This is a genomic window from Nonomuraea sp. NPDC048892, assembly GCF_040649735.1.
Taxonomy (GTDB): Bacteria; Actinomycetota; Actinomycetes; order Streptosporangiales; family Streptosporangiaceae; genus Nonomuraea; species Nonomuraea maheshkhaliensis.
This window is the reverse complement of record NZ_JBEZFZ010000001.1, coordinates 540,081-594,308: the sequence shown is the minus strand read 5'-3', so window position 1 is coordinate 594,308 and position 54,228 is coordinate 540,081. Positions and strand designations below refer to the sequence as shown.

The following is a 54,228-nucleotide window of genomic DNA, read 5'->3' as shown; positions in this document are numbered from 1 at the left end:
GTGGCGGGCGCGGAGGTGCTCTGCCTGGCGAGCGGAGGCGGCCAGCAGTCCGCCGCCTTCGCCCTGCTCGGCGCCGACGTGACCGTCTTCGACATCTCCTCGGGCCAGCTCGAACGCGACCGCCAGGCGGCCGACCACTACGACGTCGCCGTCCGTACCGTCCAGGGGGACATGCGGGACCTGTCGGCCCTCGGCGGCTCCGCGTTCGACCTGGTCTGGCATCCGTACTCGCTGACCTTCGTCCCCGACGCGCGGGTGGTCTTCCGCGAGGTGGCCGGGGTGGTCGCCGAGGGCGGCCACTACTACCTGATGTGCGCCAACCCGTTCTACTCCGGGCTCACCCACCACGCCTGGAACGGCGCCGGCTACCCGCTCGACCAGCCCTACACCGACGGGGCCGAGACGAGCTACCCCGACCAGGACTGGGTCTACGAGCGCGAGCCGGGCGGCCGGACCGTGCAGCGGCCCAGGGAATACCGGCAGACGCTGAGCCGCATCGTCAACAGCCTGGTCGCCGAGGGCTTCACCCTGCGCTTCCTGGCCGAGGTCGACGACGGCGACGCCGAGGCGGAGCCGGGGAGCTGGCACCATTTCATGGCGGTGGCACCGCCATGGCTGGAGTTCGTCTGGCGGCGTTGAGCACTACGACTCCTCCTCCGTGAAGACGACCTCGCGGCGCCGGCGGATCGCGGGCAGCATGGCGACGACGAGCGCCGCCACGGTCAGGGCCAGGAGCACCGCGGAGATCGGCCGGGTCAGGAAGACCGACGCGTCGCCGCGGGAGATGATCAGCGCCCGGCGCAGGTTCTCCTCCAGCAGCGGCCCGAGGACGAAGCCGAGCAGCAGCGGCGCCGGCTCGCAGCCGCACTTGATCAGCACGTAGCCCAGGAGCCCGAAGAAGACGATCGCGTAGACGTCGTAGGCGTTGAAGCTCAGCGAGTACGTGCCGATCGACGCGAACAGGATGATCATCGGGAACAGCACCTGGTACGGGATGTGCAGCATGCGCACCCAGATCCCGATCAGCGGCAGGTTCAGCAGCACGAGCAGCACGTTCCCGATCCACATCGACGCGATCAGGCCCCAGAACAGCGCGGGCTCGTCGGTGATGACGTTCGGTCCCGGGGTGATGCCGTGCACGATGAACGCGCCGACCATCAGCGCCATCACCGGGTGGGCGGGCAGGCCCAGGGTGAGCAGCGGGATGAACGAGGTCTGCGCGGCGGCGTTGTTGGCCGACTCGGGGCCTGCCACGCCTTCGATCGCGCCGCTGCCGAACTCGTGCCGCCGCTTCGAGATCCGCTTCTCGACGGCGTACGAGGTGAACGAGGCGAGCACGTGGCCGCCGCCGGGCAGGACGCCGAGCGCGGCGCCGAGTCCGGTGCCCCGCAGGATGGGGCCGATGATCCTGCGCCGGTCCTCGCGGGTGGGCCAGAGGTTCTTCACCCGGCCCACAATCGCCGTGCGGGTCTGCTCGTTCTCCAGGTTGCGCAGGATCTCGGCCAGCCCGAACATGCCGACGGCGACGGAGACGAAGTCGATGCCGCCGTACAGTTCGCGCTGGTCGAACACGAAGCGGGGGGTGCCGGTGTAGATGTCCTGGCCGACGGTGCCGAGCAGGACGCCGAGCGCGATCATGGCCAGCGCCTTGAGCGCCGTGCCGCGGGCCAGCGCGATCGAGACGATCAGGCCGAGCAGCACCAGCGCGAAATACTCGGCCGGCCCGAACTGCAGCGCGACGCGGGCCAGCGGCGGGGCGGCGACGGCGAGCGCGACGGTGGCGATCGTGCCCGCGACGAAGGACCCGACCGCGGCGGCGGCCAGCGCCGCGCCGGCCCGGCCCTGCTTGGCCATCTCGTGCCCGTCGAGCGCGGTGACCGCCGCCGACGACTCGCCGGGCAGGTTGATCAGGATGGCGGTCGTCGAGCCGCCGTACTGGGCGCCGTAGTAGATGCCGGCCAGCATGATCAGCGCGGTGACCGGCTCGAAGCTGAACGTGATCGGCAGCAGCATCGCCACCGTCGCCGTCGGGCCGATGCCGGGCAGTACGCCGACCGCCGTGCCGAGCAGCACTCCCACGAAGCAGTAGAGGACGTTCTGGACCAGGAGGGCGGTGGAGAAGCCCAGGGCGAGGTTGTCGAGGAGTTCCATGCCTCAATCCGGAAGCCGCGTCAGAATCCCAGCCACGGGCCCACGAGCGGGATCCGCAACTGGAGTCCGACGACGAAGATGAGCGTGCTGGCCGCGGTCAGCCCGGCCGCCACGGCCAGGGCCATGAGCGGACGTACGCGCGTGCTGGCCAGCGTGGTGAGCAGGGCCGTCACCGCCGACGTCGGCACGAACCCGAGGCCGCGTACGGTGAAGCCGAAGAACAGGACCGCGACCGTGATGGCGGCGACCGCCCGCCACGGGATCGGCCCGAACGTGATCACCTCGCCGGCGACGAGGCCCTTGACCACGATGGCCAGGCCCAGCCCGGCCACGATCAGGCCGACGAGCAGCGGGAAGGCTCCGGGGCCCATCCGCAGCGGGGTGCCCAGCTCGTAGCCGAGCGACCCCGCCACGAACGCGCCACCGATCAGGACGAAGATCCCCCCGGCGAGGACGTCGGGGAGAGACCGGCGGCGCTCCACTCAGGAGGCCTTCACGCCGGCGTCGGCGATGACCTTCGCCCAGGTGCCGAGCTGCTCCTGGAGCTTGGTCAGGTGCGCCTGCGGCGTCGCGTCCGCGGCCGGGACCGGGGCGGTGCCGAGCTTGGCCATCTGGTCGATGACCTTCTGGTCGGTCAGCGCCGCCTGCAACGCCTCGGACAGCTTCTGGACGACCTCCTTCGGCGTGCCCTTCGGCGCGTAGAGGCCGTGCCAGACACTGACCTTGAGGTCGGGCAGCCCGCCCTCGGTCGTGGTGGGCAGGTCGGGCAGGCTCTTCACCCGCTCAGGCGTGGTGACCGCGTACGCCTTCACCTCGCCCGCTGTGATCTGGCCGCTGGTGTTGGTGGTCTGGTCGCACATGAAGTCGACCTGGCCGCCGACGAGGTCGGTCAGCGCGGGTCCTGTGCCCTCGTACGGGACCTCCTGCAGTTTGACGCCGGTGGCGCTCTGGAAGAGCAGGCCACACAGGTGGGAGGCGGCGCCGATGCCGGCGTTGGCCAGCGTGACCTTGCCGGAGTTCGCCTTCACGTAGGTGACCAGCTCCTGCAGGGTCTTGGGCTCGAAGTCCTTGCGCGCGACGATCGTCATCGGCACCTCGGTGACGAGGCCGATCGTCTCGAAGCTCTCGACCGGCTTGTAGCCGAGGTTCTGGTAGAGCGCGGGCGCCGTGGACATGCCGATGTGGTGCATCAGCACGGTGTAGCCGTCGGGGTCCGCGCGCGAGACCTCGCCGGCGCCGACGGTGCCGCCCGCGCCCTCGACGTTCTGCACGACGATCTTGCCGCCGAGCTTGGCCGCCATCGGGGTGGCGATCAGGCGGGTGACGGTGTCGGTCGGGCCGCCCGCGCTGAACGGCACCACGAACGTGATGTTCTGCTCCGGATAGCCGGCGCCGGTCGAGGCCGTCGTGCCCCCACCCGTGCCGCCGTTGCCGGAGCAGGCCGCGACGAGCGTGACCACACCGATCGCGGTGATCATCCGCGTGGCGGTCCTGTACCTGCTGAACGTTCTCATGTCGCGGCCTCCTCGTCAGCGCATGCGCATTTGTCGGTGAGTGCGCCGACTCAGTGTCGAATGGCGGGGGCGCGGATGGTGTCAGAGGAATCCCAAGGAATGTGCGAGATGTCAGAGAAATCCCAAGAACTCGGGGGCTAACGCCGGTGGCGACGCTGGTCGTACAATCCGGTATGCGGATCACCATCATCGAGGATGACGACCGCGTGGCGCGGGGCCTGGTCACGGTCCTGGCTCAGGCGGGTTTCGAGGTCCATCGCCTGGCCACCGCGGCCGAGGCCGTGCGCGCCGCACCGTCCGACGTGGTCCTCGTCGACCTGGGCCTGCCCGACGGCGACGGGCTCGACGTGATCCGCAAGCTGCGCGACCGCCCCGAGACCGCCGTCATCGCCGTGACCGCCCGCTCGGAGGAGCACGAACGGGTCCGCGGCCTGCGCGCCGGCGCCGACGACTACATCGTCAAGCCGTTCGGCATCCCCGAGCTGCTGGCCAGGATCGACGCCGTCCTGCGGCGCACCCGGGTCGCCCGCGCCCTGAGCCATCCCGACGAGCCGCTCGTCCTCGGCCCGATGCGGATCGGCGTCGGCACGCGCGAGGTCACCGTCGAGGACACTCCCGTGACGCTGACCCGCAAGGAGTTCGAGCTGCTCCTGCTGCTGGCCCGCCGGGCGCCCAACGTGGTGAGCCGCGACGTCATCCTCGACCAGATCTGGGGCGCGACCTGGGAATCCTCCAGCCGCACCCTCGACACCCACATCGCCGCGTTACGCCACAAGGTCGGGCCCGCCGTCATCATCCGGACGATCCACGGGGTCGGATATCGGCTCCTGGCCGACCATCCGGAGCTGATCGGCTGATCTCCCGTGCATCGTCGCCTGCTGGTCGTCCTCGTGCCCCTCGCGGTGCTGCTCGTCGCCGCGCTCGGGCTGCCGCTCAGCGTCAGCGTGGCCGAGCGGGAGATCCAGGAGACGTACGTCGACCGGCTCAACGACGTCGGCAGGTTCGCCTCCCTGGCCGAGACCGCGCTCTCGACCGGCCGCACCGAGGCGCTGCACCGGGAGCTGGCCCGCTACCACGAGCTTTACGGCATCCCCGTCGCGGTCATCGACACCTCGGGCACGGTGCTGATCGGGCCGGTCGGCGCGTACCAGAAGGCGGCCAGGAACGAGCCCGCGCTGCCCCGCATCGTGACCGCGGCGCTGGCCGGGACGCGGCCGGAGCCGTCAGGCGACTGGACGCCGTGGGACGACTCCGCGCTCGTGGTCGCCGAGCCGGTGGGCCGCGACAGCGAGGTCGTCGGCGCCGTCGTGACCATCTCCGACCTGTCGAAGACCAGGCAGGGCATCCTCCTCCAGTGGGCCCAGCTCGCCGCGCTCGGCCTGCTCCCCCTGGTCGCGCTGACGGCCGTGGCCTGGCCGGTGTCGGCGTGGGTGCTGCGGCCTGTGCGCGAACTGGACGCGGCCAGCTCACGCATCTCCCAGGGCGACCTCACCACCAGAGCCGACGCCGAGGCGGGCCCGGTCGAGCTGCGGCGGCTGGCGGAGTCGTTCAACACCATGATGGACGCGGTCGAGAACGCCGTGCAGCGGCAGCGGGCGTTCGTCTCGGACGCCTCGCACCAGCTGCGCAACCCGCTGACCAGCCTCCGGCTGGCCGTCGAGAGCCTGGAGCCGCACCTGCGGCAGAACGGCGAAGGGCGTCTGGTGTACGACGTCGCCGTGGACGAGCTCAAGGCGATGCAGCGGATGCTGAACTCGCTGCAGGCCAGCGCCCGGATGGAGAGCATCAGAACGGCGTCGCCCGTGGATCTGGACGCGGTGCTGGCGACCCGGGTGGAGCGGTGGCGGGCGTTGACGGCGACGGCGGGGCAGACCTTGACCGTCGAGGTGCCGGCCGGGTTGCGGCTGCTGGAGCCGCCCGGGGGGCTGGGCAGCATCCTGGACGAGCTGATCAGCAACGCGTTGCGGCTGTCGGACGCGCGGCTGGTCGCGGTGAGCGCCCGCGTCGCCGGTGGAGCCGTTGAGATCGCCGTCCGTGACGACGGTCAGGGGATCGACGTGTCGGAACGGGCTCAGGCGGTGCGGCGGTTCTGGCGGTCGCCGCGGCATCAGAACGTGCCGGGGACCGGGCTGGGGCTGGCGATCTGTGCCGATCTGGTGGGGGCTGCCGGGGGTGAGCTGCGGCTGGAGGACGGCCTGCCTCGGCCCGGCGGGGACGGGCACGGGTTCGCGGCGGTCGTCGCGCTGCCGGTCGTGACCGAAACGGACTGAGGCTGGTGGCTGGTGGCTCGCGCCGAGCTGACCTCAGCGTTCGCGTTCAACGGTGACGGTCAGCGTTTGCGTTCAACACTGAACGGTCAGCGTTTGCGTTCTCTGAACCAGGCGGCCGCGCCAGGATGCAGCGGGGCCGAGGCGGTGGCGATCCCGGTGCGCACGTTGATCTGCCACGCCTCCGGAACGGCCTCGGCCTCGTCGCGGCTGGCCGAGGTGATCGTGCGGGTGTGCGTGAAGATGGTGTCGGTGATGGCGTACACCAGGTCGGCGGGCAGGTCGTCACGGGCGAGCAGCACGTTCGGCACCGCCACGGTACGGGTGGCAGGGACACCCGTGTAGGCGGTCGCCGGGATCATGGCGGGCGCGTACGGGCCGGGGAACGCCGTGAACAGCCCGTCAGCCTGCGCGTCCATCGGGATCAGCCGGATCGCGTGCTGCTGCGCCAGCTCCGTGATGGCCGGTGTCGGGACGCCGGTCAGGGAGAACATCGCGTCGATCGCGCCGTCGCGCAGCGCTGCCGCCGACTCGGCCTGACTGAGGTTGCGGCTCTCTGTCTCCACCCGGCCGAGCCGCAGCAGCCGCAGCGAGGTGAACTCCGTGCCCGAGTCGCGGGCGCCGAGAGAGATGCGCTTGCCCTGAAGGTCACGAAACTTCTCGATCTTCGATCCGGCCATGACCACCAGGTGCAGGTGGCTGTCGTACAGGCGGCAGATCGCCGAGAGCCCGCGCGGCGCGCTGCCGTCGGCCGTGATGAGGGCGTCGAGGCTGGTCAGGCCCAGGTGCACCTCGCCCGCCCGTAACATCTGGATGTTGTCGGTGGACGCCCCGCTCGGTACGGTGACCACCGTGGCGCCGGGCACCTGCTCGGAGATGTGCGCGGCCAGCGCCCCGCCGATGCGCCGGTACACCGCGCCCGCCGGTCCGGTGGCCAGGCGTATGTCGGTCACACCGGCGGCGGAGCGCGGGGAGGAGCAGCCCGCGAGCACGCCTCCGGCGGCCAGCAGCACCGCCCGCCGGCTGAGCCGCGATCCTTCGCCCGCCTTACGGACGGCCGCCTTCACGCTCGCTCCGCCTGTCCTGCGGACGGCCGCCTTCGCGCTCACTTCGCTTGACCTGCGGACGGCCGCCTTCGCGCTCACTTCGTGAACCCGCCGGTCCTGCTCCACCGCAACACGGACGATCCGCGTTTGAAGGTGATCTGGTTCCCGCCGTCGCCCGCCGAGATCCGTTCCCAGCCGTCGAAGCTCCGCGTGAGATGGTGCGCCCACGTGCGCAGGTCCCTCACGCCCACGGCGGCGATCGACTCCATCGGCGGCTCGCCGTCCGAGCAGTAGTCGCCGAAGTCCGCGATGGCCGCGACGGTCTTTCCGAAGGCCCGGAGCTCGATGCCCTGGCACGCCTCGGTCTTCGTGCCGTAGATCAGGCGCGGCCGCGTCCAGGTGCCGGTCGGGCCGCTGGAGTGCTGCTCATAGAGGCCCTTGCCACGTCGATAGTGCATGGCCACCCGCCGGCCGTCGTCCAGCTCGGCCATGGCGTTGTACGGATCGCCTTCGCCGTTCCAGCGAATGTCACTTTTGCGCAGCCCGACATCGGCGGGCGGTGCGGAGGTGGTCGGCGCAGAGGTGGTCGGCTCGCCGGGGCGCGTCGCGGCGGGCGTCGCCCGTACGCTCACAGGCTCCTGACCGCCACACCCCGCCGCCACCAGCAGAAGGACCCCGGCGAGCACCAGCGGCTCGATCCTGTTCATTCCCGATCACCTTCGCTCTGTTCAAGGACCGGACTCGCCGGGGCGGCGGCGTCGAGTGCCGGGGCGAGCGACGACAAGGCGGCCCGCATCAAGTCGGGCAGCGAGCCGGACGGCACCACCACCAGCCCGCCGGCCGACGCGCTCTCCAGCCCGCCCGCCGACGCTCCGAACGACGCCCCGACCGACGACAGCCACGATTGGAGCGCTAGCTTGGCCGCCGTGCCGACGCAGGCGGCCAGCACCTCGGCGGCGAGCCGGTCCATGCCGCCCGTGCGCTCGACCAGCGCCTCCGCGAGCGGCCCGGCCAGCGACCCGGCGGTCTCGGCGTAGGTCTCGCGCAGTGCGGGGCTGGTTGTGATCATCAGCAGCGCGTCCCGCGCCTCGTCGCCCGGATCCGTGAACTGCTCGACGACGGCGTCGATCACGGCCTCGGACAGGCTGACGCCGGCCGGCCGGGCGGTCACGGCCGCGGCGATGCGCGACTCCCTGTCCGCGGTGACGGCTGCGACGATCGCCTGCTCACGGCTGGAGAAGTAGTTGTTGTACGTCCTCGGGGACACGCCGGCGGCGTCGGCGATGTCGTCCACGCGGACGTTCTCCGGCCCCTGCTCCAGGGCGAGCCGCAGGGCGGCGACCCGCAGCGCCTCCCTCGTGGCCTGCTTCTTCCGCTCCCGCAGACCCGGACGGCGTGTAGTCACCCCTCCACCCTCCCAGGATCGCCTACTCCCGCGCAAATTTACGTACACGCAATTTTGCGCGCACGCATCTTTTTGCGGTACGGTCGATCCGCCATCATCCGTACGAAAGGACCCACCCCATGCGAGCCAGAGGCATCGCCTACGACACCGGCTTCATCGGCCTTCCCGGCCACCCCAGCTCCCGCGAGCCCTTCGACCCCGACGTGGTCCTGCGGGAGCTGACCATCATCCGCGACGACCTGCACTGCGACGCGGTCCACCTCGTCGGCGGCGACCCCGACCGGCTGGAGATCGCCGCGCGTCACGCCGCCCGGCTCGGGCTGGAGGTCTGGTTCTCGCCGTACCCGCTGGAGCTGACTCTCGGCGAGATCCGCACGTTGTTCGCCGACTGCGCGGAGCGGGCCGAGCGACTCAGGGCCGAGGGGGCGGAGGTCGTGTTCGTGGCCGGCGTCGAGCTGAGCATCATGAACCGCGGGTTCGTCGAAGGCGACACCATCGCCGAGCGGCTCGGCCACCTGCTGGCCGACCCGGACGGCAGGCCGGAACGGCTCGCCACCGTGAGCAGCCGGCTCAACGCCTTTTTCCGCGAGGTCGTGCCTTCCGTACGTGAGCGCTTCCACGGGAAGGTGACGTACGCCGCCATCCAGTTCGAACAGGTCGACTGGGACCTGTTCGACTTCGTCACGCTCGAACTCATCCGCTCCGCCGAGGTCGCCGACCGGTTCCGCGACGGCGTACGCGCCATCGTCACCGCGCGGCAGAAGCCCGTCGCGATCACCGGCTTCGCCTGCGCGACCTGGCGTGGGGCGGCCGACGTCGCCCCGCGCAGCATGGAGATCGCCCGCCACGACGAGGTCACCGGCCGCACCCGCATCGACGGCGCGTACGAGCGCGACGAGGCCGGACAAGCCGCGTACCTGACCGAACTGCTCGACATCTTCGACGAGGAGGGCGTCGACAGCGCTTTCCTGTACCTCTTCGCCCTCTACAACTACCCGCACCGCCCCGACGGCGACCCCCGTGACGACCTCGACCTCGCCAGCCCCGGCATCGTCAAGGTCTACGAACCGGGCCGCACCGGCGTCACCTATCCCGGCCTGCCGTGGGAGCCCAAGGAGGCGTTCACCGCGGTCGCCGCGCATTACGCCCGGCCCGCTGCTCCTTCGAGTCCCGCTCTCAGCTGAACGTCAGGCGAGGAGGTGGCGTGAGCGTTCGGCCGACTCCATGATGTCCAGGCAGACCCTTTCCAGGAACGCCCCGCCCTTGGCCAGCCGCTGCCCCACCGGGCTGTCGGGGTCGAACGTCTCCTTCGCCGCCAGCGCGGCCCGCACCGTATCCAGTGTCTGCCGGGCACTGATCATGACCGAGTGGTACCAGGTGTCGTCGTCGACCACGTAGATGTCGCGGCGCCGTCGCGGGTCGCGCTCGCGCCGGACGTACCCCTGCTCGACCAGGAAGTTGACGGCCACGGAGACGGACGCGGGGCTGACCTTCAGCCGGGTGGTCAGCTCGGCCGCGGTGCGTCTGCCGTCCTCGGACAGCAGCAGGTCGAAGTGGACGCGCGCCGTCAGCTTCGGCAGCCCCGTCTTGACCGCGAGCTCCAGGATCTCCGCCTCCACGACGCTGTCCGGCGATTCGTCCGCGCGCGGCGGCGCCGGCGTGCCCCGCCTGGCCCGCCGGACCGTCGCCTGGTGCGCCTGCTGGGGCCGGTAGTCGCCGGGGCCGCCGTTGCGGGCGATCTCGCGGCTGACCGTCGACGTCGGCCGGTCGAGCCGCCGGGCGATCTCGGCGTAGGAGAGCCCGCCGGCGAGTCCGGCGGCGATGTGCTGGCGTTCGCGCTGGGTCAACCGTCCTCCTGGCATGCCGTCAGTATTGCCTTCGCCGCCAGTCATTGCAACGCGGCATTGCGTTCACGGACAGGGTCATTGCATCAATTTATCGGCCTTTAGCTGGGCAAACTCCCTGTCGCCGATTGACCTCATTCCGAATGCAACGTAGCTTTCATGCTGAGCCGAACACGTACTATCGCGAAAGCAGGCACGGCCATGAGCGAAACCGTCCACACCGCGTCGGCGCTGCCGGCCGCGCGGCCGTCCGGCTGCCCCTTCGACCCGCCCAAGGAGCTGCTCCAGGCCCGCGAGCACGGCCCGATCAGCCGCTACCCCTTCCCCGGCGGGCACGAGGGCTGGCTGGTCACCGGCTACGACCTGGTCCGATCGGTGCTGGCCGACCCCCGGTTCAGCTCGCGCAAGGAGCTCATGCGCCACCACCCGCTGATCGACTACGGCGACATCGAGGTCCCTCCTGCGCCGCCCGGCGAGTTCCTGCTGATGGACGAACCCCAGCACAGCCGCTACCGCAAACCGCTGGTGGGCAAGTTCACCGTGCGGCGGATGCGGCTGCTCACCGAGCGGGTCGAGCAGGTCACCGCCGCGCACCTGGACGCGATGGAGCAGGCCGGGCCGCCGGCGGACCTGGTCACCGCGTTCGCCAAGCCCATCCCCGCCGTCGTCATCTGCGAGCTGCTCGGAGTCCCGTACGAGGACAGAGGCTCCTTCCAGGAGCACATCGACAAGTTCCTCGGCGGGGAGGCGGCCGACGAGGAGCTGTACGCGGCCTACCTCGCCACCCAGGAGTACCTCGCCGAACTGGTCGCCGCCAAGCGCGCCAACCCCACCGACGACGTGCTCAGCGACCTGCTCGACAGCGACCTCACCGACGAGGAGCTGCGCGGGATGGCGCTGATCCTGCTGTCGGCCGGCTTCGACACCACCGCGAACATGCTGGCCCTGGGCACCTTCGCGCTGCTGCGCAACCCGGAGCAGCTGGCCGCGCTGCGCGCCGATCCCACGCTCACCGAGCCGGCCGTGGAGGAGCTGCTGCGCTATCTGAGCGTGGCCAAGATGTTCACCAGGGTGACTTTGGAGGACGTCGAGCTGGGCGGGCAGAGCATCAAGGCCGGTACGACGCTTCTGCTGTCGTACAGCACCGCCAACCGCGACCCCGAGCGCTTCACCGACCCGCACGTGCTCGACCTCGGCCGGCAGGACGGCGGCCACCTGGCCTTCGGCCACGGCATCCACCAGTGCCTGGGCCAGCAGCTGGCCCGCGTCGAGATGCGGGTCGCCTTCCCCGCGCTGCTCAACCGCCTCCCCGGCCTGCGGCTGGCCGTACCCGCGGAAGAGATTCCGCTACGTCCCGAGACCGCCGACATCCACGGGCTCAAGAGCCTCCCCGTCACCTGGGACGCGTGATCCGGTCTATTCGCCCTGCCGCCTGCGGACGATCTCGTCGATCCAGATCGGCGCGAACGGAGACGTGCACCCCGGGGACGTCGGATAGTCCTTGAGCACCTCCAGGCGCTCGCCGATGTCGATGGCACGGGCGCGGTGCTGGGCGTGGTCGATGCCGATCTGGGCCAGACAGTGGTTCATCGCCCACTGCAGGCGATCCGGGGCGTCTCGCATCTCCGCCTCGATGACGTCGAGCAGCGCGGGCAGGTCGAGACCTTCCGGCTTCTTCGCCACCCGTTCGGTGGTCAGCGCCCAGCCGGCACTCGCGACCACCGGATCGGGATCGGCGAACCAGGCTCGACGCAGCTCCTCGGCGTGCGGGCTCTTCTTCACCACGTAGTTGACGAGCCAGTCGTGCACCTTGGGCGCGCGTGTCTGGCGGATCATGGTGTCCAGCTCGGCCTGCGAGAACGCCTTCGGGCGGCAGATGAGCAGCGCGAGCAGCCGGGCCGCGGTGTCGTCGGTCGCCCAGAGCAGGAGGGCGAGGTCGTGCTGCGTCTTCAGGCGTTTGGCGACGGCGCGGAGTTTGCCGAGGTTGACGCCGTGGTCGTCGCCGTGCCGCTCGTTCACCTCACGCGCCCGGGGGTCTTCGAGCCCGGCCAGCTCGGCCATCAGCTCAGCCACCGTCGCCTGAGCTTGGGCAGTCGTCTGGATTGGGGTCTTGGCCACCGTCGTCCGAGCCACGTCAGCCTCCTGTCCGTTCTGTCCCGTGTCGGCAGCCTACGACGGCGCTCACCGTCCTGCCGTACCGGCTGGAGCCTCGGGACCGCCCGCCAGCCCTTCAAGCTGCCCCACGACCTCGTCGATCGGCGCGGATGTGTCGATCTCAACCGTGCACGTCGCTCTGAGCAGCGGCTGCACGTCGGCCAGATCCCGCAGAATGGCCGCACGTTCCGCAGGACGCTTGCCGAAGGGGTTGTTGGTCCTGGTCGCGATGCGGGCCAGCATGATCTCAGCGGGGGCGCTGAGCAGGACGACCTGGTCGAACTGCGGATAGAACCGTCCTTGGTTGGATTTGCAGCCCACCACGAAGAGAGCACCGTCACGGTGGCCGGCGAGCAGTTCACTGATGGCCGGCTCCCGCCACACCCAGTCGGCCGTCCCGTCGGGCAGGGTCTCCCAGCGGCTCCACTGGTCGGTATCCGTGTCGACGGCGCGATGCCCCCTGGCCGCCAGCAGCTCCGACACCGTGGACTTGCCGGTGCCCGACATCCCCGTGATCAGGATCTTCACCATCCGCCGACCCTAAGCCCTGCCCCTCGGCCCCGTGTGCCGTGTCGTCCCCGGGGGCGCGTCGATGAAACTTTCAACCTTTACGCGGGCAATACGGCCGCGCGGGCCCGATTCCCGGCCTGGTGAGCACACCTCGCCCCGTCCGCCCAGGCTCCCTCGCAGCCCTTAGCGCCGGGCCGAATCAGCCGCCCGCGACCGGATCTCTGGACGGCCTGGGGTCCCGACCGTACTCTCCGGGCGGGCTTCACCGACATCATTGACGAGATGAGGTTGGAATTGACACGTTCGCCAGCACGTCGTGCGGCCGGCTCCGCCGCCATCGTCATCGCCACCCTCGTGGCGATCCTGATGCCCGTCACCCCCGCCCACGCCACCTACGGCGCGGACCTGCCCGTTTCCATCACGGTGACCTCGAACGCCGGTCCGCCCCTCATGCTCGCCCAGGTGACAGGCACGGTCGCGTTCGACGACGGGAACACGAAGTTCAGGTATTCGCTCCGGCTGTGCTGGGGCAGCGGGTCCTACCCCAGGCCGAACCTGTACGTCTCCGTCAACGGCAGCAGCACGTTCTATCCGGGCCAGACGAGCACCTCGCCAGCTCCGGCTGGCTGCCAGTTGTCGCTGTACCACCACGACGGTGAGTACACCCACCCCTCCACCATCGCCAACATCACCGTGTACGTGCAGGGCGGCTGGTTCTACCCCGGCCAGACGTACAACAGCCGGACCAAGTCCCTCACCTACGACAACCCGTACAACTGAGCGGTCCTTCGAGCCCGGGCGGGTGGCCGGAGCCCACCTGCCCGAGGCCTGCCTGCCCGAGGACCACCGCGACAGACCCCCCGATGCGTCGGCCGGCCGCTCACCGTGCCTCGGGCACCCATGATCCGCCGATCGGGATGCCGGCCGCCGCCGCGATGCGTTCACGCGACTCCAGGAGCCGGCCGCGCAGCGCCGGCAGATCCACGCCGAGCAACCGCCCACCCCGCTTGACCGCCTTGCCCGCGACGAAGACACTGTCCACCAGCCCCGGATGACCGGCGGCGACGATGGTGCCCACGGGGTTGCCGACAGGAAAGATCGACGGGTCCTCGGCGTCGAGGAGGACCAAATCGGCATCCTTGCCGACGGTGATGCTGCCGGTCCTCGCATCGAGCCCGCACGCCCGCGCGCCCTCCACCGTGGCGAACCCGAGGACGTCCCGCGCCGTAAGACCACCCCCTGTCACCAGGCCGCGCTGCACGGAGAAGGCCGTACGCATGGTGGAGAACATGTCACCCCCCACGGACGGGCAGTCGTCGATCGACAACGACGGGCGGATCCCGGCGGCCAGCATGCGTCCGGTCTCCGGCCAGCCGAGGCCCATCTTCAGCTCGACGTCCGGGCTGATCGACACCGAACAGCCCGCGTCGGCCAGCATCGCCACCTGGTCGTCGGACAGGCCGTTGGCGTGCACGAAGGTCGTACGGTCGTCGAGCAGCCCTCGATCACGCATGCCGGCGACCGGACGGCGGCCGCTGGGCCAGCCGGTGGCGCCGTGCACGTGCACGCTCACCCGCAGCCCGAGCTCGCGCGCCAGGGCGACGTCGGCGGCGGTGTCGTCCATGGTGCTGAGCTGCGGCCCGCGCAGGCCCAGCGCCATGCCGTCGTCCGGCAGCTGTGCCCGTACGCGCGTGATCTCCGGCGTGATGTCCGGCCCGATGGCGCCGTAGCAGAACACCGAGCGGCCGGGCGCCTCGCGCAGCGCCTGGATCGCGGCGTCGGCGTTCTCGGGACGGTCGGAGCAGTGAAACCAGTCGAGCATGGTCGTGACACCCGAGCTCAGCGCCTCGATCCGGCCGAGCAGGTTGCCCAGGTAGACGTCCTCAGGACGGTAGTGGGGCTTGAGTGTGCCGTGCACGGCGACGCGGTACTGGTCGAACGTCCAGTCCGCGCCGATGCCACGGAACGCGGTCTGCCAGGTGTGCCGGTGGGTGTCCACGAACCCCGGCATCACGATCTTGCCCGTGGCGTCCACCACCTCGGCGCCGGCCGCGTCCACGGTCGCACCGACCGCGGCGATCCGCCCGTCCTCGATGAGCACGTCCCCCCGCGGCAGATCCCCCACCTCCGGATCCACGCTGACCACCATGCCACCACGCACCAATGTCCTCACGGCCATGCGCGTTCCTCCCCTTGAAGTTGATGCATCAACTCTAGGAGGACGAAGTTGTCGCGTCAACTGCAGCTCACCAGGTACGATTCCGCCATGCCGGAGACGCTGGAACCCGACGAGTGGAACCTCTGGGACACCTGGATGCGCGCCCAGCGCCTGCTCGTCCGCGAACTCGACCGCGGCCTGCAGCGCGACCACGGCATCTCGAAGGCGGAGTTCAGCGTGCTGGTGACGCTGTCGCGGGCGTCAGGCGGGGAGATGCGCGTCGGCGAACTCGTCGATTCCCTCGAATGGGAGAAGAGCCGCGTCTCCCACCAGCTCACCCGCATGGAGAACCGCGGCTTCGTGGCGCGCACCGAGGGCGGTCCCAGCGGCCGCCGCACCCGGATCGGCCTGACCGCCCAGGGACGCCGCCTCATCCAGGACGCCGTACGCGGGCACGCCGGCAACATCCGCCGCTACTTCCTCGACTCACTCACCCCTGAGCAGGCCACGACCATCCGCGCGTGGAGCGAGCAGCTCATCGACCGCATCGAGTCACCCTCCTGATGGTTCTTCAGTGGCCTGGGGGATCCCCGCGAGCGACATGCTGTTGCCGTCCGGATCGAGAACTTCGACGTGCCGCACCCCGTTGGAGTAGGTCTCCACAGGCTCGTGCTCGATACCGTGCGCGGCCAGCCGGGCCAGGAAGTCATCGAGGTCGGTGACCCCGAACGTGATCATGGTGCCGCCGACGCGTGCGGCCCGGACGTCCCGATCGTCGATGACCAGGTACGCGTTCTCACCCACCTGCCACAGGTACTCCTCGCCGATGACCTCGTCCGCCGGCCGCCCGAAGAACACCTCGTACCACTTCAGCGACACCGCCCGATCACGTACGCACACGACGCTGTGCATGTCCACGAAACCGCTCCTTTCGAATCACTCCGCACTCGAAAAGGAGACTCCTCACGCGCCCAAAACTCATCACCAACCGACCGGCCTCGGAACGGGCCGGCATGCGACCGGGGCGGTTTCTACTCGTCTTCTCCTTCGGCCTTCTCGTTCGTCGCGAGCGCGTACGAGAGGGCGATTCCGAGGCACACGGCCATCGACGTGCCGAGGATGAAGTTGTCCAACGCGACACCCAGGGCCATCCCCATCGCGATGCCCGGCCAGATGCCGACCTTCCCATTGAAGGATTTCTTGCCGCTCGTCATGGTTCCATCTTCGTGCAGAAGCGCGTAACGGCGTAGACGTCGCAGTCATGAGGACGACATGACAGTTGTCACGCGACGGCGGCGACCAATACCGGCTGACGACCTCATTGAGGCGGCCAGTACGCCAGGGGGAAATTCGATCGACAGAACAGCCGCGGTTCATGCACGGTGATGCTCCAACCGCCCGCTCGTATGGCGCGGGCCGATCGCAGGAGTTGCTCTTGGCGACCGCGAGAACCGCGAACGACCGCCCCACGATCACTGCCGCACTGGTCAGAAAGCTGGTCGACACGCAGTTCCCGCAGTGGGCCGCATTGCCTCTCGAACTGCTCGATCCGGCCGGCTCGGACCATGTGATCTACCGGCTGGGCGAGCAGCTGTCCGTCCGGCTGCCCCGCCACGGCGGCGCCATCCGCCAGGCCCAGAAGGAGTTCGAGTGGCTACCCCGCCTGGCCCCGCACCTTCCCCTGGCCATCCCCGTACCGGTAGGAGTGGGTGAGCCCGACTTCGGCTATCCGTGGCGGTGGGCGGTGTCCCGCTGGCTGGAGGGCGAGGTGGCCACGGTCGAGGCCCTGGCCGACTCGTCCACGGCCGCCGTCCAGTTGGCGGAATTCCTCACCGCCCTGCAGCGCTTCGGCCCCGAATACGCCAGGGAACCCCACGCGGACCTCACCACCCAGCCGCTGGCCGCCAGAGACCGTGCCACCCGGGCCGCCATCACAGCGGTCAGCGACATATTCGACCCCACCGCCATGACGGCCCTGTGGAACGAAGCCCTGAACGCCCCAGAATGGGATCGACGCCCGGTCTGGTTCCACGGCGACTTCCACACCGGCAACCTGCTGACCATCGACGGCCGTCTCGGCGCGGTCATCGACTTCGGCGGCCTCGGCATCGGCGATCCGGCCTGCGACCTCATGATCGCCTTCACCCTGATGTCACCCATCAGCCGAGCCGCCTTCCGCACCACCCTCGACCTCGACGACGCCACCTGGACCAGGGGCCGCGGCTGGGCCCTCGCCACCGGCCTGAACGCCTACACCACCTACGCCGCCACCAACCCCAGAATCGCCACCCAAACCACCCGCCAGATCACCCAAGCCCTCGTCGGTTAATAGGACCCTTTAAAGGGATATTCGTCCCATTCCGCGAACGCGTCACTCGCCATTACAGCGACAGGTGGTGGAGGTGAAACCATAGGTACGGCGGAGCCGTTCACGACAGGCTCCGCCGTACCCCCCGAAAACCGAAGGTGGCCCTCCCGACATGCCCCTGTCCTTGAAGTTCGCCCGGAACCTGATCTGGCTCCAGGCGACGATCGCCCTGATCAGCGTCGTCATGCTCATCCTGGCGCTGGCCGCCGGCTTCGACGAGAACCTTGAGCACCTGCTCTACGCCCCCTCCTACGCCCTGTCACTCGCGACCGGTCTGCTGGCGAACCGGTGGCGCACCCGGCACCCCCGAGTCCGGCTCGTCACCATCGCCGTCCAGCTCGCGATCCCCTTGTTCGACCTCGTCTACTTCCTGATCGAGGGCACCCTTGACTGGATCATCACCGCCCCCTGGTCCGCGCTCATCGCGACTCTGCTCCTGCTTCCTCCGGCACGAACCTGGTTCACCCCCGCGGTCCAGGAAGCGCAGCCGGCGCCGCCCGCCGCCGTCTGACGGGTTCGCGGGCGTCGAGAGCACCCGCGCCCTCAGCCCGATGCCGGCCGGAACAGCGTGCGCCAAGAATTATTTATGTGAATTGCAACCGCGAAGTGTTTATCGTTGACATGTGCGGGTTCGGGCCGGGGCTCTCGATGGCTGGGCGCCGGAGCCCGATTTCGCATGGCAGGACGGCCGTCGCGGGGACGGCCGCGCGCGGATACGCCGGTTTCTCCCTTTTGTGAAGGAATCCGGTTCTGACGGCGGCTCGGCTCTTCCGCCGATCATTTACGCTTTTCGGCCCTCATAAGGGACATCGGAGGAGTTCGTGTCTGGTAAGGGAGCGGGTATCGCGGTCGCTCTCATCGGGGCGGGGGCGGTCATCACCGCGGCGCTCATCACGTCGCGCGCGCCGATCTGCCCCGATTTCATCTGCGGCACCGACAAGGGGACCGCTGAGGAGCGCCCCCGTGGCGGAGGCGACAAGCAAATCATCCAGGTGCCCGGCGGCAAGGCGGGCGTGGAGGTCACCCCGGGTGAGATCACCTGCACCGCCGAGGGCGGCTGCGACAGCGAGGTGCACATCGAAAGCGTCGGCGACGCCACGCTGAAGGTCACCTACATGGAGATCAAGGGCGACGGCAAGGCGTACTTCAGCCACGACGCCACCTGCGAGCGCAAGAATCTGGCCGCCGGCGTGTCCTGCTCGTTCGGCGTGAGCTTCAGTGCGCCGGCCGAGGGTGGCACGACGCAGGCCACGCTGGTCATCCACCACAACGTCGGCGCTCACCCGTCCCTCGTCACCCTTCGCGGCGAAGGTGCGGCTCAGCCGCCGACCGACACTCCCACGACGACCCTCCCGTCCAACGGATAGCCCTGCCGCGCGAGGAGGGTGCGGACGCGGCCGGGGGTGTGTCCCAGTTCGTCGCGCATGACGCGGGTCAGGTGGGCCTGGTCGTTGAAGCCGAGCCTGACCGCGAGCGCGGCCAGGTCGGTTTCGCCCTGTTCAGGGAGGTCAGTGCCCGGCTGACGCGTACGCGATTGCGGTAACGGCTCAACGGCATGCCCGCGTGATGGCGGAACGTACGGCTCAGATGGGACGGCGAAGTCCGCAGCAGGCGGGCCAGGGCGACGAGGCCGGTGCCGGCGGGCTCGTCGGCGAGGATCGCCTCTTTGGCCCGGTTCGCCAGGTCTCCCCGGCCGGGCGCGGGTGTGGCCTGGAACCGGCCGCGCAGGGACAGCCGTAAGAGGTCGAGGACCGCCTCAACCGCGGCGACGTCCGCGCCTCGGGGGCGGCGCGCAGGAGCAGGCTGTGGGCGAGTTCGAGCCGGGCGTCCACGTGGATCGCGAGAGAAGGGGCGGCATCGAGGCCAGTCGTCAGCTCGTCGTCGACGAAGGTGACCGCAATGCACACGTCGCCTCCCGCGGGATGGGCGAAACGCAGCTCTTCCCCCGCTCGGTGCAGGTAACCCGTGGCGGGCTCCACGGTCACGCGCCGCCCTCGGGACTCCACCTGGAAGCGGCCCCGCCGGACCAGCACGATCTGGGCCGGCATGCGATGATTCGGGCTCCGACCAGCGGACCCGGTCGTCCGTGCACCGAACGCTCCTGATCACGACGTGCGGGTTTTCGATCACCCTCTTCGCGGTACGCACTCCACGACCCTACGTACCGGCACCGACAATTCCGTTCCGCATATTTCTTCAAGACCGAGCGCGTACGTACCCCCATGCTGGGCGAATGACTACATTCGCCTCCACATCGGCGACGGCCGCCCGCCGGGGCCGGATGCTGGCCCTGCTGCTCACCGGCGAGGTCATGGCGACCATGGACAGCTCGATCGTGTCGGTGGCGGCGCAGACGATTCGTGACGACCTGCACGCCGGCGGCGCCGCGATCCAGTTGATCGTGTCGGGCTACCTGCTGACCACCGGCGTGCTCTTCGTCACATGCGCGCGGATCGGTGACGTCGTCGGGCAGCGGCGGGCGTTCCTGCTCGGGATGGGCTGGTTCACCTGCGCGTCGCTGCTGTGCGGGCTGGCCCCTGACGCGGCCACGATGGTGCTCGCCCGGGTCGGGCAGGGCGTGGGGGCGGCGCTGCTCACTCCGCAGATCTTCGCGCTCATCCAGCTGCACTGGGACGGGGCCGCCCGCCGCCGGGCGATCGGCCTCTACAGCATGGTGCTCGCCCTCGGGGTCGCGCTGGGGCAGGTCGTCGGCGGGCTGGTGGTCGGTGCCGACCTCTTCGGCCTGTCCTGGCGGCCCGTATTGTTGCTGAACGTCCCAATTGGGGTGCTGCTGCTGGTGCTCGGTCCGCGGCTGCTGCCTGACTCCCGTACGGACGGGCGGGCGCGCCTCGATCCGGGCGGAGTGGCCGTCCTGACCGTGGCCATGGCCGCGGTGACCGTGCCGCTCATCTTCGGCCCTGACCAGGGCTGGCCCGCCTGGGCCTGGGGCTCGCTGGGGTGCGGCGGGGTGCTGCTGGCGGGGTTCTTCCGTCATGAGGCGCGCGCACGGCATCCGTTGCTGGACCCGGCGGTGCTGCGTCCGAACGAATTGAATGCCGTCCACAACCGGTTGGAGCGTTGGGACGGGCCGCCACCTGCGGACGACTGGGAAGAGTTGTGGACGGGCCGGCTCTCACTGAAATCCGAACTGATCGGCGTCGAAGCCTGGGGAGCAGCCGGTTATTCCCACGATATGGAGTTCGACCTGGGAAAACGCGGCCAGGCCTGGTCCACCCGGGTAGCCACCAAGGTTCTGCAGACCGAGCAGGAGCCGGATTTTCCCCATGTGGTCGCTCGGATCGAGCTGAACAAGATCCAGTTTGGACTCGCTGATCATCCCGCTCCGACGCCGGCCTCAAGACACGCATGGGACCGTGGAGCACTTGCCCCGCGCATGCTAATGGCACGAACATCCCGTCACCTGCTCAATCGCAGAGCGTTTTTGACGGGTAGAGCCCAGAAGGCACCGACTTTACTCACCACTGCACAAAATCTTTCCCGGCCTTGTCCGAAAGCGGCGACCAAGCCAGAATCAGTTTCGCCTTCAACTACTTGGTTGGAGCGTCACCGCACGGATGAGGAGAGGTATGAAGCGCACCATCCCCATTCTCGTCGCCGCCGGCGTCCTCGGCGCCACGCTCACCGGCAACGGCCCCGCCTCCGCGGCCACTTCCCCCATCGACTGCACCGCAGGCGGCTACACCCGGGTCGTGAACAGCTACGTCCCCACCAACGTCGAAAGGCCCGCGATCGACGGCCGCACCTACAACATCGGCGGCCCGTCGGCGTACACGTACGAAATCTGCCTCGACATCCCCGACAACGAGCGATTCACCATCGAAGTACGGAGCTGGACCAACACGGTGCCGAGCACGTTCGTGGACGATCGGCCCGGAGACAAGATCTTCCGCTTCTCACTCCCACCCGACAGCTTCTGGCAGGTCTACGGCACACTGACCGGGCCCGGCAGCACCTACATCTACTACACCTGGCACGAGAAGCGGCTCCAGAACTGACGTTGAACGGGCCGGCCACCCCACTCAGCAACGTGGCCGGCCCGCCCAGGCACCTGGGCCCCGATACGTCAGAGTTCTTTCGTGAGCACAGCGTTCATCGCGGAGAACCAGGCGTCCGCGTGCGGACAGGTGCTCCTGATGGTGTCGATGCCGATCTCGGCTATGACGAGCGGGCCGTCAGAGGTCTTGCGATATCGCGGATATAGACGAAGCAGACGCTTGGAAGGCGCTGTGCTGACCCCGTCGTTGACCAATTCGGCGCCTCTGGCCTGCGTCACCATGGCTCGCACGGCCTGGGCGAGCGCGTCGTCGCCAGTGAGTTCGCCAAGCGCCTCATGACCCACCAGAACCCATGCCTCCAGTTCGTGGAGCACCAGGTGTGGCAGAAAGCGAGAATGACCAATGGTGTCAGCCATGGCACGCTCGACATGAGTCACCCGGTCGTACGGCGACCCCGAGGGACGTGTCGCCATGCCGGGCGCGTCGGCCGGGAGTCCGTAGTAATCCAGCATGGTCGTCAGAACGGTGATGACCCATCCCGTCGGGTCAGGCAGGCCCGTTCTCGTGTGCGTGCGCGTCGAGAAGGTGTGCGACCGCTTCGGTCACCTGTGTGGCGAACGGGATGTTCAGCCATTCGTCCGGTACGTGCGCGTTCGAGTCCGCACCGAGCGCCCCCGTGACGACGAACTGCGCCTGCGGGTACCGCCTGCCGAGCATCTCCATGAACGGGATCCCGCCGCCGATGCCCAGGTTCTGGCACGGCTTGCCGAACACGCGATCACCGACCTGCTGCAACGCCGTGGCCAGCCAGGGGGCCGTCGCCGGCAGGTGCCAGCCGTTCATGACCATGAAGTCGCCGACCTCGACCCGCGCCCCGTACGGCACGTCGGTCGTGAGGATCTTCTCCAGTGCGGCGCGCGCCGCCTCGGCGTCGGCCGAGGGAGGCAGGCGGAAGCTGAGCCGGAGGGAGGTCCAGGGTCGCAGCACGGCGCCCGCCACCGCGGGGTCCGGGAGTCCGGCGGCGCCGGTCAGGGACAGGGTCGGCCGCCAGGTGTTGTTGAGGACGAGTTCGACGTCGTCGTCGGAGACGCGCCTCATTCCGGGTAGCAGTGGGAGCCGGGGCACGGCGACCTCCGGGTGATGCGCGACGAGTTCCGCCGCCTCCGCGCGCCGTTCGTCCGGAATGGGCACCACCATCTCGGGCACCTTGACCTCGCCGGTCTCCGGGTCCTCCACCCGATCGAGCAGCTGGCGCATGACACGGAACGAGCTCGGCGCGATGCCGCTCGCGAGCCCTGAGTGGACGCCCGACTCGAGGACGCGCACTGTGACGGTCGCCTGCACCGCGCCGCGCAGGCTGGAGGTCAGCCACAGCCGTTCGTAGTCTCCGCCGCCGCCGTCCAGGCAGACCACCAGCGACACCTCGCCGAGCCGGTCGCCGAGATGCTCCAGGTACGCGGGCAGGTCCGGGCTGCCGGACTCCTCACCGGTCTCCAGCAGCATGACGGCACGGGCGTGTTCGCCACCTGCCCCGCGTACGGCCTCCAGCGCGGTCGTGGCGGCGTAACCCGAGTACCCGTCGTCGGCGGCGCCGCGGCCGTAGAGCCGGCCATCGCGGATCACCGCCTGCCACGGGCCCAGCCCCTCCGACCAGTCGCCGAGCGGCGGCTGCTTGTCGAGGTGCCCGTACAGCAGCACGGTCCCGGTCGCCGCCGCGCCCGGCGTCGCGGGCACGTCCACGAGCAGGAGCGGCGCGCGGCCGTCGAGCTGCACGACGTCGCACCGCGCGCCGGACAGGCCGCGCGACTCCACCCAGTTCCGTACGTGCTCTACGGCGGTCCGCAGGTGGCCGTTCTCCTCCCAGGCGGCGTCGTAGGCGGGCGACACGGCGGGAATCTCCACCAAACCGGAGAGGCTGGGCAGCACGTCCGTCGCCCAGGCCTGGGTGATGGATTCGCGAAGTTTCTGAAGGTCCATGCGGTAATACTGGCCCAACCTTCGCTCTGCTCACGCCCTGCCCGTCCCGGAAACTGTCGGTCCCGTACGCCATGATCGGCCCTCGAAGACAGCTCCCCGACGTCCTGCGAGGAGGGGTCATGGTCGTCACCGATGGGCCCGGATGGTCCGGAATCGGGTGGGATTCTTGGAAAGATCTGAGCCTGATCCGCGCCCGGCTCGACGCGGGCGCCGATCCCAACACGGGTGTGAGCTTCCACGTACGGCCGCTGCACGCCGCCGCCGGAGTGGGTTCGCCCGAGGTGGTCGCGGAATTATCCCGGCGGGTGGACGATGTCGATGCCGAGCACGAGGGCCGTACCGCCCTCTGGGCCGCCGTCTTCAACAACCGCCCGGACAACGCCCGCGTCCTGGTCGAGGCCGGGGCGGACCCGTGGCGGCCGATGATGAACGGCTGGTCGCCCGGACGGCTCAGTCTGGCCACTCCGACCCCTGATCTGTTCACGCTGCCGGCCGGGAAAGCCGGTTTGTCCGCCGACGAGGCCGCCGCCGTGGTCGACGCCCGGCAGTTGATCGCCGCGTTGGACCACTTGGTGGACGACGGGTTCAGCCTCGCCTGCGCGGGTGGCATCACCGCGGCCGAGGTGGCGCGGCGGCTGGAAGCCGTACCGGCTGACGAGGACGACATCGAGGAGGTCATGGACGATCCGTTCGCGGATCTCGACGACAGCCTGGGCCTCATCGGCGTCACGGACGTGCCCGGGGGATGCGTCGTCTTCCAGCCATGGGGATACAACGCGTACGTTCCCGGCGTCGTGCGGCGTTTGTCGGTCGGCTCTGTCTGCTACGGAATGTTCGCCAACGCCAAGAGCGGCAAGCAGGGAGTCGTCGCCCGCGACGGCTCCACCGAAGGATGGGACACCCATCCGGGCGGGGGCGCCGTCTCCGCCGACGAACCCGCGGAGGAGATCCTCGCCACCTACCTTTACCAGGGCGAAGCGGTGGCGTACTGCTTCGCCGGCGCGGGCCTGCGGCCGACCGATGCCCGATCCATCTCATTCGAGCCTGATGTGTGGCTCAGGCTTCCTGACCGGGACTGGTGGAGGTGATCAGATCGGTGGCGACGGTCCGCGATCGACCGCTGCCTTGTACGGCCTCGATGGCACGATGACCATGGCGTGGTCCGGGCCGAGAGCTCCACCCAGGAAGGGCGATGATGACGGGTTCGATCAAGCGGGTGCCGTTCGACGTGGAAAGCTACAGCCGTCGTTCGCAGACGAGACCGTGCTTCATCTGCGCGATGGTCAACGGAGTTTCCGACCAGCCGGAGGAAATCGTCTACGACGACGGGGAGCACATCGCGTTTCTGCCCCGTTTTTTCGTACTGCCGGGGTACGTCCTCGTGGCGCCCAAGGCCCATGTCGAGCACGTCGTCCGAGACCTTCCCGAGGATCAGTTCGTCGCGGTGATGAGAGTAGTGCGTCGAATCGCGCTGGCCGTGGAGGCATGCGTGCCGTGCGAGCGGACGTATCTGTTGTCCTTGGGCAGCCAGCAGGGGAACGCCCACCTGCACTGGCACATCGCGGGCCTGCCGCCTGGGGTGCCGTACGAGCAGCAGCAGTACCACGCTCTCATGTCGGAGAACGGGGTCATCGAGCGCACCCCTGAGGAGACCGCTGCCCTGGCCGCCAGAATACGGAGTGCCTTGGACACGTAGCTTCAGCTTGACCGCCCTTGCAGGCACGCCATCATACGTCCGCCGGCCTCCCATCCGCTGACTTCTGGAGGGGCTAGGTCGGCGAGGATTTTGCAAACTGACTCCCGTTAATTGCTCTCTAATGGCACAGCGATTTAATGGCACGGCGATCACGACTGCCATCTGGTCGCTTCCGCACGCCTGGCCATAGCTAGCGGTCGTCGTTACCCCAGACAAGATTGAGATGCTCCGCTAAATCCTCAGCCGTGCCCCCTTTATCGAGGAGAGCCCGTACTGCCTGGGCCTGCCTGATCGTGGGCAGGTGCCCGTCGAGGAGGAAGGGGAGCAAGAGCCGCCGTGCCAATACCTCACGCCACGAAATTCCGGACGGCCTGCGCACCACCGACACATTGACCCGTAGCGCGTGCTCGTTGCCTGGCGGAACGCCGGGCCGGTCGATCTCGACGGCGACGTACCGGAACCCGTTCGCCAGGTCACAGGCGGTGCAGCCGGCCGGCCCCCGGCTCAGCCTGCTGCCGCACTCGGTGCAGGTGAGCCGGTCGTAGGCGGCGTCCACCACACGCCACAGACGCCTGTTGGGCTCGTCGATCATCATCTCGGCCACGTCGGCGATTCCAGCCAACTGGACCGAGCCCTTACACGTTCCGCTGCCTGGAAGCGGCGGCCGAACCTTGCGCCTGCCTCATCTGATCGATCTTGCTCATGACCTCGCAGAGCGTCCACGTACAGACCGACGACGGAGTCCAGCATGCAAAGCATGACGACCTTCCGCTTCGGGCAGACCGACTGCCCTGGTCCGTGACGTCGTCCAAGGTCAGCGGTGATGTGCGGCCGTCGCGTGCCGCCCTGCGGTGGCAGACACCCTCCTCACTGTGGTCGCCAGGTCTCGCTTTACCTCTCCTACTAGGAGCTGGGGGTCAGGTTCTGGAGGCCGACGACCCGCAGTAGTTCGAGCCGCTGGTATGTCTCGGTGCCCGGCCGCGCCGAGTGCACGATGAGTTGCTGGCTGTGGCCGTCGCTGACCAGTACCTCGCAGTCGAGGTCGAGGACACCGACCACGGGGTGCAGGAAACGCTTCGGCGACGGGCGGCGTACCACGACGTCATGCGACTCCCAGAGTTTCTCGAACTCGTTCGACGCGGCGCGGAGTTCGGCCACGAGGGCGGCGGGGCCGGGGTCGTGAGGGCGTGCCGCAGTGACCGCACGCAGGGTCGCTACGTGTGCGCGGGCATGCTCCTCGTGTTTCTCGGGCGGGGCCAGGTCCCGTGCGCCCGGCACCATGAACCAGCGGCGGATCAGATTCGTCCCTACATGGTCGCCGGTCAGGGCCACTGACATGGTGTTCTGTGCGAGCATCTGGCCCCAGTCGCTCAGCACCGACGCAGGGAGGTCGTGCAGCCGGTCCAGGATCAGCTGCAGCCCCGGGCGGACGTGGTCCGAGGAGTCGCCGGGCCGGGGCGGCTCCTGGCCCGCCAGGTGGAACAGGTGGTCGCGCTCCGCGTCCGTGAGCCGCAGGGCGCGGGCGAGAGCGGTGAGCATCTGCCGCGACGGGTGGGAGCCGCGGCGCTGTTCCAGCCGCGTGTAGTAGTCGGTGGACATCCCGGTGAGCTGCGCCACCTCCTCGCGGCGCAGGCCCGGGGTACGGCGCCGCGGACCCGCGTTCAGGCCCACGTCGGAGGGGGCCAGCCGGGTGCGGGCCCGGCGCAGGAAGTCGGCGAGTTCGGTACGGTCCACTGTTCGAGGATGCCCTGCTCCCGGCCATGTATCCAGGGAGCGCCGATCCCTGGATGACCGCGTCTCTCCCGCCGATCCCGTCCTTCCCACACGCTTCAAAGGTGGCTACGACAACGAGGAGGCGGCCATGCTGACTTTGGTGACAGGAGCGACGGGCCAGGTCGGGCGGCGGTTCGTGCCGCGGCTGTTGCAGAGCGCGGCGCCCGACGACCAGGTACGGGTCCTGGTGCGGGACGCGGCGCGCGGCGAGCGGTTCGCGGAACTCGGCGCCCAGGTGCTGATCGGCGATCTACGTGACACGGAGGCGCTCGGCAAAGCGACGGCCGGCGTGGACGCGGTGGTGAACGTCGCCGCCGCGTTCCGCGGGGTACCGGACGAGGAGGCGCGGGCGGTCAACAGGGACGCGGCCATCGAGCTCGGCCGGGCCGCGGTGGCTTCAGGCGTACGGCGGTTCGTACAGGTCAGCACCGGTCTCGTGTACGGCAAGGGGCGGGGCAGGGCGCTGGTCGAGAGCGACGAGACGATGCCGGGCGGTCAACTGTGGGGCGCCTACCCCGAGTCCAAACGGGAAGCCGAGCGTGCGCTCATGGCGTTGGACGGCCTCGATGACCTCCGCATCGGACGGTTGCCGTTCGTGTACGGCGACGGGGACCCGCATCTGGCCGATGTGATGGAGTGGGTGCTGAAGTGGCCCGCCATGCAGCGCCTGCACATGGGCCACCACATTGATGTGGCGCAAGGCCTGCGGCGGCTGCTGCACGCGCCCGGGGCACACGGTATCTACAACATCGCCGACGACGCCCCGGTCACCATGGTCGACCTCATCCTGTTCCAGGGGCTGCCGGTGCCGCAGGAAGCCTACGACAAGGATGCCCCGGATCCGTGGCACGGCGTGATGTCGACGACTCGCATCCGTCACGAACTGGGCTACCGCCCTCTAATCCCATCGGTATGGACAGCGCGGGACGCGGGAGTGCTGTAACCGGCCCGCAGCTGAGCGCGCCGGCGCTACTCCTTACCCCACACCGTGACGATCTCGCCCTCGCCCGCCACGGCGGTGATGTTGCGCGGTGCCAGAATGACGTCGTCCGAGCTGAGCAGGTCGTTGTTCGCGCGGAAGTCGTCAAGATCAGCATAGGTTCGCCGGTGGCGTCGATCAGTTTCCCGTTGGCCACGAAGAGCGTCAACAGTTCAAGAGATCCGTCCGGGTGCTTGACCAGCACGACCCGCCCGTGGATTGCGCTGACGTTGCCACCGGCGCTCTGTACGGCGGCGCGGACCTTTTCGTTCAGGTCGCAGCTCGTGTTGAAACGATCAGCGGCCTGAGAGGTATTCGGGCCTGTGGTGCAGGGAAAGCGGACAGCAGCCGAGACTTCAGTTCCTCGACCATGTAGTAGGCGGCGAAGTTGGCCATGTGGTCTTCACTGGTGCCGCCAGCCCGAGTATCTCTTGACCGCATCGGGACCCGTCCCGAGTGAGCACGGCCCGCTCATCGCCCGCCTCCACCGCCTCCACCGAGGCGTTCCAGGCGAAGGCCGCCGAGCACATTCGCGCCTGATCCGGGCACGGGAAGGCCCGCCGAGTATCGTCGCGCCGGCGGGCCTTCTTTGTGCAACGGGTACTCAACCTGCAACGAGTACTCGACGGCCGCCCCGGCGTTGTCGGCGGCGGCCTGGAGAACCGTCTGAACGGCTGACGGGCACGCAACGGGCACGTCTGTTCGCTGAGGTTCATCGTGATTCGTTTGCCAGGCCCAGGCTGCTGGCGAAATGCTTCGAGAAACCTACGATGACCTCATCGGTGCCCACCCAAACGCGATGAGCGTTCTTGTCGTGCTTGGAGTACGCAAATACCGCCCTCGCGGTCCTCTTGGTGCTTCTCCCGATCCCATTGCCGCCTTCGTGGCGATCTCAGCGGCCGCTGGAGCGGGATGTTCAGAGCAAGCGGTTGTCAGTCACTGCCTTCGCATCTCAGGCTGTCGGCCGGCGAGTGTCTGGTCATACGATCACGCAGTGGCGAAAAGACCAACAGACATCTGGCGCGAGCACGTCGCCGAGGAACTCGCTGAGCGTGCCGCCGGCCTTAGGAGTGTCGAGGACTCGAACTTCGCCGCGCTGTATCCAGAGCCCTTGGTAGTGGCGACCGAGCACGTCCTCACAGCCTTCGAGCATGAGGTACGGGGCTTTGACACGCCTTCCGATGGAGAGGTCTTCGCAGCGATCCAACGGGTGGTCGAAGGGCTCAACGACGTCGACGGCGCCCATGACGATCACGACTACGACACGATCGAAAGAGAAGAGCTGTGCGAGTTCATCGACGGCGTGCTCAGCGAGGCTGGGATCGATCTCGACGGACTCGCTGCCCGTCGAGGAATCGAGCGCTCGGAGATCACCGACCAATGGCGCGAGTGGTGATCCACTCCACGAGTCCCCGCCCGATCACCCGTCTGCCATCGACCTACTCGAAGGGGAACCGGGTCAGAGCCAGGCGATCAAACCCTCGATGCGGTTGACTGCCACGGAGGCATTACATGGACCGGCCGAGAGACCTGGTCGAACTGGAGGACCGCTGGTTGACGCCGTACCGTGGCATGCAGGTGATCCAGATCCGTGTGAGCTATCAACTGACGCTGCTATTGGACGGCGGAGCCCAAGTGGATGGGGAAACCGAAGCGGAGTTAACCACCCGACGGGACGTAACCGGCGCGCATAGGAGCAGCCTGTGCCTGTCGAGAAGGGCTGAGCGGAGCGAAGGCCTACAGGGGTCGAGGCTTGGCTCAACTGGGAGTAGCGGCTGAGCCTCCATGCGCGAAAGCACGCTGATGGCCCGCACGACCACGCCTCGACATGCCTCTTCGCACGGGGCCCATGCCTGGCGTCCAGCACACCCGAGCTACGGGTTCGCCCGCCCTCGACCACCTATGACAACTCGCCGCAGACCGGGTGATAAGGACGAGGCGCCAACCGCCGACGGTTTCACAGCGCGTCGGCAATTAAGACCCCGACGGGCCGCTGAGCTGGCCTTACAGCCTTCGCCATGGTTTCTGCCTACGGCATCATCCGCGCATATCCCGGATCTTGATCCGACTCCCACGTACGGGCGGCCTGCGCTCACAGGTAGTCTCGCCAGAACGGGACCGTGGCGTGTGGCTGCCATTCCCCGTCACGTTCGGGGCGTGGCTCCTGGAACTCTTGGGTGATGTAGTCGGCCAAGTCAGTGCCGTAGTAGATAATGTCCCAGCCCCACATGGACAGGACGGGATGCCCGTGCGTTCCACGGCCGGCCGGTAGGAACCGGTGTGCATGGACCGGAACCATTCTGGGGACGCCCGCCAGCAGGAGCCGGGCCGTTTCGACGGCTTCCGACAGATCACTCGGCCGCTCGCCCCAACTCGATCGCCAGTGGCCGTGCTCGACATCCCGCAAGAGACAGTCGATCGGCCAGGCGACGTGCTTTCGCAGAGCCTCGGGATCACCGTTCCGCCAATCGGGCCAGGGGTTCTTCCACGTCTGCCCCTCCTCCCAAGGCTGACGCACCGGCAGCCCTGCCGTCAGGAAAGCCCGATGATCGTCGGCGAACGCGAATCCGTACTCCTTCTCAATCCGCGCCAGCTCCGCCTCGGAGAGTCCTTCCTCGATCTCGCAGCAGTCCAACTCCACCAGTCGACGCGCGGCCTGCACACCGAGCCGGAGACCTTCTTCACTGATCACCGCGCTGCCCCCTCCTCGCCTGATGGATGGCCCACGAATGGCGTGGCGATCACGTGTACAGCCTACGGAGGTTGCCATGCGCGTCCTGCATTCCTTCCGCCCACATGTGCCTCAGCTCAGTGGGAGGCGGAATCTTGTGTAGTGCTCGAAATCAGCAGCAGGGCTGAACCTCAGGCGCTCAAGGACAGCGACGCTCTTTGAATTGCCATGCGTTACCCCGGCGAAGACATCTGTTGCGCCAAGGGTGGTGCGCGCAAAATCGATCAACGCACTGCAAGCGGCCGTCATGTAGCCCTGGCCGGTCGCGGCTTCGTCGAGCCAGTAGCCGATTGAGTACCGGGGCGGATTCACTGGGTTGAGATCCACTCTGCCGACAAGCCGATCGCACTCCCACACGCCGTACTTGATGGTGCGGTCAGGCGGGCTCATGAAGTACTCCGTGACAGACTCGCGCGTGGCGGTCTTGACCTCCTCATAGTCACCGTTGCGAGTCAGGTGCTCACGGTTCTTCGCGATGAGGTCGTAGTAGGTCCCGGCGTCAGCCACGGTGAGCGGGCTCAGGGTAAGGCATGGCAAGGGTGTCCGAAGGACGGGCAACTTACGCGGGCATGTCGAATCGTCGACCACGATCAGGAACCGTATCTGGCGCGACCGTACGGTCGGCACCCCGGCAGTGAGCGTTTCGGCGCTCTCCGAACTTCTCGCGTCTGAACGAGGACCCGATGTACCCGGCCTGCGTCCTGGTGCTCGTCCTCGGCTTGCGCCTGGGCGAAGCCCAACTAGATGGCCCGGCCCATGGGCAGGGAAGCGAAGTCGAGCCGTCCCGCGCCGCTCCAGCACACGGCTTCACCGCGTCCGCTGTGGACCAGCGCCCGCTTGGCCAGGTGCCCCAGACAGCGAGCGGCCAGGCCCAGATCGTGCTGTGGTCGTGGACGACCAGGGCGGTCAAGGTGCGTGATCGGCGCTATGACTTACACTCTTCGAAGAACCACATTTGGCTCTGCCCCGCCCATCTTCCCCACACCGCTATCCGCGTTCCCGGGCCGGAGGACCCGTGGTTCGTAACTTCGAGATCTTTCTTGCAGTGGGGGACACACAAGCGGCAGGACTGCGTGACCGCATCATCCTCCCACACAAGCCACTCGAACGGGGATTCCTGCAGAAGAGCGCCGTCGTCATTCCTCGGCTCAAGATTGGTGCTGAGGTATGTACCTGTTCCGACGTTCCGCAGGGTCCACCCCGGTCCGATCCGGTTGAGCTGCCACATCTGGGTGTCGCTGTCATTCAAAGGATTTCCGACGGCATGGACTGTGCCGCCGTCCTCAGTGATATCGATATAAGTGCCGGACTTAGCGTTCCGTATTCTGTACACTTTTTCCGATTCGATGTCAGTCATGTTGCGCGCCCTTTCCCGGTGCTGGCAACGGCTCCGAACCGCCTTGATCCTTGAGTTATCTTGCCGCATACGTTCTTTCCCAACCACTTACCAGGCGGCAACGTTTGACAGGTGACCCCTACGGATCCCGAGCCCGCTTGACGGCGGATCGCGTGGAATCGCCCTCCCTCGCGATCCGGCACCTGGCCGCCCCCCAACCGGCCAACGGGCCGCCTCGGAGCTGATCGCGGAATCGAGCGAAGACCAGAGCCGCGCTGACGCGCTGGGCCAGCTCGACGGGACGACGGTCGAGCGTGTGCAGGTGACCTGCTTCGAGTGTTCCGGAGTCGGCGAAAGGCAGGCCATGTAGTGGAGATCATCACGGACTGCATCAGCCCACATGTCAGCGAGGCACAGGAGGGGCGCATGCAGCTGGTCTGGCGCCAGCCGGCGAGGGCCGAAGACCGTGCCCGGGTGGTGGACTGGTCGTGCGACTGCCGGTAACCCGTGTACGGACTGCGTCGCCTGGGCGGCCAGTCCTACATCCGCCGGACGGAGTACGGCGATGACGGCGGCAAGACGATCTACGAGACGTATCGGTGGTCCTACAACAAGGCCACCGAGATCTGGGTCGCCGTGCTGGAAGGTCAGATGGTGTAGGTGGTGGTGGACGGCGCGGTCCCCCTGGATGGAGGGGCCGCACCCTTGCCGGTGCCCGGGGATGCACCCACAAGCCGGGGACCTACACATGAAAGTGGATCTTTCCTTGGGCGGCACGACGGCCGCGAGACCTGACCAGCTCACCGGGGGCGCAAGCGAAGCCTGCGCCCCCCACGAAGGGCGGCTGAGCGGAGCGAAGGCCTACAGGGGCCGAGGCTTGACTCGACTGGGAGTAGCGGGCTGAGCCTCCGTGCGCGAAAGCGCCCCATCGCGTTGACCTTGCACGTTGCTGTATCCGGGTGCCGTACAGCACCACGCAGGAACGCCAGCGCCGTCTGACGACGGCGGGCGCCGAGCGGTCCGGATCAGATGACGCCGCTCTGCCCGACGCAGCTCGTGACACCCTTCCTACCGGCCAGCTTCACGAAGACCCGATGCGCCATCGGCCGGGTCGCCGAGATCGCCCTGCTGCCGGAGTTGCCCGTGATCACGGTCGCCAGGAACTCGGCGTCCGGACGGCCGCCCCGATCCTGGACGAGGCTGACCTTGACCGTGGTGCGGCCTCCGGAGGCCGTCCAGTGGACACGGCTGAAGCGGTGCCCAAATGTCGTGTTGATGTAGGTGACGGTCACCTTCAGCCTGTAGGACCCCTTCGAACAGGTCGCGACGAGGGCCTTGGCTGCCGACGTGGTCACCGACGCCGCCGGCGCGGACGCCGAGGCGGACGCAGTCACCGACGCCGACGCGGGCGCGCCCATCATGGCCACGGCCCCCATGGCCCCGACGACGACCGCGGTACGCATGATCTTCATATGGTTCCCTCCGTTGATTTCCCCGTCGAGGTGAGACCATACGGAGACGCGGTATGGCGGAGGTATGTCCCAATCAGACCACTCGGAGCGCGCTAGTGAAGCCATCCCCGGTGGCTCCCGGTTCCTTGCAACGGACTGGCCGCTCATGGCGTCGAGAGGATTCGTCTGGTTGCCCAGCGGTCAGCTCCCGACCGACAACTGGGACGACCAGTACAGGCACCTTATTGGTCCTTGGTACGGGTGGAAGGGATGGGATGGCGTTTGAAGGGACCATCTCCCAGAACCTTCGCCCGCGGTGGAACGCTGCCTATCGCTTCATGGCTCGATAGCGCTTGACGAAGTCCGTGAATTGTCGCAACCGCGCGCACAAGACCGATTCGGCCCCGTCTGCGGGCATGTGCGGGTTCTCCTTGCGCCCTTGGGCTCTCGGTAACTAAACGCTCACGGATCGGAGTTATCCCGTCAAGGGATAGTGCTGATCCCACCTGAGGATTCCGGCGCGGGATGGGTTGCCTTGCCCCAGGTGAACACCCTTGTCCCATGACTCGGAGCGATCAACTGACAAGCGAGAGGTGCCGGGCCTGCCGGGCCAAGAGATGGCGGTGGATGCGCAAGAGCCGTGCCGGCGCGCTGTGCTGGCTCGACGGGACGGGGGTCGAGCGTGTGCAGGTGACCTGCTTCGAGTGTTCCGGAGTCGGTAGAAAGCAGGCGACCTAGTGGAGATCATCACCGGCTGCATCAGTCCGCACGTCAACCAGGCTCAGGAGGGGCACATGAAACTGGTCTGGCACAAGCCGTCGAGGGCCGACGACCATGCTCGGGTGGTGGCCTGGTCGTGCGATTGCCGTTCACCTGTGTACGAGCTGCGTCATCTGGGCGGCAAGTCCTACATCCGCAAGACCGAATACGGCGGTGACGGCGGCAAGACGATCTACGAGACGCATCGGTGGTCCTGCGACGAGGCCGCCGAGATCTGGGCCACCGTGCTGGCAAGTCAGAAGGTGTAGGCGGCACTGAGACGGCGCGGCTCCCTTGCGTGCGGGGGCGGCGCCGTCGTGGATCCCGTGGATACACCCATAACCCGGGACCTACAAAAAGAATGGATCTTGCTTGTCGTAGCGTGACGCGCCGTCAGACTTGACTGAGACGCAGGCGTAGCCTGCGCCTGTCAAGAGAAGAAACGGCTGAGCGGAGCGAAGGCTTGCAGGGGTCGAGGCTGGGCTCGACTGGGAGCGACGGTTGAGCCCCCGTGCGCGAAGCGCTCCCATCGCGAAGACATTGCGGGCCGGAGGCGCGCCCCAGGCGAGACAGCCCGAGCGGAGCGAGGACCGATCGGGGTGGGGTCCCGGCAGGCAACCACGAAAACGGGCAACGGGTGGGTGGCCATGGACCACCTACCCGTTCGCCTCCGAAGTGCAGTGGAGCCTAGGAGATTCGAACTCCTGACTTCCTGCTTGCAAACGGGAGCCGGTTACCACGTGGTGGCTTGCTCGCCCTGCTCAAGCGGTAGTAGGAGACTGGCGACATCTGATCCGGCTAGGTGGTGTTGCTGTATCTGGATGCTGTACAGCACCATGGGGGCACGGCAGCATTCACGCCAGCAATATCAGTGCTCAGCCTTCGTGCTCCGATGGCAAGTGGAGCCGTACCGCAGGGCCGCCAGGCCCGAGGAACGGAAGCCGCGCGGCAGCATAACCGTCCGCTTGGGGCCGCTGTGGGAGCCGATGGCCTTCACGGGAACGTGTGATCACTCGGCCAGACCGTCCCTCAGCGACGTGGAGTCCTGTGCCAACGCCACGTCCACACCGGAGTAACGCGAAAATCAGGGCGGGTCGTTGATAGGCGAGGTTCCGTTCGCTTCGATGCTATCCGACCTAAGAGAAACCGCACTATCAAGGGTCGCCGCAGAAAGTTGCGTAGCGAGATCGCCTCGGTCGTAATTTCGGAAGACCATGCCCAGCTGCTGAAGAAGCAGCCATCGGGAATCAGTATCTAGCTCACTCAAAAATTGATCGACAAGCTTGGTGATGACCACTTCATCTGGCCGTGATACATTCGCCTTTTCAACAGGGGCTACAAGTGCAACAGCTCGTTCGATGTCGTCAGCGTGCTTCGCCAGGTCGGCCAGGCGATTCCGGTCGGCGCCAAGCCACCACAGCCGGGCAGTTGGAGCATCGCGGAGTACCGTATCCCGCAGAACCAACAGGCGTCCGACCTCTGCCTGCTGCCGCAGGACCTCCAAATCTCTCATCCGTTGCTGCTGAGCAAACTCCACGTCCTCCGGCTCAACGGCCAACGTCACTTGTATGCTAGAGGGGGCAGGATCTATCCGTATCCTGCGCAGTTTCATGTTGAGTGCGCTCTCGGCTTCTTCCCGATGTAAGACAGAAAACGATCGCGTAGTTTCTGCCGCTACTTTCGCTAGTAGATCGCCCGCTGCAACAAGAGCCTCGCTAGAAACTTCCGCTCCTACCGGCAGACGCCAGGTAATGACGATTCTGGCTCGAAACGGCAAGTCCTTCCCGTGCGCGGCGAGCCCTGCGGTGAAGAGGCTGGGCAACACAAAATTGAACACACGAGAATCATGGGTGAAATCATACGGACTCGAACTGTATAGGAGTCTTGTTAGCCATCCTCGATGTCCCACGTCGGCACCTCCTGACGGCTATATTCGCTCAATGGTGTGATGCCAGGGGTAAGCGGGTCACGCTGACCGATCTGTCGTGATAGTTCGACGCAAAAACCCTCACGGTCCAAGTCGTCACGAGAAGTCGAATATGCCCAGTGCCAGACAAGCCGGACGAACATACCCGTATCCACACTGCTCCGGCATGCCGCAAGCAGTACCGCCCGGACGACATCAGCATCCGCCGTACCGCGGATAGCATCCTCCAGCCAGACAACGACCGCATTCTTAGCTTCGCTGGCGATTTCGGGGTCACGAAGGCTTAACCGCCAGCCGGAGGCGATAAGATCGATTAACGTCTCATCTCTGGTTGATGCGGGCAGAAGCAGCAGTCGACCGTCATCAAGGCGAGTTCCTGCCAAAGCTACAAAGGTCCGCAAGCCAGTGGTACGGGCCGGTTCTACACCTGCGACCCACTCACCAATCTCCGACAGCACGCGGGCACGCAGACGTGGGCGACCAGCGAGCTTTAGCATCGCCGTGACGACCGCAGCCCGGACGCGCTCTGTTCCGAATCGCACAAGGTTTCGCAGACGGGTCAGCGCGACTCGGTCAAACTCGTCAGCCATGTGCCCGCCACATACTTCCGCTACGACCAGTTGCAGAGCTTCCTGGCCGGTCTGGCGCGCCCAAGCGTACATCTTGCCGCGTACCGCCGGCCCAAGCTTGTCGCTCATGGCGGCAGCTGTGAGTAGCAGAGCAGAGCGATCCACTGAGTCAGCGGCCCATTTCTGTACGGTATCCAGCACCAGCTCGGGCTGACCGTAACGCACAGCGAGATCAAAGATGACCTCGGCTGGACGCGCCTCAGGAAGGTCGCTGATCCATGTCACCAACTGTTTTTGGAAGAACGGACGATCCTTCCACACATGGTCCAAAACGGCAGTGCCGTATCGGTGACGAGTGAAATGCACCAATCCTTCCTCATCCCGTCTAGCACCGACGTCATCAAGATGCTGGGCAATGCCTGGGCCGACCAGGCCACGTCCGGGAAGATATGGGGTCCCGGTGGCTTCGCACAGCTGATCTGCTGCATCGAAGACCTCCGCTGGAGGTGCGCCTTCCAGCGCCGCAACTGAGAGCAGCAGTGCGCGTTTGTAACCGTCCTCCGGCTTAACTGTGCTGCTGAACCAATCCTTTAACTGCTTCTCCCAGTTCCAGAAGGCGGCAAGGACCTCCTCAACTGCACTGTCCTCTGGCTCCCGATGTCCCGACTCGTGAACGTCCTCGGCGAGAGACACAGCGCTCGCCGGGGAGGTGCTGATCAACACGTCAGCAATCCGATTGTGCGTCTCCCACTGCTCGGCATGTTCCTGCGGATATCCATGTCTCTTAGTGAGATAGGCTGTGAACACTTGCCGTGGATCGCTAGCCTCGAGCTTCACAATGGCGAGATCGGACACAAGGTCGAGGGCTTTCCGCTCCTCAACCGTCGCGAGGACGATGAGATACGAGCCAGCCTCTCGCAGTCTTGCTACGTAATCGGGCACCTCCTTTCCCACGAGTGGGATCAAATTTGACCCGGTGTCACGCAAGTTGAGCAGATAGGCTCGCCGCTGCTCGACATACAGGGAAGCGTGGACGTTCTCCTCGTCGAGCGTTAGCCACTCCGGAGTCGCGTCCAGTTCTATTGCCACGTTCACCGCGGTGATTCGCCGTCCGGTCCCCGGCTCAGCGCATAATACGACCGCCCCAGTTTCGCGAGCCGCTGCAACAGCGCGCGAGAAGATGTTCTCCTGAGGCTTTACATAGACCGCTCGCATCCGTTTGATGTCCTGCTGACTCAATCTCCGCGGCTGGATCCACTTCCCGGTGAACACGAATTGGCCGTGGAAGGTGCTGTTTACGAAGGCCGCCTGAGGTGAACCATAGATCCTGACGTCGGGTTCCATCGTTCACCGCCCCTTGAAATGGAAGTCGCCGTGGAAGGTTCCATCGGTGAACGCTTGCTCAACCTTCTTGTTGAACACGGGGCTACCTCGCTCATGACGAGCATGGCCCTCGGGGGTCTGACTGGCCGCATCAGCAGGCTGAGATGCCGCATCGCGGAAGGTAAGGCATGGGACGTAAATCCAAGCCTCCTCCCGAAACCCCTTCCCCGGAACCTCGGCTGTCACCCTCCGAAACTGGCTTTCATGAATGCCTGTGTAACCGCCGACCACCGCATCTTGGAAAACTCGCTGAGAGACAATAGCACCGACGAACGTCACGTCCGCATCGGTATCGGCCATGGTCTGCCTCAACTGTTCGGAGTCAAGTAGCCGGAAGGCGTCATTAGTGGCCTTAGCAATCCGATCCCGCGCAGGGTCTCCTTGATCTGGCACAGGCCCCAGGTTGATACTCGCCCGCAGTCTCATGTTCAGCGTGCGATCTGACGAGCGAAGAGCAGGGGCGCTGTCTGCTAGCGTCGCCTGGAGGCTGTCCAGGAATGGATAAATGAGGAAGGGCAGGTGCTCTGGGGCGGTACCGAAGACGTATCCATCACCGGGCTTGTCAGGGAAGCGCTTCTCCTGCCAGATACGCTCATGCCCACAGTTTATGAACGCCTGCTCCAGTATATCGGGGATCTTCGCGCTCAGTTCCGGAAGGTACCTGTCTCTGTTGCCCGTGAATCTGACGATGTCCACGGCGAGCAGCCCACGGTAGGGCGGCAGTAGATGGCTCTGTGCAACGGACACTGCGGCACTCCCTCCTAGAACAAGACTTCGGCTTCTGATGCTCGGACTTCATGCCAGCTGATCGCTCAGAAGCAGATCTTGAAAGACCCCGTCTCAGAGTGGGCCTCAGCCCTCAACCATCAACCATCAACCCACCGTTGCCAGGCCACGATGCTCCATCGGGCACCGTAGCTCATTAGCCCGCCGCCTAGCGTCATCCTCGGCAGCTCTGTAGCGATTGCCACCTCTGACGGAGACAGCCCCTTCTGAGGCTATGTCGTCAGCGGGATGCTTATACATGCGTCGAGAGCCGGCTGCTCTGCGAAGAGGGGGACCCATGGTCCATGCCTACGCCAAGGGGAGAGCTTTGGCAATCAGAGACTTCGTCACTATCTCCTGAGCTTGCAGACTCGACGTGCATGTGACACTCGTCTGCGATGCCTATCGCTGGCTCGTATCACGGTTGAGTTCGACCTGAAGGCCGAGCCTGCGGGTCGGTGACTGGGAGTGACACCAGGAGGGGCGGGATCAGAGATGTGGGACGTGCTACCGGCTAAGACGGCTTCTCAAAAGAGTTGAACTCCATAAAGTCTAAGAGCGCGAATCGCGCAGCCGAGACCTACTTCTTGCTTCGTTCAATAACCACTATTATGGCAAAGCGCCAGCGCGGAGCCTGTCTCACACACTAATCAGGCATAATGTAGGATATATCTAGATCTCTGGCATAGAAGTTAGACATCCCATATGATGATGCTAGCCAACCCCATTACTGTGGACGGGATTAAGCATGAGTCTCAGATGGTTCACGAGTAGAATGTCTCCCGAAGAATCGCCCACACCGGTAGAGCCGCCTCCGAATGCCGAGCAAGCATGGAAAGCTCTCGGCCTCATCGTTGATTGGATAAAACATGCGGAGACGAAGGCGGCAGCTACTATTGCTGGAGCTGCCGCTGACGGGGTGGCTTTGTACAACCTTGTGAAAGATGCAGACTATGCGTCGACATATTTTATAGTGGCGACCACTATTTGTGGGACGCTTGCATTATGCGCCGGCCTCTGCGCTGGCATCGCCCTCTGGCCCCGGCTCCGATCAAATGAGCCACCCACAAGCCTTCTCTACTTTCAGCATATCGCTCGGGCTCATCCGACGGCTGATGGCTATGTGACCTCTATGATCTCATTGACCAAAGACATAGAAGCACTAGTCACCGAAATCGCTCGACAAGGATGGGCTAATTCGCGAGTGGCTCACCGAAAATACATCTGGGGAGCACGAGCGATAGCCTGCCTGCTGTTGAGCTTGGCAGCCCTAGCGACTGCAGCAGCTATCCGGCTTGCTAGTCCAATCCTATTGAGTCTCAACATAGTTGTCTGAGGCTCAGCGCAACCTGGAAATCTGCCTTTTGCGCTCATAGTCCTCATGCATCTTCCACCGGAGTGACATGGCTCTTTCTGCCCTGTCAACCGACGCCCGCAAGTCGGCTGTTTCCGGCCTACGCTTGCTTCCATCTAGGATTGCACGGCAGTACTCTTGCCCGTGCGTTTGGCACCAGGAGGACCGCAAAAGCTTCCCCTCTCGATCGACCTGCCCTTCCGGGATTTTATCGATCACCATGTCCGTCCAGATCTTGGCACTCGGCCCATCTCCACAAGTACAAGAATAGGCTAGATAATCGATACCAAGCGCCCAAGCCCATATTGATCCTGTTACAAGCAGCTCATGGCGATCTATCTGCTGCGCAGCCTTCGCAGCATAGTTGACTGCCTTTCCAGCCCAGATCGGCTCCTGGTAAGCAGTTCGTGGTACTCCGACTCGCTTGACAAGCAGAGGACTGTTGGCAATTCCTACTTTCAGCCCTGTCGCCGGTAGCTCTTCCCATTTCTTCTCTAGTCGCGGTGTGAGAATTCTTTGACTGAATGTCTTGATGGTGATTCCTGCACACAAGGCACGTTCACGCCGGCGTTCTCCCCAGAACATCCCGAAAGCACCGTCGCCCTGAATAGCAATGAAGTCGGCATCGAATTCGTTCAGAATGTTCACGACTGAACCTGTTGAAGCCTCATAGATGCTCGCCGTGGATGCAGAGTGCTTATTCAGACCCATTTGCGTTGAACCCTTAAGATCAGCCACGACGGCGACGCCATCCTTCAGGCGGTGCCACTTGCGCGCAACTATGGGCAGTTTGTTCAGGTCGAGGTCATGCCCTACATCTACGACTGTCGGCTTCGAGGCCAATTCGTTAGCTACTGTCTCATCAACTACATCTAGAAGATCGTTGAGATCGATCTCGGTCACGTTTCCTCCTCGGACACTAGATCTTAAAGCGTAGCTCAAAGCACTGACCTTTTGGTGCTGAGTCATCGCCCGCTAGCCTTCAAGCCCATTAACTCGAGATGATCTCTGAGCCCGCAACAGGTTGCGCGTAGAGCAGAAAACGCGCCATGGAGCGTTTTTGGGCATAATGGCCTCTTTGTCCTCCGGCGGCGAGTGCTGATCACAGCGTAATACCGCATCCGGGGTTCGTCTGATGACGTAGCAGAGCCCGAACTTATTTGTGGATCTTCTGCGTGGGCGGCGCCGGCCGCGACCGGCCGGAGAGCCGCAGCGCGGCCAGCGACCGCCCGACGCGTGGCAGGCCGCCGCAGGCGGGCTGCCCTTGAAGGCGTAGAGAAAGTTCTCATCCAGGCAGTGCTGCTGATTAAATGATCTTGATGAGTATCAGCGCACCTGGCCTTGGAGAAGTGCCTGCCACAGGGCGTTACCGTCTCGGATGAGCATGCGGTGGGTCTCGAAGACTTCGTCAGCGGCACAGTCGGTGCGGCGGAGGAAGGACTGCCCGCCTGCGGCGCACAGCTCGTGGATGACGTTCTGGCAATGGCAGGTCCAGGCGAGCGTCCGCCGTCGTGACTCCTTGCACGCCTTGAACCAAATCAACCGCTTGTGGTTCGGCTCCGGCTCGGGAAGGTGTGGGGATAGACAGTCGCTCATGTGGTCTGGTCGAGCGGGATGAGCGCCCATACGGTGCGTCCGGCTTCGTCGCCGTGGACGCCCCACCGTGTTGTCAGGCTGTCCACCAAGTGCAGGCCTCGGCCGCTCTGGTCCGTGCTGTCGGCCTGGCGGAGGTGTGGGGTGGAGGGGCCGCCTTCGTCGTGGACGGCGACGATCAGCAGGGCGGTGCCTGCGTGGAGGGTGACGCCGAATCGGCCGGCGGCCTGGCCGCTGCGGGTATGGCGGATGGCGTTGGTGGCGAGTTCGGAGATGACGAGTTCGGCGGTGTAGGTCTCGGGGTGGTCGCCGAGGTAGCCGGCGACGAACCGGCGTGCTGCGCTGATCTGGGCCTTGGTGCCGGGGAAGTTGCGACACCAGCGGTGGATTTCTTGGCCGCTGTTCAGCGTCAGAGACATCGCCGTTTCCTTGCGTTCATGCAGGTCAACGCCCTGCGATCCGCTATCAATACTTAAAGTACTAGTGCTATACTTCAAGTACAAGCGACTTGATGTACTTGCGCCGCACAATAAGTACTGGTCGAGTGAAGACATCCCGACCCCAGCCCGTCACGGCGACCCAGGAGGCGCGCATGTTCGGACTAATGGTGCGATTCACCTGCAAGGACGAGGAGAGCGCGGCGGCGTTCGACACCCTCGTCGGTGAGACAATCGAGGCGATCCGCCGGCACGAGCCGGGAACGATCGTGTACGCCTCACACCGGGTGGACGGTCAGCCGCTCCAGCGGATCTTCTACGAGCTGTACCAGGACCGCGACGCCTTCGACGCCCACGAGCAGACCGAGCACACCAGGCACTTCCTGGCGGCTCGCGAAGAGCTGCTGGCCTCGGTCGAGGTCGATTGGCTGGATCTGCTGAGCGGGAAGGGCACGACGTCGTGAGCATGGAGTATCAGCGGGCGCTCGGACGGCGCATCGCTCAGGAACGCAAACGGCGCGGCCTGTCGCAGGTGGAGCTGGCTCGGCTGGTGGACCGGTCGGTCGCATGGATCTCGCAGGTAGAGCGGGGCGTGCGCAAGGTCGATCGCATGTCCGTGCTGGAGAAGGTCGCCGAGACTCTGGACGTGCCGCTGTCTGAGCTGGCCGCAGAGGCGCCGGTGGTGGCGGCCACGACCGAGGAGGTGCCGGGGACGGCCGGGCTGCGCCTGGTGCTGTCCGGAGCGCACTCGCTGTACGCCATGTTGCACGCCACACCGGTGCCCCCGACCGACCAGCTCAGGCAACGCGTGGAGCACGCCTGGGAGCTGACGCACCAGAGCCGCTACGTCGAGCTGACGGAGCTGCTGCGTGGGCTCGTCCCGACGCTGGAGAACGCGGTACGGTCCGCGCCTGCTGAGCGGCAGGCCGAGTTGTTCGAGCTGCTGGCGGTCACCTACCAGGCGTGTTCGGCGTCGCTGGCCAAGCTGGGTGAGCCGGAGGCGGCGTGGATCGCGGCCGATCGGGCCATCAGCGCGGCCGAGCGTGCCGGGAACCCGTTGATGATGGCGGCCGGGGCGTTCCGGCTGGGGTTTGTGTTCCTGGGGGCGCGTCATTTCGATCAGGTGGAGGAGACTGCGCGGACCGCTGCTGAGGCGCTGTGGTTCCTGACCGATCAGGGCAACGTGGAAGCGATGTCACTGTGGGGCGGACTGACGTTGCAGCGGGCGGTGGCGGCCTCACGGCTGAACCAGGCCGATGTCGCCTACGAGCATCTCTCGCGAGCCCGCGAGATGGCCACGCGGGTCGGTGAGGGGCGCAACGACTACAACACCGAGTTCGGGCCGGCCAACGTGGCGCTGCATGAGGTGGCGGTAGCGGTGGAGGTGGGTGACGCCGGGCACGCGTTGCGGGTTGGGACGGCGGTGGACGCCTCGACTCTGTCGGCCGAACGACGGGCGCGACTGGCTGTCGATCTCGCGCGGGCGCATGCGCAGCGTCGCCAAGTGGACGAAGCGGTCGCGCGACTCCTGGAGGCCGAGAACGTCACGCCGGAGCAGATTCGCAACCACCGGGTCGTACGGCAACTCGTCTCTGACCTGGTGTCGATGCAGGATCCGGCGTCCTCTGAGCTGCGGGAGCTGGCCGAGCGAGTGGGGGCGTAGAAAAAGTACGTGTCCACGTACTCTAAGTACTAGCGATTACTCTCAGTATCAGGTAGCGTTCGTGTTGTAGCTGGAACTCTCCGTAGTCGGAGGGTGGCAGCCCAGCACGAACGCTCTTCGCGTTTCAGGGGTGGATCAAGGGGGTCCGCTCACGAAAGGCGGAGAGAGGGCCACACATGAAAGTGGCCTGAGCGGGAGACCCGCCCAGGCCGGATGCGATAAGCACCCTAGTTGGCGCTTCGATGCTATCGCCTCCGAGCTGACGGCACGGCCTCCCTCGTCCTGAAACGCCTGATCAACAGGCCGACGAGAGGTCATACAGCCATGCGTACCGTCCCTATCCCTGTGGACGTCAGCAAGCTCACCATCACCTGCGTGAAGGCCCCGCGCCCTCGCGTGCTCAACAAGGACACCGGCGAGATCAAGACCGACAAGCACGGCAACACCGTCTACGAGGTCACCGTCTCGGTGGAGGACGAGTTCGGCCGGATCGAACTCGTCAAGATCGGTATCACCGGCGAACCGCCCATCAAGGCCGGCGACGCCGTCAACGCGGTCGGACTGCTCGGCTACGTCTGGGAAATCGCCGGCCGCTGGGGCATCTCCTACCGCGCGACCGCCCTGCTCCCGCTGCAGGAGACCGCCGATGTCTGACCAGCTCTACCCGCTGCTCGCAGTCCTGGCCGCCTCGGCGGCCGGGCTGTGGGCCTGGCGCCGCTGGCACTACCGCTCCTTCTGGCTCGTCATCGGCTTCCCGATCACAGCCATCACCATCCGAGCGACCTGGCGCAAGGTCGCCCTCGGCTGCAACCTCACCAAGAAGCGGCAACGCTTCTGGTTCACCACCGTCCCCGGACTGGTCGCCTCCACCGGCGTCGTCCGCGTCCGGCGCAAGTGGCAACGCATCGCCGTGGACACCAAACCGTTCATGTGGCTGCCGCTGCCGACCCGGCACGGCTGGCGGGTCACCCTGCACACCCTGGAAGGACAGATCCCCGCCGACTACGCCGAGGCCGCAGAACGCCTCGCCCACTCCTGGGGCGTACACGCCGTGCGCGTCTCCTCCGACAAGCCCGGCCGGGTACGCCTCGCCGCGACGATCCGCGATCCACTCGTCCGCGTCGAAGAGCTGCCAGCCTCGACTGAACTGCTCAAGGTCACCGTGGGACGGCTGGAGACAGGTACGCCTTGGGTCATCGACTTCCGGACCGTGCCGCACTGGATCAACGCGGGTGCCACACAGTCGGGCAAGTCCAACCTGGCGAACGCCCTGATCGTCGGCCTCGCGCCGCAACCGGTCGCCCTGGTCGGCTTCGACCTCAAGGGCGGCGTCGAGTTCACCCCGTACACGCCGCGACTGTCCGCGCTGGCCACCTCGCGCGCCGAGTGCGGCGGGCTGCTGGACGACCTGGTGGCGCTCATGACCGACCGGATGGGCGTGTGCCGGATGGCTGGCGCCCGCAACATCTGGCAGCTCCCGCCGCACCTGCGGCCGGTGCCGATCGTGGTCTTGGTGGACGAGCTGGCCGAGCTGTACCTGATGGCCGACAAGTCGGAGAAGGAGGAGATCGCCAAGACCTCGACAGCGCTGCTGCGGATCGCGCAGCTCGGCCGGGCCTTCGGCATCTACCTGTTCTGCTGCGGCCAGCGCATCGGCTCCGACCTCGGCCCCGGCGTCACCGCGCTCCGGGCCCAGTGCTCGGGACGGATCTGCCACCGGGTCAACGATCCCGAGACCGCCACCATGACCCTCGGCGACCTCGACCCGGCCGCACTCGACTCAGCCCGCGCCATCGCCGCCGAGACACCCGGCGTCGCCATCGTCGCCTCACAGGACGGCCAGTGGTACCGCGCCCGCTCCTTCTACGTCAGCGAACAGGCCGCGGAACGCGCTGCACAGGCCTACGCACACCTGGCACCGCCTTGGGCCGAAGTGATGACAGCTCAACCCGTCCCAACGCCCGATCAGCAGACCGCCTGACCCGGTCCGCTGCCAGGAGGAGTGGAGATGCGCCGCATCACCGCCTGGCTCCTCGACACCGGCCCCGTCCTTGTCCTGGCACTCATCGCGGGAGCAGGCTCGTTCACCCACATCCGCGACACCGCCAGCGAACACGGACAGACCGGCTGGATGTCCTGGGCCATCGCCATCTGCATCGACCTGACCTGCGTCATGGCCGCCCGCGAACGCCAACGCGACAAGAAGACCCACCGGGCCCGGCGCGGCCCGATCTCATGGCCCGTCCTCGTCCTGACCGGAGGAATCATCCTGTCCCTGGCCGCCAACCTCGCCCAAGCCACACCAACCGTCTGGGGCTGGATCACCGCCGCCACCCCGGCCGGCGCCTTCCTCGTCGCGGTCTCCATGCTCGAACGCCGCGCCACGACCGTCAGCACCGACGCACCACAGGACGTCCCGCAGACGTCCTCACCGTCCGCACAAACGTCCTCAGCCGTCCTCGCGGAGCCCCGTGACGTCCCGGCCCGCCATGACGGCCCGACACCAGACCCGGCCCTCGTGGACTACGCCCGCCGCGTCGCCGACGAGCACCACGCCAAGCACGGCGAACCGATCTCCGCAGACCTCATCCGTGCCCGCCTGGGCGTCTCCGAACAACTCGCCGCCAGCCTGCTCCACATCCTGCAACCCGCCCAAGCCCACTGAAAGGAACGCCATCGATGTCCACCACGCACTCACGGCCCGCGTTCATCACCGGGCTGCGCGCCCTGGCCGACTTGCTGGAAACGCGTCCCGACATCCCGATCCCAGGAAGCACCGTCGTATATCACTTCGTGCGGGACGCCCACGACGCCGACATGCACGCCGAGCTTCAACGCCTGGCCACACTGCTCGGCAGCCACGTCGATGGAGACAGCGGCCACTACACGGCCTCGCTGTCCCTCGGCCCGATCGAGTACCGCGCCGTGGCGATCCTCGCCGAGTCCCGCGCCCGCTATGAGGCCCACGACAGCTACCGCGGCTGCATCACGCCCTACGGCCCGAGCGAAGACCGATGAACACCGACACCGACACTCGCTATCGCTGCTGCACCTGCAACGGCACCGGACTTTACGACGACCAGACCTGCGCCGACTGCCACGGCATCGGCATCGACAACCACGGCGCATAGCCGCCGTAGCGCCCCCCGCCTGGCCACACATCCGCCAAGATCCGCGCCAGGCCGGGGGCCATCCACACCAGAGTGACTGGATAGGACAGGACCCATCTTGCCCCACCTTGCTCACAGCCACGCCGTGGCTGGAATGATCCACCGGCTCAACCAACCCGACTACGACCGCTGGGCCAACCAGATCAAGCGCACCGGCGGCTGCCGACAGCCCATCCATCTGCGCGGCAAGGTCGAACACTACGACCAGGCCACCGGCCACCTCCTGCACCGCTACAGCACCACCCAGGAGCCGAACGGCGTCCTGCGCGTCCCGTGCAAGACCCGCCGCGCCTCCCGCTGCCCGGCCTGCGCCGAGGTCTACCGTGCCGACACCTACCAACTCGTCCGCGCCGGCCTCGTCGGAGGCAAGGGCGTGCCGGAGACCGTCAGCAGCCACCCGTGCCTGTTCATCACTCTCACCGCACCGTCCTTCGGGGCTGTCCACGTGCGGCGGGAGAAGAACGGCAAGGTCCTGCCCTGCCACGCCCGCCGCGATGCCCAGCCCTGCCCGCACGGCATCGTCCGGTCCTGCACCGAGCGGCACAGCGCCGACCATCCGCGCCTCGGCGAACCGCTGTGCCCTGACTGCTACGACTACGACGGCTCAGTCCTCTTCAACGCCATCAGCCCCGAGCTGTGGCGCCGCTTCACCCTCGCCCTACGCCGCCGCTTCGCCAAGCTCAACGGCCTGACCGTCAAGGCCCTGCGCGAGCACGTCAGCATCGCCTTCGCCAAAGTCGCCGAATACCAGCGCCGTGGCATCGTCCACTTCCACGCCGTCATCCGCCTCGACGGACCCGACGGCCCGCACTCACCACCACCCGCCTGGGCCACCACTGATGCCCTGACCCAAGCCGTCCAGCACGCCGCAGCAGTCGTGACAGCGGAGGTGAAACCGCTCAACCGCGCCTTCCGGTGGGGCACACAGCTCGACGTCCGCCCCATCACCATGAACGGCGACCTCACCGAACAAGCCGTCGCCGCCTACATCGCCAAGTACGCCACCAAAGCGGCCGAATGCGTCGGCACCCTCGACCGCCGCATCCAACCGCTCGACAACCTCGGCGCCCTACCGATCCGCGAGCACGCTCGACACCTGATCGCCGCCTGCATGCGCCTGGGCGAGCACCCCGACCTGGCCGAACTGCGGCTCACCCACTGGGCCCACATGCTCGGCTTCCGCGGCCACTTCTCCACCAAGAGCCGCCACTACTCCACCACCCTCGGCGAACTCCGCACGGCCCGCGAGGAACACATGCGCGCCCAGGAGATCACCACAGGCCGCCTGCCCCTGTTCGACGAGGACGCCGTCCTGGTCGTCGCCCACTGGGCCTACGCCGGACAAGGGCTTTCGGCCGGCGAACAGCTCCTCGCCGCCGCCATCACCGGCCAGCAAACGCCACACCTCGGGGGACCAGATGACCGCTGAACTGCTCACCGTCCCGGAAGCGATGGCCGCCCTGAAGGTCAGCCGCTGGACGCTCTACAACCTCATCCGCTCCGGCGAACTCCAGTCCATCGTCGTCGGCACCCGATGCCGCCGCATCCCCGCCTCCTCGCTGGAGGCATACGTCACCCAGCTCTGTGAGGAGGCCGCCTGATGCCCGCCAAAACCACCACGGCAACCCCGGACGAGCCCGAACGCGGCCCTCGCAAGAGCCGGCGAACCCGGGCCAACAACGAAGGCTCGATCTTCCCGTACAAGAACGGCTGGGCAGGCTACGTCTGGGTCACCACGCCCGAGGGGAAGCGCACCCGCAAGTGGGCCTACGGCAAGACCCGCGAGGAGACCCACGAGAAGTGGCTCAAGCTCCACGAGCTGGCCCGTAGGGGGCCGGTAGTCACGAAGTCGCCGAAGCTCTCGGACTACCTGTCGTACTGGATCACCAACATCGTGGAACCCAACCTCGCGCCCAAGACAGTGGCGAACTACGAGATGTTCGCACGGCTCTACATCACGCCAGCACTCGGCTCCAAGCGGCTCGACAAGCTGACCGTCCGGGACGTCCAAACCTGGCTGAACAAGCTGCGCCGCGTCTGCCTCTGCTGCGACCAGGGCAAAGACGCCGCACGTCCCGAGCATCACAGCAATCCGAAGCGGCGCCGGCACTGCTGCGCCATCGGCAAGTGCTGCCGGTCGCTGCCCTCGGAGTGGACGGTCCACGACGCCTACATGACGCTGCGGGCCGCCCTGAGCAACGCCGTACGGGAGGAGACGCTGACCCGCAACGTCGCCGCCAACGTCAAGATGTCGGTGCCGCGCAAGCGCAAGGTCAAGCCCTGGTCCGTCGAAGAGGCACGGGCCTTCCTGGAGTCGGCACGCAAGAACAACGACCCGATGTACCCGGCTTACGTCCTGGTGCTCGTCCTCGGGCTGCGTCTGGGTGAAACGCTGGGGCTGCGCTGGGAAGACGTCGATCTCGACCGGGCCGAGATGACGATCGGCTGGCAGCTCCAGCGCGTTGGGGGCAAGCTGCTACACCGCCAGACGAAAACCGACGCGTCCGACGCCACACTGCCCTTCCCAGAGGTCGTCACGACGGCCCTCCGCGCTCGTCAACGGGCACGCGACACCGCCCGGGAAGCGGCTGGAGACGACTGGCAGGACACGGGACTCGTCTTCACCACCGCCAGTGGCCGGCCTATCGAGCCATCCAACTTCCGCCGCAGCTTCGCGAACGCCTGCGCCAAGGCAGGAGTCCGGAAGGTTCACGTCCACGCGACTCGCAAGACCTGCGCATCCTTGCTCGTCGCCCTCGACGTCCACCCTCGCGTCGCCATGCAGATCCTTCGCCACTCACAGATCGCGGTGACCATGAATATCTACAGCGAAGTGTCCTCGGAGGAGACGCGCAAGGCGCTCAAGCGCCTCGGGGATCATCTAGACCGTTAGGACCGAAGATCGTTGCTGAGGCCATCCCTCTCGGGGTGGCCTTCGCGCGTATTGGGCCCCTCGCCACAGCCGAATCTCAACCCTCCTGTTGCCCAGCGCTCGTAAGGTCAGTGGCCATGGCGCATGTCGTGATTTGGGTGAAGCCCTACGAGCGAAAGAACCATAACGAGGACACAGAGGGATACAAAGGCCTCTGTGGCTGGCACGGGACGACTGAGGGACGGGGTCCGTGTCGGAACAAGCCGTACGCGAGCGTGAAGCTCCGGTACGCGGACTACCAGCCGGTGCAGTCGGCGTGCATCAAGGCCCTTGAGGAGATCTCACAGCGCTACGGCTTCCCGATCCCACAGGAGCAGAGCGAGCGTGCCAAGGGAAGTTGATGCTGTAGCTGTATTTTGCAGCTGTACAAGATCGAAAAGGCCACTACCCGATCATGGGAAGTGGCCTTTTACCTGGAGTGGAGCCTAGGAGATTCGAACTCCTGACTTCCTGCTTGCAAAGCAGGCGCTCTGCCAACTGAGCTAAGGCCCCTTCGACGAAGATAGCTTACCGGGCGGAGGAAGCTACCTGCGTCGTACCAAGGTCATCGCTCAGGACCAGATTCGGGAAGTCGGCGATCGAGTCGAGGATGTGGGTTGCGCCGCCCTTGAGCAGGCGTTCCTTGCTGTGTACGCCTGTCATCACCCCCGCCACGATGGAGGCGCCCGCGCGTTTGCCGCAGAGCATGTCGCTTTCCGAGTCGCCGATGACGGCCACCTGTCGGACGTCGGGGACTCCTGAGCGGAGGACCGCGTGGAGGACCATGTCGGGCCAGGGGCGGCCGCGGCCGCCGGCGTCTTCCGGGGAGATGGCCAGGTCGATCTTGTCGTGCCAGCCCAGGACGCTCAGGATGCGGCTCAGGGTGGTGCGGCTGAAGCCCGTGATCAGGGCTAGTTTGATGCCGTTGCCACGGAGTTTGTCGAGGACCTCCATGACTCCGGGCATGGGTACGAGACCCGCCCGCTCCAGCGCTCCCTCGTAGGAGCGTTCGAACGTCAGGTTCGCGGCCTGTGCCTGGGCCTCGTTGCCGGGGAAGATCCCACGGAAGACATCGATCTTGGGGCAGCCCCGGGACCGGTGCACGTGAACCATGGCTCGCGCGTACGCTCCGGTCCCGGGCACTATGCCCTGGGTCGCGATCGCCTCGGCAAAGGCGCGCTCGACCATGGCGATGTCACCGACTGTGGTGCCTGCCAGGTCCAGGCACACCAGCTTGATGGGGACGACGTCACTCATCGCCTCGCCGTCGGTTAGTTCTCGCTGCCGGTCGCCTCGGTCCAGAGATCGAGCTCTGCGCGGTCGGCCTGCACCTTACGCCAGATCAGCAACCCCCCAAGGGCGATCAGCGCCAGAACGAGCAGCTTCTTCACGGTGTGACCCCACTTCTTCGACGGCCTCACCTGCCGGGGTGAGACCCAACGGTTGACAAGCAGCCTAGCAAGGGATGGCCGGGCTCCCTGTGTTGCGCACGGACCAGATGTGTGGAATGTGCGAAGGGCGGGTGTTCAGCCCCTGGTGGGGCCGTACTACCCGTCCCATCTTGGACAACATCCCAGTGACGATGGTTCGAGCGTTGCAGGTCAAGATTCTCCATGCGCCGTGGTTCATGCTCCACGGTTCATGGTTCATGGATGGACAACAGCTCGATCATGCCAAAATTCCCAGCTTGATGCGCAGGCGCGGGGACGGGGTATCCGGTGGCCCACTCTTGTGCTGGTCCGGTGGGGGTTGGGTGCGGGAGGTGAGGGGGGCTCGGGAAGTCGGTACGGATCTGCCCGTCCGTAGTGGGTGCTTCCGCCGTATCTGAAGTCGAGAAGAAGGTGATGTGGGTCCCTGAAGTCGGCGGCTCGCTGTTCATCCCCAGGGGGTACGGTGCCAGGTTTCACGTGGAACTGCAGGGTGGGGCGGTCATGAAGGCGGCGGCCAGGTTCGGTCCGTACGGTCTGGTGTTGGTTGTGGTGTTCGGTGGTGCTGTGGGGGCGGGGGCCATGGTCGGTCCGCCGGCTCCCCGCCCAAGTGCGAGTGTGACGGTAGGGGAACATGCTGGACATGAAGCCAGGGCCAACTCCGGTACGGTGCCCGGTGGGCTGCAGGTTTCCCAGGATGGTTACACGCTCAACCCGATCACCTCGATCACGACCGGCGGCGCCCCGGCGGAGTTCAGGTTCACCGTGATCGGCCCCGACGGCACCCCGGTCACCGACTACCAGGTCGCGCACGACAAGAAGATGCACTTCATCGTCGCCTCCCGTGACCTCACGAGCTTTCAGCACGTGCACCCGAGCATGGCCCCCGACGGCACCTGGGCGGTCGGCCTTTCAGTGCCGAAGGCGGGGTCGTACCGGGCGTTCGCCGACTTCGTCCCCAAAGGTAAGCAGAAGCTCACGCTGGGGGTGGATCTGCAGGCCGCGGGCGACTACCGGCCCGAGCCGCTGCCGCACGTCAGTCGTACGGCCGCCGTCGACGACTACACCGTGAACCTCGCGGGGAACCTCGTTCCCGGCCAGGCGAGCAAGCTCGTGCTCACCGTCAGCAAGGACGGCGAGCCGGTCGACGATCTGGAGCCCTACCTGGGCGCGTACGGCCATCTGGTCGCCCTGCGCGCCGGCGATCTCGCGTACCTGCACGTGCATCCGGAGGAGAGCGACGAGGCGGGGCCTGAGATCACGTTCGTCGCCGAGGCGCCCAGCCGGGGCGACTACCGGCTGTTCCTCGACTTCAAGCACGAGGGGAAGGTGCGGACGGCGAGTTTCACGGCGACGGCGACGTTGTCCGATGGGCACGCCCCTTCCGCCACGCATGACCACACCCATTGAACGTCAGGCGCGGGTTCGCGGGGCGCGGTTGAACGTCAGGCACGGGTTCGCCGGGCGCGGTTGACGGCCGGGGTCATGGAAGCGCCGGCCAGGACGAACATGGCGCCGACCAGGAGCCATCCCAGCGTGCCCGCGCCCAGGACGACCGTCGTGAGCACGACCGGGCCGAGCATCCTGGCCACGGCCACGCCGCTGCCGAAGAAGCCCTGGTACTGGCCCTGCCGGTCGTCGGGGGCGAGGCCGAAGCCGATCTCCCACGAGCCCGAGGCGAGCTGCATCTCGCCGGCCACCAGCAGCGCCGTCGCCACGAGCAGGAACCCCCACCAGTACGGGCTCAGCGCGAACACCGCACACGCCGCGAACATCGTCACCCCCGCCCGCCGCACCGCCACCGAGGCGTCCCGCAGACTCTTGACCCGCTTGGCCACCCGTACCTGGAACAGCAGCACGCCACCCGTGTTGAGCAGCAGCAGCACGGCGACCACCCACGTGGGCGCGCTGGTACGCCCGGCGATCCACAGCGGCACCACCAGGCTGAGCAGCGGCATGTAGAAGAGCATCACCGCGTTCACCAGCGTGACGAGCGCGTACGGCCGGTCCTTGAGCACCGCGAGACGGGGGCCGGCGGAGGGGGCGGTGATCCGTACGGAAGGCAGCCGGAGCAGGACGGCGGCGGCGAGGAGGAAGCCGAGGGCGTCCACCGCGAACGCGGCCAGGTAGCCCTCGCGGGTCCCGAGGTGCAGCGCGAGCCCGCCGAGCCCGGCGCCGACGGCCAGGCCGCCGTTGAGCGTGGCCTGCAGCGTCGCCCGTACGGTGGTCCGCTCGGCAGGCTCGACCAGGGCGGCGAGCAGGGCCTGGCGGGCGGCCGACAGGCCGGTCTGGGCGGTGCCGTACAGGCAGGCCACGAGGACGAACGGCACGAACGAGCCGACGAACAGGAACGAGCCCACCGCCACGGCGGTGGTGAGCGCGAGCAGGACGGCGACGCCGCGGGGGCCGCGCCGGTCGGCGAGGTGGCCCAGGGGTACACCGGCCACCAGGCCGACCGCCCAGCCCAGGGTGAGCCCTAGGCCGATCTGGGCCGCCGACAGGCCGATGATCTGGGAGAAGTAGAACGCCGAGGTGACGAGGTAGAGGCCGTCACCGATGGAGTTCGCAAGCTGCGCTTGTGCCAGGATGCGGCGATATTTCGGGACTTGAGGGCCCACGCCCCCAGGGCTCAAGTCCCCGCGGCTCAAGTCCCCAGAGCCCACCTCCTCAGGACCGGCGCCGGCGCTCGGCGACCCGGCCACAACGAGAGAAGCGGTAGAGGACGTGGCGAGGGAGTCGGAAGCGAGGGTCGCAACGGCCGGAGCTGGTGTCATACGCTCATCCTGGCCCCACACTTGTCCCGAGATAAGCTCCAATTATCCCCCAAATGATTGGGCCAAGATGGACGTCCACATCACCCTCCAAGGCCGCGGTGACCTGGCCGCACAGGTCTA

The 54,228-nt window shown here is 66.8% G+C and carries 60 protein-coding genes, 1 tRNA gene and 1 pseudogene (2 of these 62 running past the window's edge); 32 read left to right on the top strand and 30 right to left on the bottom strand.

The window, feature by feature from the left end:
- A protein-coding gene (locus AB0C28_RS02930) for a class I SAM-dependent methyltransferase (RefSeq protein ID WP_358072939.1) crosses the window boundary here: on the top strand, positions 1-639 show its 3' portion. It extends 147 nt beyond the left edge of the window; only the last 639 of its 786 coding nucleotides appear in the window; the start codon falls outside the window, past its left edge; the stop codon is at positions 637-639.
- Between the two features lie 3 nt (positions 640-642).
- Here AB0C28_RS02930 and AB0C28_RS02925 read toward each other — a convergent pair whose 3' ends face one another.
- From AB0C28_RS02925 to AB0C28_RS02915, 3 genes are read right to left on the bottom strand one after another with little or no spacing between them, the layout of a single operon-like run.
- On the bottom strand, positions 643-2,151 hold the full coding sequence (locus AB0C28_RS02925) for a tripartite tricarboxylate transporter permease (RefSeq protein WP_358072937.1): 1,509 nt from the start codon (positions 2,149-2,151) through the stop codon (positions 643-645).
- Between the two features lie 20 nt (positions 2,152-2,171).
- Entirely contained in the window at positions 2,172-2,633 is a 462-nt protein-coding gene (locus tag AB0C28_RS02920) for a tripartite tricarboxylate transporter TctB family protein (protein WP_358072935.1), read from the bottom strand.
- Entirely contained in the window at positions 2,634-3,665 is a 1,032-nt protein-coding gene (locus AB0C28_RS02915; RefSeq protein WP_357839392.1) for a tripartite tricarboxylate transporter substrate-binding protein, read from the bottom strand.
- Between the two features lie 173 nt (positions 3,666-3,838).
- Here AB0C28_RS02915 and AB0C28_RS02910 point away from each other — a divergent pair, with 173 nt between their 5' ends.
- Both AB0C28_RS02910 and AB0C28_RS02905 read left to right on the top strand, forming a co-directional pair.
- The gene (locus AB0C28_RS02910; RefSeq protein WP_346102073.1) at positions 3,839-4,522 is read left to right on the top strand and encodes a response regulator transcription factor; all 684 of its coding nucleotides are present in this window, start codon (positions 3,839-3,841) and stop codon (positions 4,520-4,522) included.
- A gap of 6 nt (positions 4,523-4,528) precedes the next feature.
- A complete protein-coding gene (locus tag AB0C28_RS02905; protein WP_357839395.1) occupies positions 4,529-5,935 on the top strand; it encodes a HAMP domain-containing sensor histidine kinase in 1,407 nt (468 codons plus the stop codon).
- A gap of 86 nt (positions 5,936-6,021) precedes the next feature.
- Here AB0C28_RS02905 and AB0C28_RS02900 read toward each other — a convergent pair whose 3' ends face one another.
- The 3 genes from AB0C28_RS02900 to AB0C28_RS02890 all read right to left on the bottom strand — a co-directional run bounded on the left by AB0C28_RS02900 (position 6,022) and on the right by AB0C28_RS02890 (position 8,383).
- Complete coding sequence (locus tag AB0C28_RS02900) at positions 6,022-6,999, bottom strand: TAXI family TRAP transporter solute-binding subunit (protein ID WP_357839398.1); 978 nt, start codon at positions 6,997-6,999, stop codon at positions 6,022-6,024.
- A 74-nt stretch (positions 7,000-7,073) separates the two neighbouring features.
- A complete protein-coding gene (locus tag AB0C28_RS02895) occupies positions 7,074-7,685 on the bottom strand; it encodes a hypothetical protein (protein ID WP_358072933.1) in 612 nt (203 codons plus the stop codon).
- Positions 7,682-8,383 (bottom strand): TetR/AcrR family transcriptional regulator, encoded by a 702-nt coding sequence (locus AB0C28_RS02890; RefSeq protein WP_358072931.1) that lies wholly within the window; start codon positions 8,381-8,383, stop codon positions 7,682-7,684. Before AB0C28_RS02890 ends, AB0C28_RS02895 begins: the two co-directional genes overlap by 4 nt.
- Before the next feature lie 119 nt (positions 8,384-8,502).
- Between AB0C28_RS02890 and AB0C28_RS02885 the strand changes: the two genes are divergently transcribed.
- Positions 8,503-9,567, top strand: a complete 1,065-nt coding sequence (locus tag AB0C28_RS02885) for a hypothetical protein (RefSeq protein ID WP_358072929.1) — start codon at positions 8,503-8,505, stop codon at positions 9,565-9,567.
- Positions 9,568-9,570: 3 nt separating this feature from the next.
- On the opposite strand, the gene AB0C28_RS02880 is transcribed toward AB0C28_RS02885, so the two are convergent.
- A complete protein-coding gene (locus AB0C28_RS02880; protein WP_358072927.1) occupies positions 9,571-10,230 on the bottom strand; it encodes a MarR family transcriptional regulator in 660 nt (219 codons plus the stop codon).
- A 198-nt stretch (positions 10,231-10,428) separates the two neighbouring features.
- On the opposite strand from AB0C28_RS02880, the gene AB0C28_RS02875 reads away from it, so the two are divergent.
- Entirely contained in the window at positions 10,429-11,637 is a 1,209-nt protein-coding gene (locus AB0C28_RS02875) for a cytochrome P450 (protein WP_358072925.1), read from the top strand.
- A 6-nt stretch (positions 11,638-11,643) separates the two neighbouring features.
- Here the strand turns inward: AB0C28_RS02875 and AB0C28_RS02870 are convergent, their stop codons facing one another.
- On the bottom strand, positions 11,644-12,288 hold the full coding sequence (locus tag AB0C28_RS02870; RefSeq protein WP_357840654.1) for a DNA alkylation repair protein: 645 nt from the start codon (positions 12,286-12,288) through the stop codon (positions 11,644-11,646).
- Positions 12,289-12,408: 120 nt separating this feature from the next.
- Positions 12,409-12,912, bottom strand: coding sequence for an AAA family ATPase (locus AB0C28_RS02865; protein ID WP_358072923.1), 504 nt, complete (start codon positions 12,910-12,912; stop codon positions 12,409-12,411).
- 261 nt (positions 12,913-13,173) lie between these two features.
- Between AB0C28_RS02865 and AB0C28_RS02860 the strand changes: the two genes are divergently transcribed.
- Complete coding sequence (locus tag AB0C28_RS02860) at positions 13,174-13,671, top strand: hypothetical protein (RefSeq protein ID WP_357839418.1); 498 nt, start codon at positions 13,174-13,176, stop codon at positions 13,669-13,671.
- 100 nt (positions 13,672-13,771) lie between these two features.
- Here the strand turns inward: AB0C28_RS02860 and AB0C28_RS02855 are convergent, their stop codons facing one another.
- The gene (locus AB0C28_RS02855; protein ID WP_358072921.1) at positions 13,772-15,070 is read right to left on the bottom strand and encodes an amidohydrolase family protein; all 1,299 of its coding nucleotides are present in this window, start codon (positions 15,068-15,070) and stop codon (positions 13,772-13,774) included.
- An 87-nt stretch (positions 15,071-15,157) separates the two neighbouring features.
- Between AB0C28_RS02855 and AB0C28_RS02850 the strand changes: the two genes are divergently transcribed.
- Positions 15,158-15,613 carry a MarR family transcriptional regulator gene (locus tag AB0C28_RS02850; RefSeq protein ID WP_357839424.1) on the top strand — a complete coding sequence of 152 codons (456 nt, stop codon included), beginning with the start codon at positions 15,158-15,160 and terminating at the stop codon, positions 15,611-15,613.
- On the opposite strand, the gene AB0C28_RS02845 is transcribed toward AB0C28_RS02850, so the two are convergent.
- Together AB0C28_RS02845 and AB0C28_RS02840 are read right to left on the bottom strand one after the other, a co-directional pair.
- A complete protein-coding gene (locus AB0C28_RS02845) occupies positions 15,602-15,961 on the bottom strand; it encodes a VOC family protein (protein ID WP_357840657.1) in 360 nt (119 codons plus the stop codon). The genes AB0C28_RS02850 and AB0C28_RS02845 overlap by 12 nt on opposite strands.
- 119 nt (positions 15,962-16,080) lie before the next feature.
- Positions 16,081-16,263, bottom strand: a complete 183-nt coding sequence (locus AB0C28_RS02840) for a hypothetical protein (RefSeq protein ID WP_358072919.1) — start codon at positions 16,261-16,263, stop codon at positions 16,081-16,083.
- 221 nt (positions 16,264-16,484) lie between these two features.
- On the opposite strand from AB0C28_RS02840, the gene AB0C28_RS02835 reads away from it, so the two are divergent.
- The 5 genes and pseudogenes from AB0C28_RS02835 to AB0C28_RS02815 all read left to right on the top strand — a co-directional run.
- Positions 16,485-17,378, top strand: coding sequence for an aminoglycoside phosphotransferase family protein (locus AB0C28_RS02835; protein WP_358072917.1), 894 nt, complete (start codon positions 16,485-16,487; stop codon positions 17,376-17,378).
- 151 nt (positions 17,379-17,529) lie between these two features.
- The gene (locus tag AB0C28_RS02830) at positions 17,530-17,928 is read left to right on the top strand and encodes a hypothetical protein (RefSeq protein ID WP_358072915.1); all 399 of its coding nucleotides are present in this window, start codon (positions 17,530-17,532) and stop codon (positions 17,926-17,928) included.
- Positions 17,929-18,238: 310 nt separating this feature from the next.
- Positions 18,239-18,784: a hypothetical protein gene (locus AB0C28_RS02825; RefSeq protein WP_357839437.1), complete on the top strand. Its 546-nt coding sequence runs from the start codon at positions 18,239-18,241 to the stop codon at positions 18,782-18,784.
- A 438-nt stretch (positions 18,785-19,222) separates the two neighbouring features.
- On the top strand, positions 19,223-19,522 hold the full coding sequence (locus AB0C28_RS02820; protein WP_358072913.1) for a hypothetical protein: 300 nt from the start codon (positions 19,223-19,225) through the stop codon (positions 19,520-19,522).
- Between the two features lie 128 nt (positions 19,523-19,650).
- Positions 19,651-20,220, top strand: a pseudogene (locus AB0C28_RS02815) (MFS transporter); the annotation flags it as partial.
- A 330-nt stretch (positions 20,221-20,550) separates the two neighbouring features.
- On the opposite strand, the gene AB0C28_RS02810 reads toward AB0C28_RS02815, so the two are convergent.
- Complete coding sequence (locus AB0C28_RS02810; RefSeq protein WP_358073188.1) at positions 20,551-20,754, bottom strand: hypothetical protein; 204 nt, start codon at positions 20,752-20,754, stop codon at positions 20,551-20,553.
- Between the two features lie 250 nt (positions 20,755-21,004).
- Here AB0C28_RS02810 and AB0C28_RS02805 point away from each other — a divergent pair, with 250 nt between their 5' ends.
- Positions 21,005-21,433 carry a hypothetical protein gene (locus tag AB0C28_RS02805; protein WP_357839449.1) on the top strand — a complete coding sequence of 143 codons (429 nt, stop codon included), beginning with the start codon at positions 21,005-21,007 and terminating at the stop codon, positions 21,431-21,433.
- A gap of 68 nt (positions 21,434-21,501) precedes the next feature.
- Here AB0C28_RS02805 and AB0C28_RS02800 read toward each other — a convergent pair whose 3' ends face one another.
- Both AB0C28_RS02800 and AB0C28_RS02795 read right to left on the bottom strand, forming a co-directional pair.
- Positions 21,502-21,954, bottom strand: a complete 453-nt coding sequence (locus AB0C28_RS02800) for a DUF4276 family protein (RefSeq protein WP_358073179.1) — start codon at positions 21,952-21,954, stop codon at positions 21,502-21,504.
- Between the two features lie 25 nt (positions 21,955-21,979).
- Complete coding sequence (locus AB0C28_RS02795; protein WP_357839452.1) at positions 21,980-23,410, bottom strand: M20/M25/M40 family metallo-hydrolase; 1,431 nt, start codon at positions 23,408-23,410, stop codon at positions 21,980-21,982.
- Between the two features lie 119 nt (positions 23,411-23,529).
- On the opposite strand from AB0C28_RS02795, the gene AB0C28_RS02790 reads away from it, so the two are divergent.
- Positions 23,530-24,498: an ankyrin repeat domain-containing protein gene (locus AB0C28_RS02790; RefSeq protein WP_358072911.1), complete on the top strand. Its 969-nt coding sequence runs from the start codon at positions 23,530-23,532 to the stop codon at positions 24,496-24,498.
- A gap of 128 nt (positions 24,499-24,626) precedes the next feature.
- A complete protein-coding gene (locus AB0C28_RS02785; RefSeq protein WP_357839458.1) occupies positions 24,627-25,106 on the top strand; it encodes an HIT family protein in 480 nt (159 codons plus the stop codon).
- A gap of 190 nt (positions 25,107-25,296) precedes the next feature.
- On the opposite strand, the gene AB0C28_RS02780 is transcribed toward AB0C28_RS02785, so the two are convergent.
- Entirely contained in the window at positions 25,297-25,701 is a 405-nt protein-coding gene (locus AB0C28_RS02780) for a hypothetical protein (RefSeq protein WP_358073178.1), read from the bottom strand.
- A gap of 308 nt (positions 25,702-26,009) precedes the next feature.
- Complete coding sequence (locus AB0C28_RS02775; protein ID WP_358072909.1) at positions 26,010-26,840, bottom strand: helix-turn-helix transcriptional regulator; 831 nt, start codon at positions 26,838-26,840, stop codon at positions 26,010-26,012.
- A 127-nt stretch (positions 26,841-26,967) separates the two neighbouring features.
- On the opposite strand from AB0C28_RS02775, the gene AB0C28_RS02770 reads away from it, so the two are divergent.
- Together AB0C28_RS02770 and AB0C28_RS02765 are read left to right on the top strand one after the other, a co-directional pair.
- Complete coding sequence (locus tag AB0C28_RS02770) at positions 26,968-27,822, top strand: NAD(P)-dependent oxidoreductase (RefSeq protein WP_358072907.1); 855 nt, start codon at positions 26,968-26,970, stop codon at positions 27,820-27,822.
- A gap of 1,030 nt (positions 27,823-28,852) precedes the next feature.
- Positions 28,853-29,254 (top strand): hypothetical protein, encoded by a 402-nt coding sequence (locus AB0C28_RS02765; RefSeq protein ID WP_357839467.1) that lies wholly within the window; start codon positions 28,853-28,855, stop codon positions 29,252-29,254.
- A gap of 696 nt (positions 29,255-29,950) precedes the next feature.
- Here the strand turns inward: AB0C28_RS02765 and AB0C28_RS02760 are convergent.
- The 3 genes from AB0C28_RS02760 to AB0C28_RS02750 all read right to left on the bottom strand — a co-directional run bounded on the left by AB0C28_RS02760 (position 29,951) and on the right by AB0C28_RS02750 (position 31,946).
- Positions 29,951-30,550: a hypothetical protein gene (locus AB0C28_RS02760; protein WP_357839470.1), complete on the bottom strand. Its 600-nt coding sequence runs from the start codon at positions 30,548-30,550 to the stop codon at positions 29,951-29,953.
- Between the two features lie 111 nt (positions 30,551-30,661).
- Positions 30,662-31,177: a GNAT family N-acetyltransferase gene (locus tag AB0C28_RS02755; RefSeq protein WP_358072905.1), complete on the bottom strand. Its 516-nt coding sequence runs from the start codon at positions 31,175-31,177 to the stop codon at positions 30,662-30,664.
- 337 nt (positions 31,178-31,514) lie between these two features.
- On the bottom strand, positions 31,515-31,946 hold the full coding sequence (locus tag AB0C28_RS02750) for an RICIN domain-containing protein (RefSeq protein WP_358072903.1): 432 nt from the start codon (positions 31,944-31,946) through the stop codon (positions 31,515-31,517).
- Between the two features lie 486 nt (positions 31,947-32,432).
- Here AB0C28_RS02750 and AB0C28_RS02745 point away from each other — a divergent pair, with 486 nt between their 5' ends.
- Positions 32,433-32,585 carry a hypothetical protein gene (locus tag AB0C28_RS02745; protein ID WP_358072901.1) on the top strand — a complete coding sequence of 51 codons (153 nt, stop codon included), beginning with the start codon at positions 32,433-32,435 and terminating at the stop codon, positions 32,583-32,585.
- Between the two features lie 365 nt (positions 32,586-32,950).
- On the opposite strand, the gene AB0C28_RS02740 is transcribed toward AB0C28_RS02745, so the two are convergent.
- A complete protein-coding gene (locus AB0C28_RS02740) occupies positions 32,951-33,397 on the bottom strand; it encodes a hypothetical protein (protein ID WP_357839482.1) in 447 nt (148 codons plus the stop codon).
- Positions 33,398-34,113: 716 nt separating this feature from the next.
- Between AB0C28_RS02740 and AB0C28_RS02735 the strand changes: the two genes are divergently transcribed.
- Positions 34,114-34,404: a hypothetical protein gene (locus AB0C28_RS02735; RefSeq protein ID WP_358072899.1), complete on the top strand. Its 291-nt coding sequence runs from the start codon at positions 34,114-34,116 to the stop codon at positions 34,402-34,404.
- Positions 34,405-35,219: 815 nt separating this feature from the next.
- On the opposite strand, the gene AB0C28_RS02730 is transcribed toward AB0C28_RS02735, so the two are convergent.
- Genes AB0C28_RS02730 through AB0C28_RS02720 form a run of 3 tightly spaced genes read right to left on the bottom strand, consistent with a single transcriptional unit; the run spans position 35,220 to position 38,710 of the window.
- The gene (locus tag AB0C28_RS02730; RefSeq protein ID WP_358072897.1) at positions 35,220-35,972 is read right to left on the bottom strand and encodes a hypothetical protein; all 753 of its coding nucleotides are present in this window, start codon (positions 35,970-35,972) and stop codon (positions 35,220-35,222) included.
- Between the two features lie 50 nt (positions 35,973-36,022).
- Entirely contained in the window at positions 36,023-37,975 is a 1,953-nt protein-coding gene (locus AB0C28_RS02725) for a hypothetical protein (protein ID WP_358072895.1), read from the bottom strand.
- A gap of 3 nt (positions 37,976-37,978) precedes the next feature.
- A complete protein-coding gene (locus AB0C28_RS02720; RefSeq protein WP_358072893.1) occupies positions 37,979-38,710 on the bottom strand; it encodes a hypothetical protein in 732 nt (243 codons plus the stop codon).
- 817 nt (positions 38,711-39,527) lie between these two features.
- On the opposite strand from AB0C28_RS02720, the gene AB0C28_RS02715 reads away from it, so the two are divergent.
- Positions 39,528-40,115, top strand: coding sequence for a Pycsar system effector family protein (locus AB0C28_RS02715; protein ID WP_358072891.1), 588 nt, complete (start codon positions 39,528-39,530; stop codon positions 40,113-40,115).
- Between the two features lie 3 nt (positions 40,116-40,118).
- On the opposite strand, the gene AB0C28_RS02710 is transcribed toward AB0C28_RS02715, so the two are convergent.
- A complete protein-coding gene (locus AB0C28_RS02710; protein ID WP_358072889.1) occupies positions 40,119-41,036 on the bottom strand; it encodes a hypothetical protein in 918 nt (305 codons plus the stop codon).
- Positions 41,037-41,725: 689 nt separating this feature from the next.
- Complete coding sequence (locus tag AB0C28_RS02705; RefSeq protein ID WP_358072887.1) at positions 41,726-42,145, bottom strand: ATP-binding protein; 420 nt, start codon at positions 42,143-42,145, stop codon at positions 41,726-41,728.
- A gap of 185 nt (positions 42,146-42,330) precedes the next feature.
- Here AB0C28_RS02705 and AB0C28_RS02700 point away from each other — a divergent pair, with 185 nt between their 5' ends.
- From AB0C28_RS02700 to AB0C28_RS02655, 10 genes are all read left to right on the top strand, one after another.
- A complete protein-coding gene (locus AB0C28_RS02700; RefSeq protein WP_358072885.1) occupies positions 42,331-42,627 on the top strand; it encodes an antibiotic biosynthesis monooxygenase in 297 nt (98 codons plus the stop codon).
- A gap of 2 nt (positions 42,628-42,629) precedes the next feature.
- Positions 42,630-43,826 carry a helix-turn-helix transcriptional regulator gene (locus tag AB0C28_RS02695; RefSeq protein ID WP_358073177.1) on the top strand — a complete coding sequence of 399 codons (1,197 nt, stop codon included), beginning with the start codon at positions 42,630-42,632 and terminating at the stop codon, positions 43,824-43,826.
- A gap of 324 nt (positions 43,827-44,150) precedes the next feature.
- Positions 44,151-44,480, top strand: coding sequence for a hypothetical protein (locus tag AB0C28_RS02690; RefSeq protein ID WP_358072883.1), 330 nt, complete (start codon positions 44,151-44,153; stop codon positions 44,478-44,480).
- Positions 44,473-45,807: an FtsK/SpoIIIE domain-containing protein gene (locus tag AB0C28_RS02685; RefSeq protein ID WP_358072881.1), complete on the top strand. Its 1,335-nt coding sequence runs from the start codon at positions 44,473-44,475 to the stop codon at positions 45,805-45,807. The genes AB0C28_RS02690 and AB0C28_RS02685 overlap by 8 nt, the downstream gene beginning before the upstream one ends.
- Before the next feature lie 27 nt (positions 45,808-45,834).
- Entirely contained in the window at positions 45,835-46,491 is a 657-nt protein-coding gene (locus AB0C28_RS02680) for a DUF2637 domain-containing protein (protein WP_358072879.1), read from the top strand.
- A gap of 14 nt (positions 46,492-46,505) precedes the next feature.
- The gene (locus AB0C28_RS02675) at positions 46,506-46,844 is read left to right on the top strand and encodes a hypothetical protein (protein WP_358072877.1); all 339 of its coding nucleotides are present in this window, start codon (positions 46,506-46,508) and stop codon (positions 46,842-46,844) included.
- A gap of 246 nt (positions 46,845-47,090) precedes the next feature.
- Positions 47,091-48,425, top strand: coding sequence for a replication initiator (locus tag AB0C28_RS02670; RefSeq protein ID WP_358073176.1), 1,335 nt, complete (start codon positions 47,091-47,093; stop codon positions 48,423-48,425).
- The gene (locus AB0C28_RS02665; protein WP_358072875.1) at positions 48,415-48,597 is read left to right on the top strand and encodes a helix-turn-helix domain-containing protein; all 183 of its coding nucleotides are present in this window, start codon (positions 48,415-48,417) and stop codon (positions 48,595-48,597) included. The genes AB0C28_RS02670 and AB0C28_RS02665 overlap by 11 nt, the downstream gene beginning before the upstream one ends.
- Positions 48,597-49,889 carry a site-specific integrase gene (locus AB0C28_RS02660; protein ID WP_358072873.1) on the top strand — a complete coding sequence of 431 codons (1,293 nt, stop codon included), beginning with the start codon at positions 48,597-48,599 and terminating at the stop codon, positions 49,887-49,889. Before AB0C28_RS02665 ends, AB0C28_RS02660 begins: the two co-directional genes overlap by 1 nt.
- 116 nt (positions 49,890-50,005) lie before the next feature.
- Positions 50,006-50,269: a hypothetical protein gene (locus tag AB0C28_RS02655; protein WP_358072871.1), complete on the top strand. Its 264-nt coding sequence runs from the start codon at positions 50,006-50,008 to the stop codon at positions 50,267-50,269.
- Positions 50,270-50,347: 78 nt separating this feature from the next.
- On the opposite strand, the gene AB0C28_RS02650 is transcribed toward AB0C28_RS02655, so the two are convergent.
- The 3 genes from AB0C28_RS02650 to AB0C28_RS02640 all read right to left on the bottom strand — a co-directional run bounded on the left by AB0C28_RS02650 (position 50,348) and on the right by AB0C28_RS02640 (position 51,298).
- Positions 50,348-50,420, bottom strand: a tRNA-Ala gene (locus AB0C28_RS02650).
- Between the two features lie 15 nt (positions 50,421-50,435).
- Positions 50,436-51,164, bottom strand: a complete 729-nt coding sequence (locus tag AB0C28_RS02645; protein ID WP_346109290.1) for an HAD-IA family hydrolase — start codon at positions 51,162-51,164, stop codon at positions 50,436-50,438.
- A 14-nt stretch (positions 51,165-51,178) separates the two neighbouring features.
- Complete coding sequence (locus AB0C28_RS02640; RefSeq protein ID WP_020542320.1) at positions 51,179-51,298, bottom strand: DLW-39 family protein; 120 nt, start codon at positions 51,296-51,298, stop codon at positions 51,179-51,181.
- Positions 51,299-51,952: 654 nt separating this feature from the next.
- Between AB0C28_RS02640 and AB0C28_RS02635 the strand changes: the two genes are divergently transcribed.
- Positions 51,953-52,744, top strand: coding sequence for a hypothetical protein (locus tag AB0C28_RS02635; RefSeq protein WP_358072869.1), 792 nt, complete (start codon positions 51,953-51,955; stop codon positions 52,742-52,744).
- A gap of 35 nt (positions 52,745-52,779) precedes the next feature.
- Here AB0C28_RS02635 and AB0C28_RS02630 read toward each other — a convergent pair whose 3' ends face one another.
- Complete coding sequence (locus AB0C28_RS02630) at positions 52,780-53,952, bottom strand: MFS transporter (RefSeq protein ID WP_358072867.1); 1,173 nt, start codon at positions 53,950-53,952, stop codon at positions 52,780-52,782.
- 223 nt (positions 53,953-54,175) lie between these two features.
- On the opposite strand from AB0C28_RS02630, the gene AB0C28_RS02625 reads away from it, so the two are divergent.
- Positions 54,176-54,228: the 5' end (the start) of a PLP-dependent aminotransferase family protein gene (locus AB0C28_RS02625; RefSeq protein WP_357839553.1), read on the top strand. 1,315 nt of this gene lie beyond the right edge of the window; 53 of the gene's 1,368 nt are visible here — the first part of the coding sequence; the start codon lies at positions 54,176-54,178; its stop codon lies beyond the right edge, outside the window.

Excerpts from the sequence above, each read along its gene's own strand:
- AB0C28_RS02925 (WP_358072937.1), bottom strand. The coding sequence starts at position 2,151 with ATGGAACTCCTCGACAACCTCGCCCTGGGCTTCTCCACCGCCCTCCTG.
- AB0C28_RS02915 (WP_357839392.1), bottom strand. The coding sequence starts at position 3,665 with ATGAGAACGTTCAGCAGGTACAGGACCGCCACGCGGATGATCACCGCG.
- AB0C28_RS02910 (WP_346102073.1), top strand. The coding sequence starts at position 3,839 with ATGCGGATCACCATCATCGAGGATGACGACCGCGTGGCGCGGGGCCTG.
- AB0C28_RS02895 (WP_358072933.1), bottom strand. The coding sequence starts at position 7,685 with ATGAACAGGATCGAGCCGCTGGTGCTCGCCGGGGTCCTTCTGCTGGTG.
- AB0C28_RS02885 (WP_358072929.1), top strand. The coding sequence starts at position 8,503 with ATGCGAGCCAGAGGCATCGCCTACGACACCGGCTTCATCGGCCTTCCC.
- AB0C28_RS02875 (WP_358072925.1), top strand. The coding sequence starts at position 10,429 with ATGAGCGAAACCGTCCACACCGCGTCGGCGCTGCCGGCCGCGCGGCCG.
- AB0C28_RS02870 (WP_357840654.1), bottom strand. The coding sequence starts at position 12,288 with ATGGCCGAGCTGGCCGGGCTCGAAGACCCCCGGGCGCGTGAGGTGAAC.
- AB0C28_RS02865 (WP_358072923.1), bottom strand. The coding sequence starts at position 12,912 with ATGGTGAAGATCCTGATCACGGGGATGTCGGGCACCGGCAAGTCCACG.
- AB0C28_RS02860 (WP_357839418.1), top strand. The coding sequence starts at position 13,174 with ATGAGGTTGGAATTGACACGTTCGCCAGCACGTCGTGCGGCCGGCTCC.
- AB0C28_RS02855 (WP_358072921.1), bottom strand. The coding sequence starts at position 15,070 with ATGGCCGTGAGGACATTGGTGCGTGGTGGCATGGTGGTCAGCGTGGAT.
- AB0C28_RS02850 (WP_357839424.1), top strand. The coding sequence starts at position 15,158 with ATGCCGGAGACGCTGGAACCCGACGAGTGGAACCTCTGGGACACCTGG.
- AB0C28_RS02845 (WP_357840657.1), bottom strand. The coding sequence starts at position 15,961 with ATGCACAGCGTCGTGTGCGTACGTGATCGGGCGGTGTCGCTGAAGTGG.
- AB0C28_RS02840 (WP_358072919.1), bottom strand. The coding sequence starts at position 16,263 with ATGACGAGCGGCAAGAAATCCTTCAATGGGAAGGTCGGCATCTGGCCG.
- AB0C28_RS02830 (WP_358072915.1), top strand. The coding sequence starts at position 17,530 with ATGCCCCTGTCCTTGAAGTTCGCCCGGAACCTGATCTGGCTCCAGGCG.
- AB0C28_RS02810 (WP_358073188.1), bottom strand. The coding sequence starts at position 20,754 with ATGATCAGCGAGTCCAAACTGGATCTTGTTCAGCTCGATCCGAGCGAC.
- AB0C28_RS02805 (WP_357839449.1), top strand. The coding sequence starts at position 21,005 with ATGAAGCGCACCATCCCCATTCTCGTCGCCGCCGGCGTCCTCGGCGCC.
- AB0C28_RS02795 (WP_357839452.1), bottom strand. The coding sequence starts at position 23,410 with ATGGACCTTCAGAAACTTCGCGAATCCATCACCCAGGCCTGGGCGACG.
- AB0C28_RS02790 (WP_358072911.1), top strand. The coding sequence starts at position 23,530 with ATGGTCGTCACCGATGGGCCCGGATGGTCCGGAATCGGGTGGGATTCT.
- AB0C28_RS02780 (WP_358073178.1), bottom strand. The coding sequence starts at position 25,701 with ATGATGATCGACGAGCCCAACAGGCGTCTGTGGCGTGTGGTGGACGCC.
- AB0C28_RS02770 (WP_358072907.1), top strand. The coding sequence starts at position 26,968 with ATGCTGACTTTGGTGACAGGAGCGACGGGCCAGGTCGGGCGGCGGTTC.
- AB0C28_RS02750 (WP_358072903.1), bottom strand. The coding sequence starts at position 31,946 with ATGACTGACATCGAATCGGAAAAAGTGTACAGAATACGGAACGCTAAG.
- AB0C28_RS02740 (WP_357839482.1), bottom strand. The coding sequence starts at position 33,397 with ATGAAGATCATGCGTACCGCGGTCGTCGTCGGGGCCATGGGGGCCGTG.
- AB0C28_RS02725 (WP_358072895.1), bottom strand. The coding sequence starts at position 37,975 with ATGGAACCCGACGTCAGGATCTATGGTTCACCTCAGGCGGCCTTCGTA.
- AB0C28_RS02715 (WP_358072891.1), top strand. The coding sequence starts at position 39,528 with ATGAGTCTCAGATGGTTCACGAGTAGAATGTCTCCCGAAGAATCGCCC.
- AB0C28_RS02705 (WP_358072887.1), bottom strand. The coding sequence starts at position 42,145 with ATGTCTCTGACGCTGAACAGCGGCCAAGAAATCCACCGCTGGTGTCGC.
- AB0C28_RS02700 (WP_358072885.1), top strand. The coding sequence starts at position 42,331 with ATGGTGCGATTCACCTGCAAGGACGAGGAGAGCGCGGCGGCGTTCGAC.
- AB0C28_RS02695 (WP_358073177.1), top strand. The coding sequence starts at position 42,630 with ATGGAGTATCAGCGGGCGCTCGGACGGCGCATCGCTCAGGAACGCAAA.
- AB0C28_RS02690 (WP_358072883.1), top strand. The coding sequence starts at position 44,151 with ATGCGTACCGTCCCTATCCCTGTGGACGTCAGCAAGCTCACCATCACC.
- AB0C28_RS02685 (WP_358072881.1), top strand. The coding sequence starts at position 44,473 with ATGTCTGACCAGCTCTACCCGCTGCTCGCAGTCCTGGCCGCCTCGGCG.
- AB0C28_RS02680 (WP_358072879.1), top strand. The coding sequence starts at position 45,835 with ATGCGCCGCATCACCGCCTGGCTCCTCGACACCGGCCCCGTCCTTGTC.
- AB0C28_RS02675 (WP_358072877.1), top strand. The coding sequence starts at position 46,506 with ATGTCCACCACGCACTCACGGCCCGCGTTCATCACCGGGCTGCGCGCC.
- AB0C28_RS02670 (WP_358073176.1), top strand. The coding sequence starts at position 47,091 with ATGATCCACCGGCTCAACCAACCCGACTACGACCGCTGGGCCAACCAG.
- AB0C28_RS02665 (WP_358072875.1), top strand. The coding sequence starts at position 48,415 with ATGACCGCTGAACTGCTCACCGTCCCGGAAGCGATGGCCGCCCTGAAG.
- AB0C28_RS02660 (WP_358072873.1), top strand. The coding sequence starts at position 48,597 with ATGCCCGCCAAAACCACCACGGCAACCCCGGACGAGCCCGAACGCGGC.
- AB0C28_RS02655 (WP_358072871.1), top strand. The coding sequence starts at position 50,006 with ATGGCGCATGTCGTGATTTGGGTGAAGCCCTACGAGCGAAAGAACCAT.
- AB0C28_RS02645 (WP_346109290.1), bottom strand. The coding sequence starts at position 51,164 with ATGAGTGACGTCGTCCCCATCAAGCTGGTGTGCCTGGACCTGGCAGGC.